We start from the raw sequence: 57671 nt of genomic DNA, 5'->3' as shown, positions 1-57671 counted from the left end.
GAGCGCGCCCAGGTCCTCGGCGCGGGCGCCGGGCACGGTCGCGGTCACCGTACGGCCGGACACCTCGGCCATGACCGCGGACACCGGGCCGTCGGCCACGACGCGGCCCGCGTGCATCAGCACGACCCGGTCCGCGTACGCCTCGGCCTCCTCCAGGTAGTGCGTGGAGAACAGCACGGTGCGGCCGGTCTCGGTGAAGGCGTGCATCGACTGCCAGAACTCGCGCCGGGCCGTGACATCGAGGGCCGCCGTCGGCTCGTCGAGCACCAGCAGGTCCGGATCGGGCACCAGCGCCATGGCGAACCGGACGCGCTGTTTCTGGCCGCCGGACAGCCGCGCGGCCCTCCGGGCGGCGAGGCCGGACACCCCGGCCCGGCGCAGCGCCTCCTCCACCGGCACGGGGGTGCTGTGGAGGGACGCGATGAGCGCCACGGTCTCCCCCACGGTCACGTCGTCGAGCAGCGCGCCCTCCTGCGGCAGCACGCCCACCAGGCCTTCCCGCACCGCCTCGCGGGGAGTCACGCCGAACACGGCGATCTCCCCGGCGTCCGGGCGGGCGAGCCCGACGACCATGTCGATCGTGGTGGACTTGCCCGCGCCGTTGGGGCCGAGCAGGGCCACCACCTCGCCCCGGCCGACGACCAGGTCGATCCCGTCGACCGCGCGGGTCTCGCCGTACGTCTTGCGCAGCCCCGCCACGGACAGGGCGGGGGCGCCCTCGTGAATGTCCATGCGGCAAGCCTCCGCCGCCGTCCCGCCGCGGGCCTGCGCCGTCTGTCACGACCCGGCCACGACAGATGTCACGGTGCTCTGAAAGTTTCCCGACCCGGACCCGTCCCCGTCGCGCTACCCGTGGTCTCGCCTTCGGCGGAGCAGCCGCGTACGAGCGTGTCTTGTCGAGCCGCAAAGTTTCGGTGAAATATCGAAACATTCATGGTCAGGATCCTCAGGAGGAAGGACGGACGCCTTGGAACGCCTCAAGGTCACGGCACAACCCGCGGGTCGGCCCTCCCCCGGAGGAGGCCGATGATCGGCCGTCTCCTCGCCGGGAGCCGAGTCGTCCGCCGTACGCTCGTGCTCGGCGCCGTCGCGGCGCTGTCGACGGGCCTCGCGGTGGCCGAGATCCCCCGGGCGGACGCCGCCGCCGGCACGCTGGGCGCGGCGGCGGCCCAAACCGGGCGCTACTTCGGCACCGCGATCAACACGAGCAAGCTCGGCGACCCGATGTACACCGAGATCGCCGGCCGCGAGTTCACCATGGTGACGCCCGAGAACGAGATGAAGCTCGACGCCACCGAACCCCGGCAGGGCGTGTTCACCTTCGGCCCGGGTGACCGCGTCTTCGACTGGGCGGTGCAGAACGGCAAACAGGTGCGCGGCCACACCCTGCTCTGGCACGCGGGGCAGCCGCAGTGGTTGCAGAACCTGTCCGGCAGCGCGCTGCGCCAGGCGATGATCGACCACATCAACGGGGTGATGGCCCACTACAAGGGCAAGATCTACGCCTGGGACGTGGTCAACGAGGCCTTCGCCGACGGCACCGGAGTCCGGCGCAACTCGAACTTCCAGCGCACCGGCGACGACTGGATCGAGCACGCCTTCCGCGCCGCGCGGGCCGCCGACCCGGCCGCCAAGCTCTGCTACAACGACTACAACATCGAGAACTGGACCTCGGCCAAGACGCAGGCCGTCTACACCATGGTCAAGGACTTCAGGTCCCGCGGCGTGCCCATCGACTGCGTCGGCATCCAGGCGCACTTCAACAGCGGCAACCCCTACCCCGCCGACTTCCGCGCCACGCTGCGGAACTTCGCCGCCCTCGGCGTCGACGTCCAGATCACCGAGCTGGACATCCAGGGCGCCCCGCCCGCGACGTACGCCGGCGTGTTCACCGACTGCCTGAGCGTCCCCCGATGCACCGGCGTCACCGTGTGGGGCGTCCGGGACCCCGACTCCTGGCGCAGCAACGACACCCCGCTGCTGTTCGACGGCGACGGCGGCAAGAAGCCGGCGTACACGGCGGTGCTGAACGCCCTCAACGCCGCCGTTCCCGGCACCTCGCCCAGCCCCAGCCCGTCGCCGTCCTCCGGGGGAAGCTGCACCGCGACCCTCTCGGCGGGCGCGAAGTGGCCAGATCGGTACGACCTCGGCGTCACCGTCACGGGTTCGGACGACTGGATCGTGACCATGACCGTGCCCCGCCCCGCGAGGGTCGTCGCGACCTGGAACGTCAGCGCCAGGTGGAACCCCGTCACGAACGTCATGACCGCCCGGCCGGACGGCCACGGTGACAGCTGGGGCGTGACGATCAAGCATCACGGCAACCGGACCTGGCCCACGGTCTCCTGCCGTCCCGCCTGACGGACCGCTCCCGCAGGGCCCGCTAGATCCGATCTAGCGGGCCCTGCCCGTCGATCTGGCGCCTGTCGGGTGAACAGACAGAAGGAGACACAGATCATGCGGGACCGGACGACGGACCTGGCGATAGAGACATCGGGCCTGGTCAAGATATTCGGCGAGAACCGTGCGGTGGACGGGCTCGATCTCATCGTGCCCGCGGGCACGGTCTACGGCGTGCTCGGCCCCAACGGAGCGGGGAAGACCACCGCGGTCAAGATGCTGGCGACCCTGCTGCGCCCGGACGGCGGCGAGGCCAGGGTGTTCGGCCACGACGTGCTGCGCGAGCCCGACGCCGTACGCACCCGGGTGAGCCTGACGGGCCAGTACGCCTCGGTGGACGAGGAGATGACCGGGATGGAGAACCTGGTCCTGCTCGGCAGGCTGCTGGGCCACAAGAAGCCCGCCGCCAAGGACAGGGCCATGGCGCTGCTGGAGGCCTTCGGGCTGACCGAGGCCGCCGGGCGGCAGGTCAAGACCTACTCGGGCGGCATGCGCAGGAGGCTGGACATCGCGGCCAGCATCCTCAACACCCCCGACCTGCTGTTCCTGGACGAGCCCACGACCGGGCTCGACCCGCGCAGCCGCAACCAGGTCTGGGACATCGTGCGGATCGTGGTCGCCCACGGCACGACCGTGCTGCTCACCACGCAGTATCTGGACGAGGCCGACCGGCTGGCCGGCCGGATCGCGGTCATCGACCACGGCAAGGTCATCGCCGAGGGCACCCCGGGCGAGCTCAAGTCGTCGGTCGGCTCGGGGTCGGTGCACGTGCGGCTGCGGGACGCCGCGCAGCGGCCGGAGGCGGAGCGCGTGCTGGCCAGGGAGCTGAACGCGCCCGTTCACCTCGAAGCCGATCCCGTGGCCCTGACCACCCGCATCCCGGGCGAGGACGCGGACGCCGGAGCGGAGCGGGCCTCGCGCGCCCTCGCGGCGCTGGCCGCGTCCGGCATCGTCGTCGACGACTTCTCCCTCGGCCAGCCCAGCCTCGACGAGGTCTTCCTCGCACTCACCAACCACCCGGCGACCGACCAGAACGCGCAGGAGGAGGCGGCATGAGCACCACGACCACCGAGAGCGGCACGTCCTTCGTCCCCGCGGCCGAGACGCTGGGCGCGGTCCTGGCCCCAGGCGCGCGTCCGCCTCGTCCCAGCGCGCTGTCGGCCTCGCTGACGTTCGGCTGGCGGGCGATGCTGAAGATCAAGCACGTGCCCGAGCAGCTCTTCGACGTCACCGCGTTCCCGATCATGATGACGTTGATGTTCACCTACCTGTTCGGCGGCGCGCTGGCGGGATCGCCGACGGAATACCTGCAGTTCCTGCTGCCGGGCATCATGGTGACGAGCGTCGTGATGATCACGATGTACACCGGGGTCGAGGTCAACAAGGACATCGAGAAGGGCGTCTTCGACCGCTTCCGTACGCTGCCGATCTGGCGGCCGTCCACCATGGTCGGCTACCTGCTCGGCGACGCGCTCCGCTACACGATGGCGGCGACGGTCATCCTCGTGGTCGGCCTGGTGCTGGGCTTCCGCCCGCAGGGCGGCGTCACCGGCGTGGTGGCCGCGATCGCGCTGCTGGTGGCCTTCTCGTTCGCGTTCTCGTGGATCTGGACGATGTTCGGGCTGCTGCTGCGCAGCGAGAAGTCGGTGATGGGCATCAGCATGCTGGTGCTGTTCCCGCTCACCTTCCTCAGCAACGTCTACGTGGACCCGCAGACCATGCCGGGCTGGCTGCAGGCGTTCGTCGGCGTCAACCCCATCTCCCACCTGGTCAGCGCGACGCGTTCGCTGATGGCGGGCAGCCCGGACACCGGGGAGATCACCTGGGTGCTGGCCTGCGGCGCGGCCTCGATCGTGGTCTTCGGCGCGCTGACCATGCGCCTCTACAACCGCAAGTAGTGAGCCGGTCCTGCCCGCGGGCCGCACCAGTAGACGCCAAGGCCGGCACAAGCAGCCGCCAAGCACTGATCGGCACGCTCCTTCCAGACATCCGAACGATCCCCCTTGGAGGGAAACATGTCTGGAATCAGCGTGCGGCTCGGGCTGGCGACCGTCGTGTCGGCCATGGCGATGCTGGGCGTCTCCGCGGCCGCGACCCCCGCGCACGCGGTGGACGAACAGTGGCACACCCTGGTCCTGCACGACGACGCGGGGTACGAGGGCGGGGTCAGGGTCATGTACACGGTCGTGTCGAACGACGCCTACGACCGGGTGTACATGCCGACCTCCAGCCCCGACCTCGGCTCCTTCAGCGACAAGACGAGCTCCCTGACCAACAACGACTGGATGGCCTGGGTCGTGTACGACGACAAGCAGTATCGCGATCGCCACTACTGCATCCGTCCCGGCGAAACGGTGCCCAACCTCAGCTCGTCGCAGTGGAAGTTCAATGACAAGATCTCGTCGGCCAGGCGGCTGGACACCGCCGGTTGCGCCGGATACCCGGCGTTCTACAGCGTCGGCTGAGCGATGCGCGTCACAGGCGCCAGGTGATGTCGTGCTCGGGCCGATAGCGACAGGTGGCGCCGGTGGAGACGGCCGCACGCAGATGGGCGGCCAGCGCGGGGTGCAGCCGATCGAGCTTGCGCAGCACGTCACGAATCCGGGCGGTGACGGCCTTACGGGCGCGCTCGGCCTCGTCACCGAGGCGGCGGTCGCGCCCGCCGAGCCCCGAGGCGGAGCGCAGCTCGGCCAGCAGGGCCGCCCGCTCCCGGTCGAACTCGGCCGCCCTGTCGTCGTCTCCCCGCTCGGCCGCCCGGTCGATCTCCTCGTCCAGCAGGGCGAGTCTGCGCCGGTAGCGCGCCTTGGCCTCCTCGTCGAGGACCGCGTCGCCGCCCATCGCCCGGGCGGCGACGACGAGCTCCCCGCCCTCGGGGTCGAGCAGCCGTACGGCGGGCAGGTCGGCCCCGGGATGGTTCAGCAGGCAGTGCAGGTCGCGCAGCCCCTTGGCGTCGGGCAGGTGGACGGTGTGGCCGCCGAAGCCCAGCGTCCAGACCGCGCCGTCCCGCCGGAACTCGGCCGCCTTCGGCAGCGCCGTGGGGCCACGCACGGCGGCGCGTTCCCGCAGGCGAGCCAGCCGGACGCGCTCCACGACGTGCCGCATGCCGAGCTGTGCCGCTTCGCCCTCCACGTCGTCCAGCAGTTTCCCGGCCTCCTCCGCGTCGCCCGGGCCGCCCCGCCGCAGCAGCGCCTCACCGAGATGTGCCCGCGCCTCGACGGACCACGGGCGGGCGAGGAGCAGGTCGGCGGAGTGCCAGGCGGCGGTGAAACCGTCGACCGCGTCGTCCCAGCGCTCCTGCGCCGCGTCGACGAGTGCGCGCAGGAGGATCACCGGCCCGCCGATGTCCCAGCCGTACATCGAGACCGCCCAGCCGCCGACGTACGGCTCGATCGCGGTCCTGGCTCTCTCGCACAGCTCGGGGTCGCGCGACCAGGCGGCGACCATGGCCTGGAACCGCAGCCACAGGGGCTGTATCGAACGCCGCGGCTCGCCCCCGGCCATGGTGTCGCGCAGGTGGCGCAGCGCGGCGCCGCCGTCTCCCCTGTGCAGCGCGGTCATGGCCTCCAGCAGGCCGGGACAGGGGTGCGGGCTCCGGCGCAGCGCGCGGTGGATCTCGTCGAGGTCGTCGTGGCGGCCCTGGAGCATGCGCACCGCCCAGCGGTGGTGATCCAGCATGTACGCGAAGTGCCCGTGCCCGTGCTCGTGCCCGGCGATCTCGTCGAGCAGGCTCTCCGCCTCGTCGAAGTCGCCCATGAGGGCGGCGATGATGCTGCGGTCGCTGACCGTGGCGATGTCGATGCGGGGCAGTTCGGTGCGGCCGCCGAGCGCGACGAACTCGCGGAACTGCGCGAGATAGGCGGGGTCGCCCTGTTCGAGCAGCGCCACCCAGCGCAGCGCGGCGGCGATGCTCTCCATCTCCGCGTCGCCCGTGCGGTGGGCCAGGGTCAGCAGCTCCCCGGTGAGCGCCGCCCTCTCCGGTGCGGTGCCCGGCCCCCAGATGGTGTCGTGGTAGGCCCACAGACTGAAGGCCAGCGCCTCGTCGTCGTCGCCTCTCCGGGCGAGCACCGCGACGTGGATGGCCAGGTCCCGCGCGAGGCGGTCGAGGGAGAGCCCGCCGTCGGGGGGCCGCCCGTCGCGGACCAGTTCGTCGTGCGCCTCCCGCAGCAGGTCGGCGCCCAGCGGGCCGATCTCGCCGCCGCAGGCCGCGTAGACGGACAGCGCCACCCGGGCGATCAGCTCGGAATCGGCGCTCTCCCGTGCGACGGCCGCCGCCTCCTCGAAGGCACGCCGGCCGCCGTCGTGGTCGTTCCAGCTGTAGAGCTCACGGCCGAACTCGATCGCGATCACGACGTGGCGGCGCGGGTCGCCGGCGACGGCGGCACGTTCGAGCGATCTGCGGTAGTGCCCGAGCGCCTCCTCGGTGGCCAGGCGAGCGGCGGCGTCACGGGCCGCGGACAGCAGCCGGTCCACCGCGAGAGGCGGCTCGACGTGGTCACCGGCGAGGTAGACGTGCCGGGCCATGTCGGCGGGGAGCACATGCTCGGCGAGGCCGGCGGATCGGTCGACGGCGTGGACTACCGCGGCGTGCCGGCGGGAGGCCGCCTTCTCGTCGAGGGACTCGTAGAGCGTCTGACGGACCAGGTCGTGCGCGAACGCGAAGACCTCCCCGCCCCCCGCCTCCTTCGCCACGACGAGCCGGGCGGCCACCGCCTGGTCGAGCAGCCGTTCGACGTGGAGCACGGGAGCCGCGGCGACGGCGGCCAGCACCTGGCGATGGAACTCGCGGCCGAGCACCGCGGCGGTGACGAGAAGGTCCACGACCGGCGCGGGCAGCAGGGACAGCCGCCGCAGCAGCGTGTCGCGGACACCGGGGGCGATCGTGGTGACGGAACCGCCGCTGCGCCACAGGCGCGCCGTCTGCTCCACGAAGAACGGATTGCCGCCGGTGCGCCGGTGCACCTCGGCCACGAGGTCGGCGGAGGGGTCGCGGCCGGCCGCGCGGGTCATCAGCGCGCCGACCTCGTCGCGTTCGAGGCCGGTCAGGGTCACCGTGGTCGCCCGCGCCGCCAGCGGCAGCACGAGGGGCCGCAGCGGGTGGTCGGCCGCCTCCACCTCCACGTCCCGGTAGGTCCCCACCAGCAGCACCCGCTCGAACCAGGTGTGCTGCGCCGCGAACTCCAGCAGCCTGAGCGACGCGGTGTCCGCCCAGTGCAGGTCTTCCAGCACGACCACCAGGGGACGGCTCTGCGACACCGCGACCAGCGCGCTCGTCACCGCGTCGTACAGCCGGAAGCCCTCGGCCGCGTCGCCGCCGGGCGCCTCGCCGAGCAGCGCGGCGAGGCCGGCGCCGCCGGCCTCCTCGGCCGCCGCCCACTCCTGCGGCGCGGCGCACCGCCGCATCCCCCGCAGGACCTGGACCCAGGGCCAGTAGCCCGGGGCGTTGTCGGAGTCCCAGCACGATCCGCCGAGGACCAGCGCGCCCAGGCGCCTGGCCTCCTCCGCCGCGCTGGTGACGAGCGTGGTCTTGCCGATCCCGGCCTCACCGGCGACCAGCATCAGGCCGCCGTGGCTGCCGACCGCCCGGGTGATCTCGGCACGCAGCATCGCGGCAGGATGCTCCCTGCCGATCAGCCCGGTGGCGGGCTCAGTGGTCGCGCCGTCGATTCGCATGCCGTCTCGAAGGTATCCGCCCGCTCCGACAATTTCCGCCGTCCGGCTGGGGCAAGATACCTCAGCCGAAGAACTTCGTCAGGATCTGCGCCAGCGCGGCCGGCCGCTGCAGCACCCCGTGGTCCTCTCCGGGCATCACCGTCAGCTCGGCGCCGGGCACGGTCGCCGCGACGGCCTTCGTCCCCTCCGCGAGGTTCGGCGCGGTCTGGTCGCCGTAGACCGCCAGCACCGGCACGCCGACCCCGGCGAGCCGCTCGTACGGCATGACCTGCCACGGGGTGCTGACCAGCAGGTCGTACGGCAGGCTGGGCGCCTTATCGGCCAGGAACGCCCACTCCGGCCCGGCCTTCATGCCCGCGACCATCCCGGCCGGGACGCCGACCGCCTCGACGAGGAACAACTCGGCCGCGCCGTCGCGGTCCCCGGCGGCCACCCGGGCCTTGAGCCGGTCGTACAGGTCGGCCGGCGGCCTCGGCTGGTCCTCGCCGGCGCAGTACGGCGGCTCGTAGACGGCCACCCGGTCGACCGGCAGCCCGCGCATGGCCCCCTCCAGCACGAGGATCGCCCCGGAGGAGTGGCCGAACACCGAGGCCCGGCCGCCGGCGTGCTCGATGACGGCCGCCAGGTCGTCGACCTCGTTGGCGACCGAGTAGTCCTCGCTCCTGTCGTCGCTGCCCACCCGGCCGCGCCGGTCGTAGGTCACGACGGTGAACGCCGAGGCGAGTTCGGCGCCGAGCCCGGCCACGGTCGAACGGTCGTTGAAGGCACCGCCGACGAGGACGACCGGCGCGCCCTGACCGATCGTGTCGACGGCGAGGGTCGTGCCGTCCTTCGAGGTGATGTTCTCGGTCATGTCCGTCAGCCTTTCAGGGAGCTACCGTCGTGTGAAGGTCATGTGGGTGATGCCGCTGGGGGTGGTGACCGACTCGATCCGGAAACGCTTCTCGAGTCCTTCGAGACCGTCCCACAGCCGCTCGCCGCGGCCCAGGATGATCGGGACGACGGCGATGTGCATGTGGTCGACCAGGTCCGCGGCCAGGAACTGGCGGACGGTGCTCGGTCCGCCGCCGATCCGCACGTCCAGGCCGCCGGCGGCCTCGCGCGCCTGCCGCAACGCCTCCTCCGGGGTGGCGTCGACGAAGTGGAACGTGGTGCCGCCCTCCATCTCCACCGAGGGCCGGGGGTGATGGGTCAGGACGAAGACCGGCGTGTGGAACGGCGGGTTCGGTCCCCACCATCCGGTCCACTCGTGGTCCTCCCACGGGCCGCGCTGGGGCCCGAACTTGTTGCGGCCCATGATCTCCGCGCCGATGCCCGCGTCCCACGTACGGGTGACGGCGTCGTCGACCCCGGTGCCGCCGCCGGTCTTCCCCTGCATGGCGCGGAAGGTCCGGGTCTCGAAGAACCACTCGTGGAGCCGCTCGCCGGCGTGGCCGAACGGCTCATCGAGCGTCTGGCCCTCGCCGGTGGCGAAGCCGTCGAGGGAGACGGCGAAGTTGTGCACTCTGACGCGAGACATGGCTGATCTCCTGGTTCCGATCAGTGGTTGCGGATTGCAATCACTGAGGATGAGCGTAAGCTAGGTAGTAGCAAAACGCAATCACTTTGGGAGTGGCCGTGCGAGAAGGACCGCGATCGGGCTGTGCGATCAACGCGGCGGTGGAGGCGCTCGGAGACCAGTGGAGCCTCATCGTGCTGCGGGATGTGATCTTCGGCGGGCGCCGGCACTTCCGTGACCTGCTCACCAACTCCGAGGAGGGGATCGCGTCGAACATCCTCAGCAGCCGCCTCAAGGCCCTCGTCGCCAATGGCCTGCTGACCCACGAGGACGCGGGGCGGGGACGGCGGGGCACCTACAGCCTCACCGAGGCCGGCATCCAGACGGTTCCCGTCATGGTCGCGCTCGGCTCGTGGGGGCTGCGGCACCGGCCGACGACCCCCGCCCTGGCCATCCGGGCGCGGCTGCTGGAGGAAGGCGGCCCGTCCCTTTGGGACGACCTGATGGACGAGCTGCGCGAGGAGCACCTGGGCGTCCCCCGTCCCGATACCGATCGCCCGCGCGCGTCCCGGCTGCTGCGGGAGGCGTACGAACGCGTCCTGGCGACGTCGTCCTGATCACATAAGGTGATCGACGTGACATCTCACCCGCGCAGCCGCGTCGTCGACCTCAGTCATGTGGTCCGGCACGGCATGCACACCTATCCGGGCGTGCCCGGGCCGGAGATCGGCGACTATCTGACGCGCGAGGACTCCCGCGGCCGTTACGCCCCGGGCACCGAGTTCCACATCGGCCGCATCACGATGGTGGCGAACACCGGCACATACCTCGACACGCCGTTCCACCGCCTCGCGGACGGCGACGACCTGGCCCAGGTGGACCTGGCCCGGCTGGTCGACCTCCCCGGTCTGCTGATCGACGCCTCCGGCTCCTCCCGGCGCGGCATCGGCGCCGACGCGTTCGAGGGCCACGACGTCACGGGGCGCGCGGTCCTGCTGCGTACGGGCTGGGACAGGCACTGGGGCGGCCCGTCCTACGGCGACCCGGACCACCCCTTCCTGGCGGCGGACGCGGCCGCGCTGCTGGCCGAGCGGCAACCGGCCGTCGTCGGCATCGACAGCGTCAACATCGACGACATGGCCGACGGCCTGCGCCCGGCCCACACCGCCCTGCTCAGCGCGGGTGTTCCGATCATCGAGCACCTGCGCGGGCTCGACCGGCTGCCGCACACCGGGTTCCGTGTCCACGCGGCGCCCGTCGCCGTTGCCGGCATGGGCACCTTCCCCGTCCGGGCGTACGCCCTCGTCCCCTGACCGGTTCCTTCACCCGTACGCGACGTCGCCGGCCCCGAGGAACGGCAGCAGACGTTCGGCCTCCTCCGTCACCGCGCTCGTCCCGGCCGCCCCCAGCGGCCGGAACGGGACGATGCGCAGGGTGCCGTCCTTGACCGACCAGCTGCCGTGGACGAACCCGTCCACGAGGAAGGTCGGCAGCACCCTCGCCGCGCCCGGCATCACCCGTCTCCGATCGGCGTCGCCGATCACGCGGGTCCGGTCGGCGTGGCCGAGCAGCAGGTTGTCGAAGGCGGGCAGGAACCGTACGGGAACGGGCGTTTCGGGGTCGGGCGGCTCCGGTGCGCTCTCCAGATCGAACAGCTCCCTGCCCTCGGCGTCGCGGTAGCGGCGCAACTCGCCGCGCATGGCGTCGACCACCTCGCGCAACCGCGTCAGCCCCGACCACGCCTGCATGTCCATGACACCCGCCGGGCCGTACGCCGCCAGATAGCGGCGTACGAGGTCCCGCACCGGAGCCGGTTCCATGGGCGCGCCGAGCCAGTCCTCGGCCCGGGTGACGGAGATGGCGTTCCGGGTGCCCCAGCGGCCCCACATCGCGGTCGCGGGGGTGTGGACCAGGGGGGTCCTCAGCTCCACCTCCCCGGCCAGGATCCTCCCCTCCCGGCCGGGATGGCGCAGCGTCAGCAGCCGGGCCAGCTCACGCCGGGGCAGGGTCCGGCCCGCCAGGATCTCCGCTCCGGCCGCCGTGAGCGCGGCGGTGTCGAGCCTCCCGCTCGCCTTCCTGAAATACGACGTGCTCGCCGTACGGTCGAGAACCGGTTGCAGCACCGGCCGGAACCGGCGGAAGTCGTCGGCCACGGCCAGATGCTGGGTGCTGCGCAGCAACGCCGAGCGCACCACCATCCGGCTCTCCAGCAGGACGCCCAGCCGGGCCTGGGTGAAGCCGTCGATCCGGCTCCACAGTCCGACGTAGGGCCAGTTGGGCTCCTGGGCCTGCATCGCGACCAGATGCCCGATGACCTCCAGCACGGTGCGGCCGGTGCGCTCCGTCAGGAACTGCCGCCGCAGCAGCGCCCGGTTGAGCGCGCGCCGCGAGAGCACGCTCACGCCAGCCGCACCGCGACGTTGCCCCGGTAGGAGCCCTTGAGCATGGACAGGAACGCTCCGGGCACCTCCTCGATGCCGCCCTCGACGACCGTCCGCGGGAAGACGAACCGGCCCTCCGCCAGCCATCGGGTGAAGTGCTCGCGCCAGGCCGCCACCTGTTCCGGAGTGTGGTGGCAGGAGAACGGCAGCAGCTCGACGCCCCTGGCCTCGGCCGCCGCGGGGTCCGGCTCCGGGAAGCGGTCGGCACCGCCGCCGAGCTGGTGGGACAGGGAGCCGCACAGCGCGAAGCGGGCGCCGTGCCGCGCCACCTGAACCGCCGCGTCGTACTGCTCCCCGCCCACGACGTCGAAGAAGACCGTGGTGCCCTCGGGCGCGAGCTCGCGCAGCCGGTCGGCCACCGGGCCGTCGTGGTAGTCGAAGGCGGCGTCGTAGCCGAGCTCGTCGACCAGGTAGGCGGCCTTGGCCGGGCTGCCCGCGCTGCCGATCACCCTTGCCGCGCCCCTGCACGTGGCGATCTGCCCGGCCAGCGAGCCGACCCCGCCGGCCGCGCCCGAGACGAACACCACGTCGCCCTCCCCGACGGCGGCGACGTCGGCCATCCCGTAGTAGGCCGTCACGCCCTGACCGAGGTGATAGGAGGGGTCGGGGAACTGCGCACGGTCGAGCTTGACGTACTGCCCGGCCAGGCCCGCGGAGTATTCGCTCCAGCCGGTCATCGACTGCACCAGGTCGCCCACGGCGAGATCCGGGCTGCCGGACTCGATCACGGTGCCCGCGACGGCGGCGCCCACTCGATCACCGGGCCGCCAGGCGGGCACCGGGATCCGGCAGTCGGCCCGCATCAGCTCCAGGTATGTCGCGGCCAGGCCCACGTAGTCGGTCCTGACGACGACCTCGCCGTCCACCTCGGTCTCGGCGAGCGTGAAGTTGCCGGGGCCGGGCTCGCCGGTGACGGGCGCGGTCAAGCGGATCTCACGACTGATCATTACTGGTTCCTTCCGGGGTGGGGCTTCGAGATCCACGCTAGGGAGGCTTCCGGCCACTTCCTGACCGGAAGTGCCGACAGACTGGAACCATGGCGAACACGAGCTCGCGCACCCTCCGGTTGCTGTCCCTCCTGCAGACCCACCGCCGCTGGGCGGGCGGGGAGCTGGCCGACCGGCTCGGCGTCTCCGAACGGACGCTGCGCCGTGACGTCGACCGGCTGCGGGAGCTGGGATATCCGGTGCACACCTCACGCGGGACGGACGGCGGATATCAGCTCGCGCCCGGCGCCGTACTGCCGCCGCTGCTGCTCGACGAGGATGAGGCGATCGCGCTCGCCGTCGGCATGGGCGAGGCGGCGCGGAGCGCGATCACCGGCATGGAGGCGTCCGCGATCCGCGCCCTCACCAAGGTCGTCCAGGTCATGCCGCCCCGGCTGCGCCGCCGCGTGGACGTGTTGCGCGAGGCGATGGTCTCCGCGAACTCGGCGGAGCCAATCGTCACCGTGGACGTGCTGACCACCGTCGCCCAGGCCTGCCGTGACGAGGAGCGGCTGCGCTTCTCCTACGCCGCGCGGGGGCGCGAGCCCTCCTGGCGCGAGGTCGAGCCGTACCGGCTGGTGACCCTCGGCCGCCGCTGGTATCTGGTCGCCTACGACCTGACCAGGCAGGACTGGCGCAGCTTCCGGCTCGACCGCCTGACGCGGGCGCGGCCCACGGGGGCCCGCTTCCGCCCGCGCGACCTGCCCGCCCCGGACGCGGCGGCGTTCGTCAGAGCGGCCGGCGGCGTGCCCGAGCCGCACACGGTCAAGGCGCTCGTGCACGCGCCCGCCGCCCGGGTGCGTACGACGGCCGGGCAGTGGGGCAGGGTCGAAGAGGTCGACGAAGGCAGCTGTCTGCTCACCATGACCTCGTCCTCCCTGGACTGGCCGGTCCAGGCGCTGGGCAACGTGGGCGCGGAGTTCGAGGTGCTCGGTCCGCCGGAGTTCGTCGCGTACGTCCGCGAATGGGGCGAGCGCTTCGTCCGGGCCACATCCGCCGGACCAGCCTCACCCTGAGCCGTACAGCATGGGCAGGTCGACCAGCAGGACCCGGGAGTCGCGAGCTGCGGCGTCAATAAGTGCGGGGTCGAATCCGGCGCCGCTGTAGAGGGCGAGCACCGTGTCGCGGGTGTCGAGCCCGCGCGTGTGCAGTCGGTCCCTGGCCTGTTCCAGGCGCTTCAGGTGACCCATGTTCATGATCTCCGACCACTTCGCCTCGCCCACGGACAGAAGCCGGCGTGTGTGGTTGTCCTGAGGCGCCAGGGCGATCACGTCGACCTCGATGTTCTGCCCCTTGCCACCGCCCGGTGCGACCCCCGCGGCGACCTCGACGGCGAACTCGCCGTTCCAGTCGTGGGCGAGTGCGAACTCCCGGCACACATGCTCGAAGTGCGGGCCCACCACCTGAGACGTGAACCTCGGGCTGGCCGCCTGCCACACCCGGTCGGCCCATCCCCTTTCCAGCAGGCTCCAGGCCGGCCGCATGATCGCCTCGTAGAACGTCACCAGCGGCTCCGCGACCCGGTACAGCGAGCGCTTCCGGATCGGGTCCATCTCCTTGCGGATGAGCTGACAGTCCTCCAATACGGCGAGCGGGTGGGCGATGTCGGTCGCCTTGCGCTCCATGTGCCCGGCGATGCCGCCCCGCGTGTTGTTCCCGGCGGCGATCGCACCGAGAACGGCGTGGTAGAGCGCCTCGTCCCGAATCTCCATCTCGTTCGTCAACAGGTATCGGGCCTCGCGGAAGAGCGGCGTGTCGAGGCTGAGCACCCGCCGGACGACCCAGTCGCCGAAATCGTCTCCGGGCACCTCGCCACCCACGAACCGGGTGCGGTAGGCCGGCGTGCCGCCCACGATCGCGTTCACCTGCAGGGCGACGCGCGGATCCTCGATGCCCCAGAATCGCCGGGCGAGACGATGGTCGAACGGCTGCACCACGAGATCGAGTGACGCCCGCCCGCGTAGCGGTGCCTGTCCGGCGAGGAGTTTCCCCATGACCGACATGGCGGATCCGGCGAGGACCAACCGGACCCTGCTGCCGGTGCGGCGGTGCGCCGCCCGCGCGTCGATCTCCCGCTGCAGGATCGAGGGAATCGAGGGATCGGCCTTCATGAGGTACGGGAACTCGTCGAGGACGATCAATCGGTCCGGGCAGTGGTCGAGCAGGTAGGTGATCGCCTCGTCCCAGTGCGCGAACGCGAGCGTCCCCGGCACGCCCAGGTAGTTGGCCACGGCCGTGCCGAACTGACGCAGGGCGTCCGTGGACGTGGACTCGACGGCCACGAAGTAGAAGCCGCCGCACACGTCGGCGAGGGCCTGCAGGAGGAACGTCTTGCCCTGCCGGCGGCGCCCGCTCACCACGGCCAGCAGCATTTCGTCCGCCGGGTCCGCCGCGAATCCCGCCAGCGCGGCCCACTCGCGATCCCGCGCGAAGATGTGAGCAGGCTTCACGAGACCTCCGTATAAGTACACTTCTTAGAAGTCGACTTCTTAGAAGTGTACTTATATACGTTGCCGACCTACTGCTGCCGCGCGAAGTGGGAGAGGACTTCGGGGTTGGCCATGGCGTCGGGGTTGGCGGCCTTCTCGACCGGGGTGCCGAGCAGGATCTTCCGTACGGGGACCTCCAGCTTCTTGCCCGACAGCGTCCTCGGGATGCCGGGGACGACGTGGATCTCGTCGGGCACGTGCCGGGGCGACAGCTCGGTGCGCAGGGCCGTGCGCAGGCGGGACACCAGGTCGTCGGACAGGGACGCGCCGTCGGCGAGGGTGACGAACAGCAGCAGCCTGCCCTCCTGGCCGAGCTGCCCGGTGTCGATGACGAGGCTGTCGGCGATCTCCTCGAAGCGCTCCACGACGCGGTAGAACTCGCTGGTGCCCATGCGCACGCCGCCGCGGTTCAGGGTCGAGTCGGAGCGGCCGTAGATGACGCAGCCGCCGTCGGGGAGAATCTTGATCCAGTCGCCGTGCCGCCAAACGCCCGGGTAGTCGGCGAAGTACGACTCCCGGTAGCGGTCGCCCGCGGGGTCGTTCCAGAACATGACCGGCATGGACGGCATCGGCCGGGTGATGACGAGCTCCCCCACCTCGCCCACGATCGGGGCGCCCGAGGGGTCGAAGGACTCGACGGACGCGCCGAGGCAGCGGCACGGGATGACGCCGGCCCGGATCGGCAGCAGCGGCACCGCGCCGACGAACCCGGTGCACACGTCGGTGCCGCCGGAGAACGAGCCGAGCTGCACGTCGGGCTTCACGTCGGAGTAGACCCAGGCGAACCCCTCGGGCGGCAGCGGCGAGCCGGTCGAGCCAATCCCGCGCAGCCGCTCCAGCCCTTCCGGCTTCACCCCGGCCTTCATCGACGCCGTGATGTACGGCGCGCCGGTGCCGAAGTAGGTCACGCCCTCCTCGGCGGCCAGCCGCCACAGCGCGCCGGTGTCGGGGTGGGCCGCGCTGCCGTCGTACAGCAGGACGGTGGACCCCACCAGCAGGCCGCCGATGAGGTAGTTCCACATCATCCAGCCGGTGGTGGTGTACCAGAAGAACACATCGCCCTCGCCGAGGTCCTGGTGGAAGGACAGCGACTTGAGGTGCTCCAGCACGATCCCGCCGTGACCGTGGACGATGGGCTTGGGCAGGCCGGTGGTGCCCGACGAGTACAGCACCCACAGCGGATGCCCGAAGGGCACCCGCTCGAACTCCAGCGGCGCGGTCTCCGCGCGCAGGTCGTCCCAGCTCAAGCCGTCATCGACCGCATCGGCGCCGAGGGTGGGAATCCAGACGGTCGCCTCCAGCGTCGGCAGTTTCCCGGCGATCTCGCGCACCACCGCCGACCGGTCGTACGCCTTGCCGCCGTAGCGGTAGCCGTCCACCGCGACCAGCACTTTCGGCTCGATCTGGGCGAACCGGTCGGTCACACTGGGCGCGCCGAAGTCGGGCGAGCAGGAGGACCAGATCGCTCCGAGTGAGGCGGTGGCCAGGAAGGCGATGAGGGCCTCGGGAATGTTCGGGACATAGGCGGCGACCCGGTCGCCGCGCCCGACACCGAGCCGTACGAGTCCCGCCCGGACCCGGGCGACCTCCTCGCGGAGTTCGCCGAGCGAGTACTGCCAGCGGCTGCCCGATTCGTTGCGGAAAATCACCGCCGTCCGGCCGGGGTGGCCGCGCAGGGCGTTCTCGGCGTAATTCAGGGCCGATCCCGCGAACCATTCGGCGTCCGGCATCGTTCCCTGGATGACGGGCCCGTCACCACGTGTACCGACCACACCGAAGTAGTCCCATATCGATGTCCAGAAGTCGGCCGGCGACTCGACCGACCACTTCCACACGTCCTCGTAGTCCCCCGTACGGCCCAGTCGTTCCAGGTAGCGGGTGATACGAGCCGCACGTACGACGTCGGGCGTCGGTTCCCAGAGCAGAGCGCCTTCCTCGACCATGCCCCCATCTTGGCCACGCTTGAGCCGCATGTCACCCTTCCCGCCCACATAGAAAGGGTCTGTCATATGTGGGTCCTGAGCTGGTCGATCGCCGTCCGGGCGGCGGTCCCGATCGCGGCGTCGGCGCGCGGCTGGTTCTGCGCCGTGCTGAGCGACCGGGTGAACACGGCCACCGCGTAGCGCCCGCCGTCGGGATACTCCACCACCCCGACCTCGTTGCGGAGCGTCGGCAGCGTGCCCGTCTTGCCGCTGACCGCGACGTCGTCGAACGGGAAACCGGAGGCCAGCCGGTGCGGCCACACCTGCAGCGCCATGAGGCGGCGGATCGCCGCGCAGGAGGTCTCGCCCGCCGCCTCGTCCCGCCAGATCATGGCCAGCAGCCGGGTCATCTCGCGCGGCGTGCTCCGGTTGCTTCGCGCCGGGTCGAGCGCGCGCAGCCGCGCCACCACCTCGGGGTCGGCGCACGCCTGGGTCACGGCGGACTCGTCGGCCACGCCCGCGTCCACCCACAGGCTGGTGAGCATGTCGCGGCAGTCGTGCACCACCCGGGTCGCCGTCAGGCCGAGGCCGTCGAGCAGCGTGTTGACCGCCTCCCGGCCCACCCGGGCGAGCAGCACGTCGGCCGCCGCGTTGTCGCTCACCGCCATCATCAGGTACGCCAGGTCGCGCAGCGACAGTGTGGCGTCGTCCAGCATCGCCGCCAGCCCGGTGCCCCCGCCCGTACGGTCCGCGGCCGTCACCCGGACGCGCTCGGCGAGGTCGAGCAGCCCCCTCTCGGCCTGGCGGTGCAGTTCGAGCAGCAGGGGCACCTTGAATACCGACGCGAGCACCACCGGCTCGTCGTCCCGCAGGCCCACCTCGCGCCCGCTGTCGATGTCGACCGCGTGCAGCCATCCGGTGACCCCCGCGTTGCGGAAGACGCGCTCCACGGGGTTCGTCGCGGGGTTCATGCGAGGAATCCGGTCGCCGGGCGCGGCGCCACCCGCGGTGGAGGCGGAGCGCCTTCGTCCACCATCCCGGCGCTGCCCTTCAGCACCTGTACGGCCACGGCGGTGAAGTCTCGCACGTACGGGCCCGGCTCGGCCCGCCAGGCCGGGGAGCAGCGCCAGGCCAGGGGCGTGCCCGCGAGGGGCCGCCACACCACGCCCGGCATGTCCGCGGGGACGCCGAACGCGACGGCCGTGCCGGACAGGACCAGGCCGAGGGCGAACTCCGCGCGGTCGGTGCGGATGATGTCGGCCGGGACGAAGCCGCCGCGGCGGCAGGTGGCCAGTGTGTCGTCGTACAGGCCGGGCTCGGCGTCCCGGGGGAACAGCACCAGATCCCGCCCGGCCAGGTCGCCGAGGTGCACGGTCGCCCAGGCGGTCAGCTCGTCGCCCTCGGCCAGGAGCACGCCCGGATGCCGGACGAGCACCGGCCCGTAGGCGAGGCCGTTCGCGGCGACCGGATGCCGCAGCAGGCCGACGTCGAGTCTGCCCTCCAGCAACGCGGCGACCTGCGCGGCCGTGCCCATCTCGGTCAGCGACAGCCGTACGTCGGGGCGGCGGTCGCGAAACCCCGCGATGAGCGCGGCGAGCACGGCGGCGCCGAGGTCGGCGGGAACGCCCGCCCGCACGACGGCGGTATCGCCGCGCGCCAGGTCGGACATGAGATCGCGCATTCGCTCCACTCGGGCGACGATCTCACGGGCCTCCGGCACCAGCAGCCGGCCCGCCTCGGTCAGCGCGACCCGCCGGCTCGACCGCTCGAACAGGCGCACGCCCAGTTCCTCCTCCAGACGCCTGATGCGCTGGCTCAGCGGCGGCTGTGCCATCCCCAGCCGCGCGGCCGCGTTCCCGAAATGCAGCTCTTCCGTAACGACGAGGAAGTAGCTGAGATGCCGGACAAGGTCCACGAGCTGGGAGCATATCCGAACCGCACATGAAGCACGTTGATATCCATATTGGACATACTCCCGGCGCATCTGCTGCTCTTGGCGGGCACTCGATCGAAGGGGGACGCATGCGAGAGCGGAGGCGCTGGCCGTACATAACGGCGGCGGTGCTCGTGCCGGTGGTGGCCGCGGGGGCCACCGTGTGGCTGCTGCGCACGAAGGGCTCACCGGAGGAGACCGCGCGGGACTTCCTCGCGGCGTGGTCGCGCTCGGACTACGCGGCGATGCGCGCGCTCACCGCCGATCCGCCGGCCGGCTTCGAAAGCACCTACCGGCGGTTCCACGACGACCTGAAGCTCACCGGGCAGCGCTTCCAGGTGACGGCCGTCCAGGAGGAGACCGTACGGTTCCGTGCCCGGCTGACCGGCCCGCTGCCTGTCTCCTACGACGGGAGGCTGCGGCTGGTCGAGCGCGACCGTTCCTGGAAGGTGGCCTGGACCCCGGCGGCGGTCCACCCCCGGTTGACCGGCGGCCTGCGGGCGAAGCTCACCACGGTGCCCGCCGAGCGCGCCCCCGTCACGGCCGCCGACGGCACCCGCATCGACACACCCGGCACGCCCGGCTCCGTGCAGCAGATCGTGGAGGGGCTGCGCGAGCAGTACGGCTCCCGACTGAACGGCACCGCGTCCGCCCGGGCCGACCTGGTGGACGCCCGGACGGGTTCGAAGGTGGTGACGCTCGCCGAGGGCGGCGCGAAGCCCGGCAAGCCGCTGCCGACCACGCTCGACCTGCGGGTCCACCGCGCGGGGGCGCAGGCCCTGGAGGGTGTGGACAAGCCCGCGTCGCTCGTCGCGCTGCGCCCGTCCACGGGCGAGGTCCTCGCGGCGGTCAACAAGCCGGGCGGCTACAACCGCGCCCTGCTCGGCGCGTACCCGCCCGGATCCACCTTCAAGATCGTGACCGCGTCGGCCCTGGTCGCCGGAGGCGTCACACCCGGCCAGACCGTCGAGTGCCCGGCCGAGAAGACGATCGGCGGCTTCCCGTTCCACAACGCCGAGTTCCACGACTACGGCACGCTGCGCTTCGTCGACGCCTTCGCCCACTCGTGCAACACGACGTTCGGCGACATGGCGGTGCGACGCCTCGGCGCGGATCGCCTGGCCAAGGTGGCCGCCGACTTCGGGTTCGGCGCCCGCATCAAGATCGGGGTGCCCGCCGTGGACGCGGCCTTCCCCGCGCCGCACGACGACACCGATCTCGCGTCCGCCGCCATCGGCCAGGGCCGCGTCCTGTCCAGCCCGCTGAACATGGCCGCGGTCGCCGGCGCCGTCGCCGCGGGCACCTGGCGGCCGCCCCGGCTGGTCCCGGCCTCGCTCGTCCCCGAGGGCGGCACGCCCGCACGCGCGCTGGAGCCCGCGGTGGTGTCCGCGCTGCGCCGCCTCATGCCCGCCGTCGTCAGTGAGGGCACCGCGAGTGGCGTCTCCTTCCCCGCCGGCACGGCCGGCAAGACCGGGACGGCGGAGTACGGCTCGGCCGAGGACGGCGGGAACCCGCCCACGCACTCGTGGTTCATCGGCTACAAGGGCGACCTGGCCTTCGCCGTCGTGGTCGAGGGCGGCGGCACCGGAGCGCAGGTCGCCGCCCCGGCCGCCGCCCGCTTCCTCAACGCCCTGGGAAGTTGAGGCCCTGTGACGGTCAGTACGGCCAGCCGGGGACGTTCAGCCGGACCCGGTAGAGGCCGAAATTGCCGGTGTTCCCGCCGCGGGAGGGCGTGCCCGAGGTGATGTACAGCGTCTGACCGTCAGGGCCGCCGAAGGCGACGTTGGTGGTGTTCTGCCCGGCGGAGATGGTGCCGAGCTGCACGCCGGACGGCGCGTACACGTGGACCTTGCCGTCGTTGAAGGAGGCCTGGTACAGGTTGCCGGCGCAGTCGATGGTCACGCCGTCCGAACCGTTGAGGGACGCGAAGTCGGAGCGGGTGCCGACGCTGCCGTCGGAGTTGACCGGCCACTTGTAGATCCGGCCCGTGCCGTTGCCGCCGACGTAGAGCGTCTTGCCGTCAGGGGAGAGCGCGACGCCGTTCGGCTCCCGGATGGTGTCGTCGATCAGCGAGACGACGTTGTTCTTGACCCGGAACACGCCGGTGCGGCCGGACATCTGGTCGGCCCGGTTGGCGCGCTGGAAGTCGGGGTCGGTGAAGTAGACGGTGCCGTCGGCGCCGACGGTGAGGTCGTTGGGCGAGTTGAAGGCGCGGCCCTGGTAGGAGTTGGCGACCACACCGCGCGTCCGGTCGGGCAGGTGGAAGGAGGAGACACTGCGCTGGTCGTGTGTCGCGGCCAGCAGGGTGCCGCCGTCCCGGGTGAGGGCCAGGCCGTTGCTGCCGGCGTTGGGAATGAAGGTCTCGAAGGTGTTCGGCTCGGTGAACCGCAGCACGTCCGAGGGCTGGACGCCTTCCGACCCGGTGCCGTCGCGCATGAGCGACAGCAGCAGGGTCTGGGAGGCGGAGTCCCAGACCGGGCCCTCCAGGAAGTTGAACCCGTCCCGGATCTTGGTGGCGGTCACCGACGACGACGGCAGCGGGTTGGGGTAGGCCGCGCCCGGCGTGCACGGTCCGACGCCGGGGCGCGGCGTGCCCGGCGTGGGGGTGACGCTCGGGCTCGGTGAGGCGCTCGGGCTCGGGCTTGGGCTCGGCGACGCGCTCGGGCTCGGGCTTGGGCTCGGCGACGCGCTCGGGCTCGGAGTGGGACTGGGGCTGGGGCTGGGACTGGGACTGGGGCTGGGGCTGAGGGGCACGGGTCCGCTGCACATGGCGCCGTTGAGCCAGAAGGTGGTGGGCACGGGGTTGGCGCCGGTGAGGCTCGCGGTGAAGCCCATGCCACTGGCCGTGGCATTGGTGGCGAGGGAGCCGTTGTAGGGCATGCTGGTGGCGGTCACGTGCGCGCCCGACTGCGTCCAGGTGGCGTTCCAGCCGGACGCGATCCTCTGCCCGGAGTCGGGGAAGTCGAACTCCAGCTTCCAGCCGCCGATCGGGTCGCCGAGGTTGGTGATGGCCACGTCACCCTGGAAGCCGCCGCCCCACTGGCTGACGATCTTGTAGGTCACCTTGCAACCGGCGGCGGCCGCGGCCGGCATCGTCACCATGGCGACTCCACCGGCGGCTACCAGCACGGTGGCCAGTCCTGTGGCCAGTCCTGTGGCCGCGACGGTGGCGAGACTTCGTCTCATCAGGAAGTCCTTTCGGGACACGACGACGGGCGGCTGCCGCCCGCGTCAGGGTGCCGGCCGAGGGCGGGAAGGCCACCGGCACGCCACGCCGCGCACCGCCGGCCGCACGTTCCGAAATTAGGTGACCACGTGGTCGGTCGCGATCGGTCGCCCGGTGCGGAGTTCACCGGATGAGACGCGGTGGGATCGCCGTCGTCGCGGTGACCGGTCGTGCGCCGCGCCGACGGCCGCCACAACCTGGGTGAACGCGACCGCCCGCCGACCCGGCGAGCCGATCGGCGGCCGAAAGGAACCAGGCCACGGCGCTGAAACGTTCAGTCCGCGCCGAGCGCGCCGGGGGAACACGAGCGGCCCGGCGCGCAGGTCGCGGCCCGATTCCTGCGGGTCATGCGGACGGCCCAAGTCAGTTCACGTACGCCCACAGGTCGTAGGTGGGGTTCGAGGGGTCGTTCTGCGGCTGATGCGTGCTGCACCACCAGGTGCCCCACTGGCCGTTCTGGTAGCCCGACTGTCCCCACGAGATGCACAGCGAGTAGGGCAGGCTGGAGTAGACGCGCTGGAGGGTCGAGGCGCTCGCGGGGGCGGCCGAGGCCACGGCCGGGACGACGACGGCCGTGGCGAGGATCAGCAGGGCTGCGAGTCGGTGACGCACGTGATCTCCTCTGGAGAAGGTCGTGATCAGACACTCGCATTGCACGTTGCGGAGGAACGCCTGGCAACCCTCCGCGCGCCGGCCGCCGGCATGCAGCGCCGATGCCGGACGCCGTGGCATGCGACGTGTAACTTTCACCCGGCGGAGCCCGCGGAGACGGGCCTGCCCGCCCCGAGCCCGGAACCGCGTCAGCGGGCCGTACGGTCGGCCGGGGTGGTGAGGCGGGCGACGGCGGCGACGACCTCGGAGGGGTTGGACAGGTCGGGCAGCACGATGTCGGCGCCCGCCTCCTGCAACTCGGCGGCCGTGGACCGGCCGGACACCACCGCGATCATGGCCGCGCCGCCGATCTTCGCCGCCTGGACGTCACGGGTGGAGTCGCCGATGAGCACGGTGTTGCCGGCGGTGAAGGCGACGCCGTACCGGGCCTTCGCCCGGCCCTGGGCCACCTGCAGCAGGGTGGCCTTCGGGTAGACCTCCTCGCCGTAACCGCCCACCTCGACGTCGATCCACTTGTCCAGCCCGAACGCCTTGAGCTTGTGCACGGCGTTGCTCTTGATGGTGCCGGTGAGCACCGACTGCACGACGCCGTCGAGGCGGGAGACGGCCTTGAGCGCGTCCTTGGCTCCCGGCAGCGCGCGGCCGTCCTTGGCCAGCCGCCCGCGCCGCTCCGCGAAGCTGACGGCCAGCGCGTCGATGAACCTGGGCAGGTGGTCGTCCTCGACGGCGATGCCGTTGACCGCCAGCGTCTCGAAGATGATCTCCGAATCGGGGCGGCCCAGCGCCGGTGCGAGTTTCACCAGCGGCCGCCCCGTCACCATCCGGAACGCGTCCGCGTAGGCGTCGCGGGTGACGATGGCGACGTCGACGAGCGTCAGGTCGATGTTCCAGAGAACGAGGCGGTTGATCGGGGCCTCCGTGGGGGTGCGGTGTGGATCGTGCCCAGCGTACGGCCCGCACACGGCGGGCGCCGCATCCACAGCGGCGCATCCACAGCGCTGCATCTATAGCGCTACCTCCACAGCGCTGCATCCACAGCGCTGCATCCACAGCGCTGCATCCACAGCGCTACATCTATAGCGCTACATCTATAGCGCTACCTCCACCGCGGCACGTCCAGGCCGACGCATCCGCGACCGCACGGGCGCCACGCAGGGCCAAGCCCCGCTGGCTGCTGGAGGAGGAGGAACGCCTGGGGAGTGGCTGAGATCAGACGAGGTCGAGGGCGTTGGCCAGCGAGTCGACCACGGGCACGCCGACGCCCTCCAGCTCCGACCGCCTGGTCATGCCGCCGGTGTAGAGGATCGCGCGGGCGCCGACGTGCTGGGCCGCGTGGGCGTCGTCCACGCTGTCACCGATGACGACGACCTTCGCCGAGTCGACACCGAGCGCGCGCAGGTGCTCGACCATGTGCTCGGCCTTGTGGCCGCCGGTCGCCGAGCGCGAGCCGTCGATCCGGGTGAAGTGGCCGTCGATGCCGAACTCGCCGGTCTTGCGGACCAGCCGCTCGTGGCCCCACATGGACAGCAGCGACTGCGTGCGGCCCGACTCCTCCCAGGCGCGCAGGCTCGACAGCGCCCCCTCGGCGAGGCTGCACGCATCCATCAGCCGGTGGTAGTGATCGTGGAAGCCCGCGTCGAGCAGTTCCCACTCACCCTCCCTCAGCGGCCGGCCGAGCATCCGCTCGTACGCCACCCAGATGGGGCGGGTGTACACCTCGCGGAAGCCCTCCGCGTCGTACGGCCCGAGGCCGTACGACTGGAAGAGCTCGTTGGTCGCGCCGACGACGGCGTCGATGTCGTGGAAGAGCGTCCCGTTCCAGTCCCAAACAATGTGTGTCATCTCGCCTCCCAGCTTAGACGCCGGGTGTGACATATCCATGAACGCCGTGGGTCAGGTGAGCAGATCCGGGATCTCCTGTGTGGCGTACCACAGCAGTTCGTGGTCCTCCACACCGTCGACGACGAACCGCGCGTCGTCGTCCCCGGTGTCGGCCGCCGGCAGCGCCGCGATCGCCGCCTCCACGTCCGGCACCGCGTCCGTGTCGTCCACGTGCACCGCGGCGACCAGCCGCAGCGGGACCGGCTCCAGCACCCGGACGCGGGCGCGTTCCTCCAGGTCGGCGCCGGCCTTCACGGTCTCGTCGGGCACCTCGGCCGCGATCACGATCCGCCGTGCGGCCACCTCGACGCCGTCCTTGCGGTCGGCGGCCAGCATGCGCAGGGAGGCCCGGGCGGCCTCGGTCAGCGCGACGTACTCCAGCTCCTCGGTGTCCCCCGAGACGTACCACTCGATCAGGGCGGGGGTGACCGCGAAGCCGGTCAGCGGGGCCGGGCCCAGCTCTCCCGCGGCGACGACGCGCGCCAGCGCGGGAATCGTGGACGGCAGATACACGCGCATGCGTTCCTCGACTCGGTTCTATGGTTCGGGCTACAGGCGGGCGGTGCCGGTTTCGCGGAGAGGCAGGCCGAACAGGCGCTCCAGCTCGGCGATGGTCGCTGCGGGCTCGTCGTGGTGGACGCCGACCAGGCCGATCGCGCGGGCGGCCAGGATGTTCGCCTCGATGTCGTCGACGAACACGCACTGCCCCGGCTCCAGCCCCAGCAGGCCGAGCGCGTGGTGGAAGATCCGCTCCTCGGGCTTGCGCATGCCGACCTCGCCCGAGATGACGACCGCGTCGAAGATGGCCTCCCAGCCCTCACGCGCGTAGTGGTCGCCCCAGGAGTTGGACACCAGACAGGTGCTGTGACCGGCCGCGCGGGCCAGGCGCAGCATGTCGTTCATCTCCTCGACCGGCCGGAAACCGGCGAACATCCGGGCCAGCAGGCCGTCGGCCTCCGGCGGTCCGCCGTCGAGGGTCACCAGCCGGGCCGCCAGGGCGCGCTCGAACTCGAGGACGGGGATCTCGCCCCGCTCCAGCGCGTGGATCGGGTTCTCCGCGCCGGGCTCGGCGCCCGCCCGGTACGCCTGGGCGACCAGGGCGCGCATCACCTCCCGGTAATGCCGGGGGTCGATCCGGTCCGCCTCGATCCACTCCGCGACGGACTCGGCCAGGCTCGTGGTCAGAACCCCGCCCCAGTCGATCAGCACACCCTTGAGCACCGCGCCTCCCAGCCGACGTGCCTCAAATACTAGGTCGTGCGGTCCGCCCGCCTGGTCATCCGGCGGCGGCGAAGACGCGATGGGCGATTTCGAGGTGCGCGGCGGATCTCAGCGCGCCGGGATCGGTGCGGATCGGCCCGAAGACGCCGCGCCTGTCCTTCAGCCGCAGGATCCGCAGCACCGACTCGTCGATCCTGCGCTCGGAGATCCGTCCCGACTTCACCGCGTCGAGGACCGCGTCGTGCGCCTTGGGCAGGTTCGGCGGCATGAGGAGGATGTCGGCCCCGGCGAGGACGGCCCGTACGGCGACCTCGGCGTCGCCGTACTTCTTCCGCACCCCGGCCATGTCGAGCGCGTCGGTGCTGATCACACCGTCGAAGCCGAGCTCCTCGCGAAGCAGGCCGGTGAGGATGCGGGGGGACAGCGTCGCGGGTTCGCCCGACGGGTCCAGCTTCGGCATCACCACGTGCGCCGACATGATCGCGTCCACGCCGTGCTCGATCGCCGCGCGGAACGGCGGCGCGTCCAGCTTCCGCCACTGCGTCTTCGAGTGCGTGATGACCGGCAGGCCCGAGTGGCTGTCGACCGAGGTGTCCCCGTGGCCGGGGAAGTGCTTGGCGACCGAGGCCACGCCCGCCGCGTGGAAGCCGTCGACGGCGGCCCCGACCATCGCGGCCACCTTCGTCGGGTCGGAGCCGTACGCGCGGGGGCCGATGACGGGGTTGCGGGGGTTGATGTTGACGTCGGCGACCGGCGCGAAGTCGAGCGAGATGCCGAGATCGCGCAGTTCCGCACCGGTCACCTTGGCGACGTCGCGCGCATTCGCCGTCTTGCCGGTCGCCCCGATCTGCGACGCGCCGGGAAGCTTGGTGACGAGCGGCTTGAGCCGGGAGACCAGGCCGTTCTCCTGGTCCACGCCGATCATCAGCGGCGCCTCGCCCGACCCGGCCGCCGCCTCGCGCAGGCCGGTGGTGAGCGCGGCGACCTGGCCCGCGGAGGAGACGTTGCCCGCCCAGTCGAACAGGATCACCCCGCCGGGACGGAACTTCTGCACCACCTCCGCCGGCGTCGCCACGCCGTACCGCGCCTCGTTCTCCTTGCTCGCCGCCCCGGCCTTCGGGCCCCAGACCACGATGGTGAACAGCTGCGCGACCTTGTCCCGCAGGCTCATCGCCGCGAGCGTCCGTTCGGCCCGGCCGCCGGAGGGCCGGGCCTCGGGCGACGCCGACGGGGACTCGGCCCCGGACGGCGACGGTGCCGCCGACGGTTCCGACGACGACGGCGCGGCCGACGACACAGAGGTCTGTGACACGGCCGCGGGGGACACGGACGAGCACCCGGTCGCGAGAAGGGCGAGCATGACGACACCGTGTCTGATTCGTGGCACGTTCTTTACCGTATCCGTGCCCCGGCAGCGACCGGGCCAGGAACCGGCATGCCGAGGAGTCAGAGCGCGAGCGCGTCCAGGCCCGGCAGCCGCACGCGGGCGGCCGCCTTGGCCTCCGGCGCCGAGGTGGCCGAGCGCGCCGCCGCGGCGGCGTCACGGCACTGCGCGAGCGTGTGCCGCGACAGGGCCGCGCGCACCCAGGGCAGCGCGGGGGCGCCCATGGACAGCGAGGTGATCCCCATGCCTACGAGCACGCAGGCGAGCACCGGATCGGCCGCGGCCTCGCCGCAGACCCCGCAGCCCTTGCCCGCCGCGGTGGCCGCCGAGGCCGCCATCGCGATCAGGTCGAGCACCGCCGGATGCCACGGATCCTGCAGCCCTGCGACGGCGCTGACCTGGCGGTCGGCCGCGAGCGCGTACTGCGTGAGGTCGTTGGTCCCGATCGAGAAGAAGTCGACGGCCCGGATGAGGTCCGCCGCCCGCAGCGCCGCCGACGGCACCTCGATCATGATGCCCGCGCCGTCGAGCCCCGCCGTACGGCAGGCCTCGCCGAACCACTCGGCCTCCTCCACGGTGGCCACCATGGGCGCCATGACCTGGACCTTGGCCGAGACGCCCGCCGCGGCCCCGGCCAGCGCGCCCAGCTGGGCGGTCATGATCTCCGGATACCGGCGGAACATGCGCAGGCCGCGCTCGCCGAGCGCCGGGTTCGGCTCCTCCTCCGGAGGCGGCAGGAACGCCAGCGGCTTGTCGGCGCCGGAGTCGAGCGTGCGCACCACCACCCGGCCCTCCGGGAACGCCTCGAACACCGCCCGGTAGGCCTCCTCCTGCTCGCTCACCGACGGCGCGCTCTCGCGGTCGAGGAAGAGGAACTCGGTGCGGTAGAGGCCGACGCCCTCGGCGCCGTTGGCCAGCGCGCTCTCCAGGTCGCGGGGGCCGCCGATGTTGGCGAGCAGGGGCACGGGGTGGCCGTCGGCGGTCGCGCCGGGGCCGGTGGCCGCCGAGAGCGCGGCGCGCCGCGCCTCGTCGGCGGCGCGGGCCTCGGCCACGCGGGCCGGGCCGGGCGCGAGCAGCACCTGTCCCGAGGCGCCGTCGACCAGCACGGGGGTGCCGGGGGCGATCGCGGTCGCGCCGGCGCAACCAACGACGGCGGGCACGCCCATCGAGCGGGCGAGGATCGCCGTGTGGCTGGTCGGCCCGCCCTGCTCGGTGACGAACGCGGCGACCACGTCCTTCGACAGCAGCGCGGTGTCGGCCGGGGCGAGGTCCTTGGCGACGAGCACGAACGGCTCGCCGGCGCCGGTCGGCACGCCGGGCATGGGCAGGCCGGTGAGCACGGCGATCACCCGGTCGCGGATGTCGTCGAGGTCGGCCACGCGCTCGGCCAGATAGCCGCCGGCCGCCGCGAGCAGGTCCCGATACTTGCCGAACGCGTCGAAGACGGCGCGCGGGGCGGCCACGCCGCGGTCGACGAGCTCGCCGACCTCCACGGCCAGGCTCGGATCGCGCGCCATCAGCGCCTGCGCGCCGAGCACCTCCTGGGCCTCGCCGCCCGCCCTGGCGCCGCGCGCCTCCAGGTCGGCGGCCACCTCCTCGACCGCCCGTTCTGCGCGGGCGCGCTCGGCGGCGGCGTCGCCGTCGTGGCGCGCGTCCTTGTCTGGCTCGGGGATCTCTCCCACGAGCAGATGCGCCGGGCCGTACCCGGCGCCGGGGCTGACCCCCGTGCCTGCCAGCGACCCCGTGCCTGTCAGCGACCGCGCGCCGTCGTCGTCCCCCGCCGTCGTCCCCGTCCTCCGCCGCCCGTCCATCGTCGTCAGGAGGCCGAGGCGATCTGGGCGAGCTCGTCGAGCAGCTCCTCGGCTCCCTCGCCCTCCGCGCTGATGACGATCGACTCCCCCTGCCGTACGTCGAGCGCCAGAACCGACAGGATGCTCTTCGCGCTCACCGGCGCGCCGCCCGCCTTCGCGATGGTGACGTCGAAGGGCACCTTCGCCGCGGTCTGCACGAACGTCGCCGCCGGCCGGGCGTGCAGACCGACCTCGGACGTGACGCTGACTGTGCGTTCGGCCACGTTTCCTCCTCCTGTGGCGGTGGTCTAGACCGCCGGTAGTTCCGTCAAGGGCCAGTCAATACCCGACATATCGGGGATTACCAGATCCGCGTGCGACAGTTCATCCGGATGATGGGTGGTGGCCACCGCAACGCAGGTCATACCCGCCGCCCGGGCCGCCGCGATCCCGGCGAGCGAGTCCTCGAACACCACGCACTTCGCCGGGTCCACCTGGAGCAGGTCGGCCGCCAGGAGGTATCCGGACGGGTCGGGCTTACCCACGCTCACGTCCTCGGCGGAGACGATGGTCCGTACCACCTCCACGACGCCGATGTCGGTGAGCCGTTCCACCGCCCACCATCGCTGGGCCGAGGTGACCAGGGCCAGCGGAGCCCCCTGCTCCGCGACCCGGGACACCAGCGCGGCCGCCCCCGGGACCGGCACGATGTCGGGCAGGTCCGGATGGTCGTAGTAGGAGCGGATCTCCTCCAGCACGACCTCCGGATCCGTACCGGGCAGCACCTCGGGAACGACGTCCACCCCGCGGCGGCCCATGACCCGCCGCAGCAGCGTCTCGTCGTAGACGATCCCGTGGTTGTCCAGGAGCATCCGCCACAGAGCCAGGCTGCGGATCTCCGTGTTGATCAAAGTACCGTCGAGGTCGAAGAGCGCGGCCTCCATCACCGGCGCATCACGACCACTCGAACAGCGCGTCGCCCGCGTCGACGCCGCCCTCGGCGACCTTCCCCACCGCGTCCGCCGGCGCGTCGAGCGCCACCACCGGACAGACCGGCGAGCGGCCGCCGGCCTCGATGGCGGCGGGGTTCCAGGCCACGACGGGCTGTCCCGCGCCGACGCGGTCCCCCTCGGCCGCGAGCAGGCGGAAGCCCTCGCCCTTGAGCTGCACGGTGTCGATGCCGAGATGCACCAGCACGCCCCTGCCGTCGTCCCCCACAACGACGTACGCGTGGGGGTGCAGCTTCACGATGGTGCCGCTGATCGGGGCCACGGCCTCGACGGGCCCGCGTACGGGGTCGATCGCGGTCCCCGGACCGACCATCGCCTGGGAGAACACCGGATCCGGCACGGCGGCCAGGCCGATGGCCGCCCCCGCGACCGGGGCGAGAACAGTCGTCAATGAAGCGCCCTTCCCTGGGACCGGGCAGGCGTCACCGATAGGTCCGCCGAACAGCGGCGGACCTGCCGTGACCTCCCGAGTCAGCCGATGATGTCCTCGATGTCGCTGGCGATGGTGTCGGCCTCGGGGCCCACCACGACCTGGACGACGTTGCCCGCCGCCATCACTCCGTGGGCGCCGGCCGCCTTGAGCGCGGCCTGGTCCACCTTGGAGGCGTCGTGCACCTCGGTGCGCAGCCGGGTGATGCACGGCTCCACCTCGATGATGTTGTCGGCGCCACCGAGCCCGGCGATGATCGCCTCGGCGTCTGCAGCCATGGGGGATCCTCCTGTTGTTCAGTCGGTCTGGGTGACCTTTTTCAGACCGCGGGGGGAATCGGGGTCGATTCCGAGCCTGCGCGCGAGCGCTTCGGTGAGCAACTGCCCGGGGACGATGAGTCCCAACGGAGCCACCCACTCGGGCAGGTCCGGACCGTTCAGTGCGGCGGTCGAGGCGCCGGCGAGCCGTTCGCCGCCCCCGACGCCGAAGGCGGCGGCGCCCGCGCCGGTGACCCTCTCGGCCAGCGCGACCGTGCCCGCCAGTGTCGGGCCCTGCCCCGCCGCCACCAGGATCGCCGGGGTCTCGGCGTCCACGACCGCGATCGGTCCGTGCAGCAGATCGGCGTACGACAGGCCCATGGCGTGCAGGTAGCACGCCTCCTTGAGCTTGAGCGCCAGCTCCAGCGCGGTCGAGAACGCCAGGCCGCGGCCGGAGACGACCACGCCGGGCTTGTCGGCCAGGCCCTCGACCACGGCGTCCAGGTCGCCGGGGTCGGAGACCAGCTTCTCCACCGCGTCCGGCACCCTGCGCAGGTCGTCGGGGTTCACGTCGGCGCCGAGGCCGATCGCGAGCACGGCCAGCGCCGCGAGCTGGGTCGTGTAGGTCTTCGTGGCCGGGACGGCCTTCTCCTCGCCGGCGAGCGTGCACAGCGCGAGGTCGGCGGCCTGGGCCAGCGGCGACTCCTCGCCGCCGTTGGTGATCGCGACGGTCTTCGCGCCGCAGTCCTTCGCCCACTGGAGGGTCTCGACGATCTCCTCCGTACGGCCGGACTGGGACAGGCCCACGGCCAGCACCCCGTCGAGGTCGAGCCTGCGGCGGTAGGTGGTGGCCACGGAAGGCGCGCCCATCGCGGCCATCCGGCCCGCCCGCGACTCGATCAGGTAGCGGCCGTAGACCGCCGCGTTGTCCGAGGTGCCGCGGGCGACGAACAGCAGGTGGCGGGTGCCGCGCGCGACCGCCTCGACATCGCCGGTCCTCGGGAGAAGGGCGTCCAGCGTCGCCCGGATCGCCGCGGGCTGCTCGGCGATCTCACCGCGCATTCTGGTCGTCATCGATGATCATCCCTTGCTTGGCGAGATTTGTCCGTTATCGATCCGTCGCCGGCCCATACATTGACACACATTTCCCGGCTGTGGTCTAGTCCGGACTAGACCAGTAAGAACCTTAACTTATTCGGACGATCCAGAGCGAGAGGGGAGGGATCAGTGGCCCAGATCGATCCGGACAGCCCGGTGCCCAAGTATTTCCAGCTGCGGGAGATCCTGCTCGACCTCATCGAGAGCAACGAGCTGCCGATCGGCGCGGCGATCCCCTCCGAGCGTGACCTGAGCCAGCGTTACGACCTGTCCCGTATGACGGTACGGCAGGCCGTCGACCACCTGGTGTCCGAGGGCCGGTTGCACCGGGTCCCCGGCAAGGGCACGTTCGTGGCCCGGCCGAAAATCGAGCTGGCACTCCAACTCACCTCCTTCACCGACGACATGCGGGCGCGCGGCATGGAGCCGGGCTCCCGTGACCTGGACCGGCGGGTGGTCCGGGCCAGTGCCCACCTCGCACGGCAGCTCGGCATCCAGCCGGGAGACGCCGTCCACTTCATCGAGCGGCTGCGCACGGCGGACGGGGAACCGCTGAGCATCGAGCGCGCCCACATCCCGGTCGCGCTCGCGCCCGATCTCGACACCTACGACCTGACCGGTCGATCCCTGTACGCCCTGCTCGAGTCGCGCTACGGACTCGTCATGGACGCCGGGGAGCTGACCATCGACGGCGGCGTCGCCGATCCGAGCGACGCCGACCTGCTCAAACTGCCCCGGGGCGGGGCCGTGCTGCTGCTGCAGCGCCGGTCCTTCGCCGGCGGGGTCTGCGCCGAACTCGGCGTCTCCACCTACCGCGCCGACCGCTACCAGCTCCGGACGCTCCTCGGAGCCCCGGCCAGACGCCTCTAGTAGTCCCCCCACCCTGGAGGAACACCCGATGAGTTCCACCTCCGCCGACGCGGGCCTGCCGGCCGCGCCCTCGAACCAGAACGCGGTGATGACCGCGCTGTCCCGTATCGGCCGTTCCCTGATGCTCCCGATCGCGGCGCTGCCCGCCGCGGCTCTCCTTCTCCGGATCGGCCAGGACGACCTCCTCGGCCGTACGGACAACGCGACGCTCGACAAGATCGCACAGGTCGTCGGCGGCGCGGGCGGCGCCCTGTTCGACGCGCTGCCGCTGCTGTTCGCGATCGGCGTGGCGGTCGGCTTCGCGCGGCGGGCCGACGGCTCGACCGCCCTGGCGGCCGTGGTCGGCTATCTCGTCTGGGACCGGGTCACCCACCTGATGTTCTTCGACGCCTCCGCGGACGCGGCGGTGCACAAGAAGGTGGCGCAGACCATCGTGGGGGCGGACGGCAAGCCGGCCGAAGCGCTCAACCTCGCGTCGGCCAACCCGACCGGAGTGCTCGGCGGCATCCTCATGGGCCTCGTCGCGGCCATCCTCTGGCAGCGGTACTACCGGACCAAGCTGCCCGCCTACCTGGCGTTCTTCGGCGGCCGCCGCTTCGTGCCGATCCTCACCGCGCTGGCCGGACTGATCCTCGGCGTCGTCTTCGGCCTGATCTGGCCGCCGATCGGGCAGGGCCTGACCAACTTCGGCGACTGGCTCGCCACTCACTCGACGCTCGGTGCGGGCATCTACGGGATCGTGAACAGGGGCCTCATCCCCTTCGGCCTGCACCATTTCGTCAACTCGATCGTCTGGTTCACCGTGCCGGAGTGCACCGTCGGCGCGACCCAGGCCGCGGGCGACCTGAACTGCTACTTCGCCGGTCAGGACGGCGCCGGCGCGTTCATGGCGGGCTTCTTCCCCGTCATGATGTTCGGCCTGCCGGCCGCCGCGATCGCCATGTGGCGGGCCGCCCCGCCGAACCGCCGCGCCGCCATCGGCAGCATCATGATCTCCACGGCCCTGATCTCGTTCGTCACCGGCATCACCGAGCCGATCGAGTTCGCGTTCATCTTCGTGGCTCCGATCCTGTTCGCGGTGCACGCGCTGCTCACCGGCGTCTCGATGGCCCTGGTCGCGGCCCTCGACGGGCGGCTCGGCTTCGGGTTCTCCGCCGGCGCGATCGACGCCGCCCTGAACGCGACGAAGGACAACACGCACAACTTCTGGCTGATCATGCTGATCGGCGTCGTCTACTTCGTCCTCTACTACGTGGTCTTCAGCTTCCTCATCAAGAAGCTGAACATCATGACGCCCGGCCGCGAACCGGAGCCCGACGTGGACTCCGGGGAGAGCGCCGACACGGCGCGCGCTCGCGCCTGACGCGTCACGTCCCCTCTCAGGGAGCAGGGGCGCCCGGTGATCCCGGGCGCCCCTGTTGTGTTTCCCGCAGTTGCGGATGCCGCTAATCATCGATCAGACCCTGCGCGAATCCGAGGGGATCACGCCAACCCGAGGGGATTTCCCGGACGAACGGCGGCACAAAGGCCCGCCACTCGGCAAAGTTGGCGTGCCCTGTATCAGGAGGGATGACCGCAATCTCTATTAGGCGTCAGGTTCACGGCGCACGAGAGCGGAGTCCCGATGCCCAAGCCCGTCCCCCTGCCACGGCTCGCGTCCGTCCCCCCGGCCGACCCTCCGTATGACGAGCGCGACGACGGCGGCCACATCACGCGCCCCGGCACGTACGGCGCGCTCGCCCTGGCCCCGGTCCCGCGCCGTACGGGCACGCCCACGGACGAGCGCCGCCTGCGGGGGCTCGGCCAGGCGCTCGCGGAAGTCCTGGCAGGCCGCAGGCCCCCGGAGACCGTCGCCGGGCGGCTCACCGAGCGGGCCTACCGCGAACTGGTCCGGGCCGGCAAGATGATCGACGCCGAGCGGCCGCCGCTGACGGGCCTTCCCCATGTGCAGCGCCCCCGCGACGGCGCGATCGAGATGTGCCTGCTCGTCCACTGCGGGCCGCGCAGTCACGTGCTCGCCGTACGGCTGGAGCGGCAGGGCGTGCAGTGGCTGGTCACCGAGTTCGAGACCGCGTGACCGGCGCCCCATGACGCGAAGGACCCCGCCGGGCAGGCCCGGCGGGGTCCGTTCTCAGGTCAGGTCACGCCTGCTGGTTGCGCGGGTCGCCGTGGCAGCGCTTGTACTTCTTGCCCGAGCCGCAGGGGCAGGGCGCGTTGCGCTCGGTGTCGCCGTAGGCGGCGCGCTGCTCGGGCGTCGACCGCACCCGGCTGACCTCCACGTCGCCGCTCTCGCCCGGCGCGCTGTAGACCATCTCCGTCGGCCGCGACGGCTGCCGCAGCGCCCGGGCGATGATCGAGCCGGTCTCGGAGAGCGCCGTGTCGTCCTCGGCGTTCTCCTCGACGATCGGGTTGGCCTGCACCTCGACCTCGAGGTTGAACAGGTAGCCGACCGACTCCTCCTTGATGCCGTCGAGCATCGCGGAGAACATCTCGTAGCCCTCGCGCTGGTACTCGATCAGCGGGTCCTTCTGGGCATAGGCGCGCATGCCGATGCCCTCCTGGAGGTAGTCCATCTCGTAGAGGTGCTCGCGCCACTTGCGGTCGAGCACGGAGAGGATGACCCGGCGCTCCAGCTCGCGCGTCGCCTCGGAGCCGAGCTGCTCCTCGCGGCGGTCGTAGGCCGCGAGCGCGTCCTCCTTGACCTTCTCGGCGATGAGCTCCGCCGTCAGCTCCTCCCGGTCGCCGCCGATCCGCTCGATGAGCTCGTCGACGGTGAAGGAGATCGGGTAGAGCTGGCCGAACGCCTTCCACAGCTTCTCGAGGTCCCACTCCTCGGCGAAGCCCTCCGCGGTGGCGCCCTTGACGTAGTCGTCGATGACGTCGGTGACGAAGCTGCGGACCTGCTCGTGCAGGTCGGCGCCCTCCAGCACCCGCCGCCGCTCGGCGTAGATGACCGTGCGCTGCCGGTTCATCACCTCGTCGTACTTCAGGACGTTCTTGCGGATCTCGAAGTTCTGCTGCTCGACCTGGTGCTGCGCGGAGGCGATGGCCTTGGACACCATGCCCGACTCGATCGGCACGTCGTCCGGAATGTTGAGGCGCGTCATGATCATCTCGACCCGGGCCGAGTTGAACAGCCGCATGAGGTCGTCCTCGAGCGAGAGGTAGAAGCGCGACTCGCCGGGGTCGCCCTGACGGCCGGAACGACCGCGGAGCTGGTTGTCGATGCGCCGCGACTCGTGCCGCTCGGTGCCCAGCACGTAGAGGCCGCCGGCCTCGGTGACCTCCTCGTGCTCGGCCTTGACGGCCGCCTTCGCCTTCTCCAGCGCCTCGGGCCAGGCCTTCTCGTACTCCTCCGGAGTCTCGGAGGGCGACAGGCCGCGCTGCTGAAGCTCCAGGTCGGCGCGGAACTCGGGGTTGCCGCCGAGCATGATGTCGGTGCCTCGACCGGCCATGTTGGTCGCCACGGTGACCGCGCCCTTACGGCCCGCCTCGGCGACGATCGCGGCCTCACGGGCGTGGTTCTTCGCGTTCAGCACCTCATGGGGCACGCCCTGGCGCTTGAGCATCCGCGACAGCTTCTCGGACTTCTCGACGCTGGTGGTGCCGACGAGGACCGGCTGGCCCTTCTCGTAGCGCGCCTTGATGTCCTCGACACACGCCTGGAACTTGGCGTCCTCGCTCTTGTAGACGACGTCGGGCTGGTCCTTGCGGATCATCGGCCGGTTCGTCGGGATCGGGACGACGCCCAGCTTGTAGGTCTGGTGGAACTCGTTCGCCTCGGTGGTGGCCGTACCGGTCATGCCGGCGAGCTTCTCGTAGAGGCGGAAGTAGTTCTGGAGGGTGATCGTGGCGAGAGTCTGGTTCTCGTCCTTGATCTTCACGCTTTCCTTGGCCTCGATGGCCTGGTGCATGCCCTCGTTGTAGCGGCGGCCGTGCAGGACGCGGCCGGTGAACTCGTCGACGATCAGGACCTCGCCGTCGACGACGATGTAGTCCTTGTCCTTCTTGAACAGTTCCTTGGCCTTGAGCGCGTTGTTGAGGAACTGCACGAGGTGGGTGTGCTCGGGCTTGTAGAGGTTGTCGATGCCGAGCAAGTCCTCGACCTTCTCCACGCCCGCCTCGAGGATGCCGACGGTGCGCTTCTTCTCGTCGACGACGTAGTCGCCGGTGCTCTCCTCGCCGTCCTTGCCCTCGGTGCCGCGCCGCAGCCTCGGCACGATCTTGGCGAACTCCTGGTACCACTTGCCCGACTGCTCGCCCGGGCCGGAGATGATGAGCGGAGTCCTGGCCTCGTCGATCAGGATCGAGTCGACCTCGTCCACGATGGCGAAGTTGTGGCCGCGCTGGACGCACTCCTCCTTCGACCACGCCATGTTGTCGCGGAGGTAGTCGAAGCCGAACTCGTTGTTCGTGCCGTACGTGATGTCGGCGTTGTACTGCTTGCGGCGCTCCTCCGGCGACATGTTCGCCAGGATGACGCCGACCTCCAGGCCGAGGAAGCGGTGGACGCGGCCCATGGTCTCGGCGTCGCGCTTGGCCAGGTAGTCGTTGACCGTGACGACGTGGACGCCCTTGCCGGAAATGGCGTTCAGGTACGCGGGAAGCGTACAGGTGAGCGTCTTGCCCTCACCGGTGCGCATCTCGGAGATGTTGCCCATGTGCAGGTTGGCGCCACCCATGAGCTGCACGTCGAAGTGGCGCTGCCCGAGGACTCGTCGAGCGGCCTCGCGGACGGTCGCGAACGCCTCCGGCAGCAGGTCGTCGAGAGACTCGCCCTCGGCGTGGCGCTGCTTGTACTCGTCGGTCAGTGCGCGGAGCTCGGCGTCGGACAGGCTCGTGAAGTCCTCTTCGATGGAGTTGACCTGCTCGGCGATGCGCTTGAGCTTCCGCAGAGTCTTGCCTTCGCCGGCGCGAAGGATCTTGTCGAGAATGGCTGGCACTTTTAGTAAAGCTCCTCGCAGGTCTACCCCGGCCGATCACCGGGGTGTGAGGACGAGACATACTTCCCCGCTAGCCATCGTAGGCGGTTCCAGTACCAGACACACCCACCTGCAATCGACGGAGCGCCGCGGCACAATCGCATAACTCATAGGGGGAAAACCGCGCCCAAGGATCCCCCGATGTTCCGACCACCTCTGCCATCAGGTAGAAAACGGGGTATGGCACAGAGCGGACACCAGGGCAGCCACGCGGGTAGCGCCAAATCTTGGCTCGCCGTCTCCATCATCCTCATCGGCTTCACTGTCGGGGGCGTGGCGCTGACCCTCGGCCCGAACTGGCTCTTCGTCTGGATCGGCGTGGGCATCTGCGCCGTCGGCGGGCTCCTCGCGCTCGCGTTCGACATCTTCTCGGACGTGATCGTGGACGCCCCCAGGGAGATTCCGGTCCAGGAGCACCACTCGCCGTTCGAGCACCGGTCCATCACCTCCTGAGGCCGTCCCGGATCCGGATCCGAACCACCGTAAGCGTTTTGTCGGTCACGGCGTCTAGCATCTGTGGCTGTGACCGACTTGACCGCCGATCTCACCGCTGACGAGGCCCGCAGGATCATCCTCCGGGCCCAGGGCTTCCTCGGCGCCGCGGCGCGCGGCGGCGGTGTCTCCGCCATGCTGCGGCGCGTCGGCGCCGTCCAGCTCGACACCATCTCCGTCCTCGCCCGCTCCCACGAGCTCGTCGCGTACGCGCGCCTGGGGGCGGTCGGGCGCCCCGCCGTCGAGCGGGCCTACTGGGACGACCCCGCCCGGGCCTTCGAGTACTGGTGCCACGCCGCCTGCATCCTGCCCGTCGAGCAGTGGCCGCTGTACGCCTTCCGCCGCCGGGCCTACCGGGAGCGGCGGTTCCGCTGGCACGAGGTGCCGCCCGTCGTCGACAAGGTCCTGGAGCAGGTGCGCACGGACGGCCCGCTGACGACGGCCGACATCGGCGGCGCCAAGAACGGGGGCCCGTGGTGGGACTGGTCGGACACCAAGATCGCGATTGAGTTCCTGCTCGACATCGGTGAGGTCGTCTGCACCCGCCGCGTCGGCTGGCGGCGCGTCTATGAGCTGGCCGAGCGCGCGGTCCCCGCGGACCTGCTCGCACAGGACCTGTCCGACGAGGAGTGCGTGGCCCGGCTGACCGCGATCGCCGGGCGGTCGCTCGGCGTGGCGACCAGGGCGGACCTGGTCGACTTCACCCGCGTCAAGGGCGGGCACGCCGCCATGCTCGACGAGGCGCTGCTGAGCGGCGCGGCCGGCCTCGTGCCCGTACGCGTGTCGGGCTGGCCCGCACGGCGCGGCGCGGACGCGGGCGGGCCGAACGCCTGGGCCGATCCCGCGGCGCTGGAGAGTGAGCCGCGCGGGCGGCACCGCACCACGCCGCTGTCGCCGTTCGACTCGCTCATCTGGGAGCGGGCGCGGGCGGAGCGGGTGTTCGACCTCAACCACCGCCTGGAGGCGTACGTCCCGAAGGACAAGCGGGTGCACGGCTACTTCGCGATGCCGGTGCTCGCGGGCGGGCGGATCATCGGCCGGGTCGACCCGGCCCGCGATGGCGCCACGCTGGTCGCCCGGCAGGTCGGCTTCGAGCCGGGCGGCGGCCGCACGAGGGCCGCGGAGGCGATGAGCGACGCCCTGTGGGAGGCCGCGAGCTGGGTCGGCTGCACCGACGTGCGGGTGGAGCGGGTCACCGCCCCGGACCTGGAGGCCCCGTTGCGCGCCGCCGTGGCCCGTGGTCCCGAGGGGGCGCCGCCGGCCAAGCCGTCGCCAAGTGCCCCCTGAGGACCTGTTCCGACAGTGGGCGCATAACGACAGACGACGCGGTCACCCCGCTCAGGTGATCTCCAGCAGCCGCTCGCGCACGGCGTAGACCACGGCTTCCATGCGCGAGTGGAGCTGGAGCTTCTCCAGGATGTTGCGGACGTGGTTCTTCACCGTGTTCTCGGAGATGAACAGGTCCTTGGCGATCTCGCGGTTGTTCATGCCCTTCGCCACGAGGCGCAGGACCTCCATCTCCCGGTCGGTCAGGCGGGGAACCGGGAGCTGGGGCGGCCGCTCGGCCTCCTTGCGGCTCATGTTCGCGAACTCGCTGATCAACTTGGCCGCCATGGCGGGGTTGATGAGCGACTGACCCTCGTGGACGCCGCGCACGGCGTCGGGCACCTCGTCGATCTGGACGTCCTTGAGCAGGTATCCGGTGGCACCCGCCTTGATCGCCTCGAAGAGGTCCTCCTCCTCGTCGCTGACCGTCAGCATGATGATCCGGGTGCTCGGCACCGACTCCTTGATCTTCCGGGTCGCCCCGATGCCGTCCAGCCTCGGCATGCGGACGTCCATCAGGACCACGTCAGGCATCAACCGGTCCGCGAGCTCGACGGCCTCCTGGCCGTCGTTCGCCTCGCCTACCACCTCGATGTCCGCCTCCGCGGCCAGCGCGAGCTCCAGACTGCGGCGGATCAGCGCGTGATCGTCCACGATCAGCACACGGATCGGCTCGCTTCGACCGGCTGCTCGGGCCGCCTCGTCGGGTCGGGTCACGGAACCTCCTTGCGGGGGCCAAGGACGCTGGATCGCCATCATTACACGGGTGCCAGGGTGGTTAGGGATCTTGTCGCGCCCGTCCGTCCCTCTCCGCCCGGTTTCTGCCCGGATGTGCGGAGCCCCGGCCCAGATGTCCGGGCCGGGGCGCCTCGCGGAAGCTAGCTCTCGACGAGCCTGAGGACTCCGTAGTCATAGCCACGCCGGCGGTAGACGACGCTCGGCTGGCCCCCTTCCTTGTCCCGGAAGAGATAGAAGTCGTGACCCACCAGCTCCATCTCCAGGAGCGCCTGGTCGATCGTCATGGGGTCGGCCTTGTGGAACTTCTCGCGTACGATCAGCGGTCCTTCGCCGTCCATCTCGATGGGCACGATGGGCTCGGACGTCGCGCCCCGCTCCGCGGCGATCTCCGCCGGGATCTCCGCGACCGGCGTCGGCTCCGGTTCCTCCCGGAGGGTCTGGATCTCCCCCTGGACGTCCGCCACCGCGGTGTACGAGGCGACCGAGCGAGGATAGTTCTTCCCATGGTGGATCTTGCGGCGGTCGGCGAGGCGCCTCAGCCGCTCCTCCAGCTTGCCGATGGCGATGTCCAGCGCCGAGAACCGGTCGTCCGCACAGGCCTCGGCGCGAATGGCGGGGCCCCGCGAGTGGATCGTCAACTCCACCCGTTCACGTTGCCCGCTCTGCCGGTGATTGGGCTCTTTCGAGACCTCAACGTCGATCTGGATGAGCTTGTTGTTGAGCTTCTGGATCCTGGCCAGCTTGGACGTCACTTGATCGCGGAACCGGTCACCTACAGTGGTGTGCCGTCCCTTGACGATGATTTCCACGCAAAGCCCCCCTTCGCACATCGACGGTGGTGCACGCGCTCCTTGGACACCCGTCCGGCCGACCTGGTCTTCGTCCCCACATCCGCCTGCTGAGAGATTCGCAGCTCACTCGCCACTACTACCCTTCTCCTCTGACGGGGGACATCTGGACCCCCGGGAGGGCAGGACTTACCTCTAAGCCGCACCGTGATCGGTCGACCAAGAGTCGCCTTACGTGGGCCGTTTCGCCTGCGGCTGGCATCGGCTAGCCAGGCCGGACTCCGCGATGGAGTCGGCCCGGCGCAACCACGGACCCGAACGGGTGCCATGTCTGAACGCTAGTCGCTACCGCCTCGAATGTCAGCCAGGAGATCGGCTAAACGATCACTTTGCGTGATCCCGGTTGCCGTCTCGCCGATGGAAAATTCGCGGTCATGTTCTGGGAATCCCCGCCAGCGCGGCATTCACACCTGCGCTGAGCAGGTAAGTCACCGCAAATCCGGCATAGAGCAGCACCGCCGCGGGACACCCTCGGCTTGCATCAGTCTTTACTGTCGGTGATATTCACCAATCCGGCGTCTCCGGCGTGTCGCGGCGATCGTCACCGCCACGGCCGGCTCCGTGCCCGTGGCGCGCAGCGCCCTGGCCGCCTCCGCCAGCGTCGTTCCGGTCGTCACGACGTCGTCCACCAGGACCACGGCGACGGCCCCCGGACGGCGGCCGGAGGGCCGCAGCCGCGCCGCCGCGCCCGGCGCGACCTCGAAGGCGCCCGACAGGTTGACGGCCCGCTCCGCCGATCCCAGCCCCGCCTGGTCGGCCACGCGCCGGCCCTGACGGAGCAGGGGCGCGAGGGCGGCGGGGCGGCCCCGGCGGCCCAGCTCCCGGGCCGCCGCCGCGGCGAGGCTCCGCACAGGATCGTGCCCGCGGCGGCGGGAGGCGGCCCTGGCGCTCGGAACCGGCACCAGCCACAGCTCGCGGTCCGCTTCCCCGTCCGCCGCCCACGCGGCCACACAGGCGCTCACCGAGGCGGCCAGGACCGGCACCAGGGCCGTACGGCCACGTTCCTTGTGCGCGAGGATCATCCGGCGGGCCGCTCCGTCGTAGACGGTGGCCGACCAGCAGTCCGGCAGGCCCGCGGGCGGCGGATCCGGCGGCCGGGGAGCGGGCTCCCGCAGCAACCCGGCCGTGCAGGACGGGCAGGCCATGGCGCCCGGCGCGCCGCATCCGGCGCAGCGGGGCGGAAGGATCAGGTCGAGCAGGGCCGCCGGCACGCGCCCAGCATGCCGCCCGCCACCGACAATCCGCTCCGGGCGGCTCAGCCGAGGGGGTAGACGGGGTTGGTGGCGCCGTTGTAGGCGCGCGGGGTCCAGGCGTGCTTGTCCATGCTGTAGGTGAGCACCTGGCCGTCGTCGGCCGCCGCGAGGACGTGGTCGGGGGCGGCGGCGACCGATTTGACCTTCGAGTCGAGCTTGATGGGCCCGTCACCCGGGACGACGCCCTCCATCACCGACCACGTGACCAGTTCCTGGCCGCTCCTGCCCTCCGACAGCACGAGCAGGTCGGCGGCGTCCTGCCACGCGATGTCCTTGATCTTCTGCGCGTCGCGCGGCTCGATGAGCGTCCGTATGGACTCGATCCGGGTCTGCTGGCCGTTGCGGACGATCGTGCCGATCTTCACGGAGGTGCCGAGGCCGTCGTCGAGGATCGCGGCGACGCGGGCGCCGTCCCGGGAGACCCGCAGCTTGACGATGCGCCCGTACGACAGCTCCTCGTTGACGTCCACCCGGCGGGCCCGGCCGTTCTCGGCCACCCAGACCCGGCTCTCGTGCGGGTTGACCCTCTCTGCCGACCAGACGGCCCCGTACCGGTCCCAGGAGGGCGGGCTCATGTCCCCGCCCGCGATCCACCGCTGCCACTGGCTGCCCGGTGTCATCGGGGCGGCGTAGACGCCGTCGCCGTTGACCAGGGCGGCCACGAGGGGCGGGAAGTCGCCGGGGTCGGAGACGGCCGGCTGGGAGAACTTCCCGGCCTGCTCGCCGGCCGCGCCGGGCACCGGCGTGCCGTCGCCCTTCTCCTTGAACTGCAGCAGCCTGCCGCCCTGCATGTAGTACGCCTGCACCGAGCCGGTCAGCACGCTCGGGTCGTAGCGGGCGTAGTCGGCGGGCCGGAAGCGCAGCCCCGAACCGCCGTTCGCGCGGATCTCGACGGTCCGGCCGGTCACCAGCTCGCCGAGCGTCCAGACGAGCTGGGCCTTCAGCGCGTCGAGACGGTCGGAGGGCACCGACTCCAGCTCCGCGGAGAAGTCGATCACGACCGTGTCGCCCTCGACCGTGATGCGGTTGAGCTGCGTTCCCGGCGGGAACGCGCTGCTCACCGCGTTCCTGATGGACGAGGTCGGTCCGGCGAGCAGGCGGCGGACCAGCGTCTCCGGCACCCCCCGGCTGGGCTCGACGGGCGCCCACACGCGGTCGGCCACGAGGCCGACCTCCCCGGTGGCCGGCGGATAGTACAGGTCCACCTTCCGGTACGCGCGCCACAGGTCGTCGTACGACAGCAGGCGGGAGTCGGGCGGCACGTCGATCCGCCACTCGCCGTTCTGCTTGACCAGCGTGAACGGCTCGACGAAGTTGCCGGCGGCCGGGGTGGACCTGCCCTCCTCGTCGATCGTGGCGACCGCCGTGCCCTTCATCGTCACCGTCGTCCGGCTCACCTCCTGGAGGTTCTGCGCGCGGTCCGACTCGATCTTGCCCTCGTAGATCCGGGTCTGCCGCCACGGGTTCCAGACCTTGGCCGCGCCGGGGGTGAGGTACTCCCTGGCGACGCTCAGATTCCGGTCGTCGAAGGCCGCCATGGCCGCCTGGAAGCCCTTGACGATGTCCTCGGGCAGGGCGCCCTTCTTCGGTCGTGTGGCGATCAGCCGCACGTACGGCTGGCTGAGCGTGTCCTTGCCGTGGTCCTCCTGGGCCGGGCGGGGGCTGCCGCTCGTGGGCACGGTGGCGCACCCCGCACCGCCGGTGACCAGGACGAGCGCCGCACCGGCGACAGCGGTGAGACGGCGGGCGCCGAGCCGCTCACTCCGCATCGAAGGCCCCCGCCTCCGCGTTCTCCCGCGCCCGCGGCGCCGCCTCCGGCGCGACGCCGGCGGCCGGGGTCAGGACCGGCGTGGCGTGGCCGCGCCACGTGCGCCGCATCTCGACCTCCGGCGGCACGAGCGGGAGCGGCGACCCGCGCAGCGGGGCGCCCGCGACGCGCGGCAGCGACAGGCGGAACTGGCTGCCCTCCCCCGGAGCGCCCCACGCCTGGAGCCAGCCGCCGTGCAGCATGGCGTCCTCCCGCGAGATCGCCAGGCCGAGCCCGGTGCCGCCGATGGTCCGGGCGCGGGAGGGGTCGGCCCGCCAGAAGCGGTCGAACACCATCGTCTCCTCACCCGGCTTCAGGCCGACCCCGTGGTCGCGTACGGCCACGGCCACGGCGTCGCGGTCGGCGCCGAGCGTGACGACGATGTCCTTGCCCTCGCCGTGCTCGATGGCGTTGAAGAGCAGGTTGCGCAGGATGCGCTCGACCCTGCGGCTGTCCACCTCGGCCATGCAGGGCTCGTTGGGCAGGCGCAGCTCGAACCGGGTGGCCTGCCGCTCGGCGAGCGTCTCGGAGTCGCCCACCGCGCGCAGCACCACGTCGCGCATGTCGACGGGATCCAGGTCGAGAGTGGCCGCGCCCGCGTCGTACCGGCTGATCTCCAGCAGGTCGGCGAGCATCGACTCGAAGCGTTCGAGCTGGTTCTGCATCAGTTCGGCGGCCCGGGCGGAGGCCGGATCGAAGTCGTCGCGGCCCTCGTACAGCAGGTCGGCGGCCATGCGGACGGTCGTCAGCGGCGTGCGCAGCTCGTGGGAGACGTCGGAGACGAACTGCCGCTGCACCTGCGAGAGCTCCTCCAGCTGGTGGATCTTCAGCGCGAGATTGGACGCCATCTCGTTGAACGAGGTCGCCAGCCGGGCGAGGTCGTCCTCCCCGCGCACCTTGAGCCGCTCCTCGAGACGGCCGGCGGCGAGCCGTTCCGCCGCCTGGCGCGCGAGCCGTACGGGCGTGACCACCTGCCGCGTGACCAGGGAGGCGACACCGGCGAGCAGCAGCACGAGCGCGGCTCCCGCGCCGAAGACCATCTGCTGCACCGTGAGCAGCGTCTTCTCCTCGTCGCCGAGCGGGAAGACGTGGTAGATCTCGTAGGTCCCGTTGACGCGGGCGCCGACCACCATGCCGCTCTCGGGCTGCTTGGCGCCGATGTAGCGGATCGTCGTGAACGCCTTCCAGAGCGACTGCTCCTCGCTGCCCTGCACCTTCTCCCGCAGGGAGACCGGGATGCTCGACCAGTCGACCTGGCCGGACGCCCGGCCCTCGCCGACCGAGCCCTCGTTGAAGACGACGACGTCGTAGCGGCCGCCGGAGCGGTCCGTCAGGGCCTTGGCCGCCGCGTCGACGGGGTTGACCGTCTGCCCCTGGGCCGTGGCGTCCTGGGCGTTGTCGGTCACGTCCGCCGGTTGGGTGAGGTAGCCGCTCGCGGTCGCGACGTTCGCCCGGGATTCCTCGACCGCCGCCACCTCGCTGGAGGTCAGCACCGAGGCGCTGATCGACTGGTACAGGAAGACGCCGAGGACGGCCACGACGGCCATCGACAGCACGAGTGTGCTGGTGACCACGCGAAGCTGGAGCGAGCGGCGCCAGGCGCGCCGCAGCCGGCCCGCGAGGCGGCGCGTGCGTCTGCGGACCCCACGGGCGATCTGGCCCGGGGTCCTGCGACGGGGTTTCCTCGCGGGGACCGGCATGACGGTGACGACCGGCTCAGGCCGGTCCGGCCTTGTAACCCACGCCCCGGACCGTGACGACGATCTCGGGGTGCTCGGGGTCCTTCTCGATCTTCGCGCGCAGGCGCTGGACGTGCACGTTCACGAGACGGGTGTCGGCGGCGTGCCGGTAGCCCCAGACCTGCTCCAGCAGCACCTCGCGGGTGAAGACCTGGCGGGGCTTGCGGGCCAGCGCGACCAGCAGGTCGAACTCGAGCGGCGTGAGGTTGATGGTCTCCTCGCCGCGCTTGACCGAGTGGCCGGCCACGTCGATGGTGATGTCGCCGATCTGCAGGATCTCGGGGGTCGGCTCGTCGGTGCGGCGCAGGCGGGCGCGCACGCGGGCGACGAGCTCCTTGGGCTTGAACGGCTTGACGATGTAGTCGTCCGCGCCGGACTCCAGGCCGAGCACGACGTCGATGGTGTCGCTCTTGGCCGTGAGCATCACGATCGGGACACCGGACTCCGCGCGGATGCGGCGGCAGACGTCGATGCCGTCGGCGCCGGGGAGCATCAGGTCGAGCAGGACGAGGTCCGGCCGGGTGTCCCTGAAGGCGTCGAGCGCCTTGTCGCCATCGGACACGAACGACGGCTCAAAACCCTCCCCGCGCAAGACGATGCCGAGCATCTCGGCGAGAGCGGCGTCGTCGTCGACGACCAGCACGCGTCCTTTCATGGCCCCTCATTCGTACGCGTATGGGAGATTTGGGCGTTTGTCACAGGTTCCCCCGCAGGCTACCGGTGGCCGCCACTTGGGTGTTACACGACCATGACAGAGGTTGGAGTTTAGGCGCAGCAAACGTAGCGCGCGATTATCTGACCAGATGCGGTCACACCGGCGGGAATCCCGTGGTGCGGTCACGTTCCAAGTGTGCTCCCGCACCCCCTGTTTCGGCCATCCCCCAGAGAGCCTCGCGTACGGTCGCGCGGCAGGCCCGTACATCATGCCAGGATTGGGACATGACAGACGGCCCCGGCTCCTCCACCCCCGACGTGCCCTCCGGCTGGGCGGCCGAGCAGCCTCCCCCGTACGGCGGGGCCGCCGGGTCCTGGGCCTCACCCGGCGCACCGGGAGGTCCCGCCGATCCTCCGCCCCCCGTTCCGCCGCAGCAGGGATCGTATCCGTCCGCCCCCCATGCGCCCGCGCCCTATGCGCCCGCTCCGGGCGGGCCGTACGGATACCGGCCGCCGGACGCGCCGCGGCCGGGCATCATCCCGCTGCGGCCGCTGGCGCTCGGCGACATCCTCGACGGCACGATCAAGCTGATCCGCTCGAACCCCAAGGCCACCCTCGGCCTGTCGGCGATCGTGGCGGCGATCACCGCGATCCCGACCGCCATCGGGCAGGCCTTCTCCGTCGGTTCGCTCGGCGAGCTCATGGACGACCCGTACGCCGCCGACGCGGTGAGCGGACCGTTCGCCGGAGGGGTCTCGCAACTCGTCGGCGGGATCATCGGCTACGTCATGACGTTCGTGGGCACGACGGTCCTCACCGGCGTCCTCACCCGGGTGCTCGGCCGCGCGGTGTTCGGCGGGCGCATCACGGTGGGCGAGGCGTGGCGGCTCGCGCGGTCGCGCGTGCCCGCGCTGTTCGGGCTGGTGCTGCTGCAGGCGCTCATCCTCCTGCTGCCGCTGCTCGCGCTCGTCGCGGTTTTCGTGAGCCTGGCCGCGGCCGGCGCGTTCGACGGCACGGTGCGCACCACCGCCGGGGTCGGGGTCCTCGTCGGCCTGCTGTTCTTCCTGGCCTACGTCCCGTACCTGCTGTTCTTCTACACGCGCATGTCGCTGGCGGCCCCCGCGGTCGTGCTGGAGGGCCGCGGGGTCACCGACGCCATGAGCCGCTCGTGGCGTCTGGTGAAGGGCGACAGCTGGCGGGTGCTCGGCATCCTGCTGCTCACCTCCCTGCTCGCGGGCGTCATCAGCGGCGTGCTGGCGGTGCCGTTCACGTTCGGCGGCACGCTCGTCGGGATACTCAGCGGCGGCACGGCGGCCGGGACCGTCTTCGCGGCGATCCTCCTGACGGTCGGCCAGGTCCTCGCCGCCATGATCACTTATCCCTTCTCGGCGGGCGTGGCCGGGCTGCTGTACGCCGACCGGCGGATGCGGGCCGAGGCGTTCGACCTCGTGCTGCAGACGGCGGCGGCGCGCAACCAGTCGCAGGGCTGGGTCCACGCGGGGATCGACGACCTGTGGCACCCGGGCTACGGCGCCGAGCCGGGCTCCGCGCCCCACCAGGGGGCTCCGCCGTACGGGCCGTACGGCCCGCAGGCGTGACGGCCGTGCGGGCCACCGCACTGCTCGCCTCGCCCGTCGACACCGGCCGCGACGAGGCCGCGCGGGAGGCGGCGCGCGAGCTGTCAGGGGCGGGCTACCAGCACGAGCCGCTGTTCGACCGGCTGTGGCGGGAGATCTCGCAGTTCTTCGGCGACCTGCTGAGCGGCGGCGGCACCGGCGAAGGCGGCGTCGTGTCACTCGTCCTCCTCGCCGTCCTCCTCGCCGTCCTGGCCGTGCTGCTCCTGTGGGCCCTGCGCCGCTTCTCCGGCGGCCGGCGTACGGAGAGCGGAGCGGTGTTCGGACAGCGCGAGCGGACGGCCGCCGAGCATCGCGCCGAGGCCGAACGCCTGGCGGCCGAGGGCGGCTGGGCCGGCGCCATCCAGGAGCGGCTGCGCGCCATCGCCCGCGAACTGGAGGAACGCGCCGTCGTCAGCCCGATGCCGGGCCGGACCGCCGATGAGCTGGCCGAGGTCGCCGGGCAGGCCCTGCCGCCCCACGCGGCCGACCTGCGCGCGGCGGCACACCTGTTCGACGACGTGACCTACGGCGGGGCGGGCGGCACCCGGGAGGGTTACCTGACGCTCACCGCGCTGGACGAACGCCTGCGGTCGGCCCGCACGGGTGCGGCCGCATGACCGTCAGGACGCCGGGACGCGCACGGCAGACGGCCTGGGTCACGCTGCTGGCGGCGCTCGTGCTGGCCGCGGCGGCGCTGCCCGTACTGCTCGCAGGGGGACCGTCCGGGGGCCGCGCCCTCGATCCCGGCGACACCTCGCTGCAGGGCGGAGCCGCCCTCGCCCGGCTGCTGGCGGCGCACGGGGTGGAAGTGGTGCGGGCGGAGACCCCCGACGAGGCGGTGGCCGCCGCCGGGCCGCAGACCCTGCTGCTGGTCACGGAGGCGAGCCTCCTGGACCGCGACGCCGCCGGCCGCATCGCCGAGGCGCCCGGCGACCGGCTCCTGGCGGGCTTCGTGCCGTACCTCCGCGTGCTCGCCCCCGGCGTACGCAGGCAAGGCGAGGCGCGCACCCGGTCCCGGGCCCCGGAATGCGCGCTGCGGGAGGCGGTGCGGGCCGGCAACGCCTACACCGGCGGCGTGTCCCTCACCGGGCCGCCGGGGGCCACGGGCTGCTATCCGGCCGGCGACGGGCACGCCCTGGTCCGTTACACCGCGGACGGGCACACGGTGACCGTGCTGGGCGACGCGTCGTTCCTGACCAACCTGCGTCTCGCGGAGGACGGCAACGCGGCGCTCGCGCTGAACCTGGCGGGTGCGCGGACGAAGCTCGTCTGGCTCACCGCGCCGGACGAGTCCGCCGAGACCGGCGGCGGGACGGACGAGGAGGCCCGATCGCTCGGCGACCTCATCCCCGCCGGTGTGAAGTGGGCGGTCATCCAGCTCGTCGTCGCGGTGGCCGTGGCCGCCCTGTGGCGGGGACGCAGGCTCGGGCCCGTCGTGGTCGAGCGCCTGCCCGTGGTCGTGCGGGCGGCGGAGACCGTGGAGGGCCGCGGACGCCTCTACCGGGCCCGCCGGGCCAGAGACCGGGCCGCTCTCGCGCTGCGGGCCGCCGCGGCCGACCGGCTCGCCCCCCGCCTCGGACTGCCCCGCACCGCCACCCCGGAGGAGGTCGCCGTCGCGGCGGCCGCCCGTACCGGCCGGGACCCGCAGCCGGTGCTGACGCTGCTGTGCGGCCCGCCGCCCGGGGACGACACCGCGCTGGTGGCCCTCGCCGCTCACCTGGACACACTCGAAAGGCAGGTACGAGACTCTTGACCATTCCTGAATCGGACGCCGCGCGCGACGCGCTCGCGGCGCTGCGGGCGGAGGTGGCCAAGGCGGTCGTGGGCCAGGACCCGATCGTCACCGGCCTGGTCATCGCGCTGCTGTGCCGGGGTCACGTGCTGCTGGAGGGCGTGCCCGGCGTGGCCAAGACCCTGCTCGTACGCACGCTGTCGGCCACGCTCGCACTGGACTTCAAGCGGGTGCAGTTCACCCCCGACCTCATGCCGGGCGACGTCACGGGGTCGCTGGTCTACGACGCGCGGACGGCGGAGTTCGAGTTCCGCGAGGGGCCCGTCTTCACCAACCTGCTGCTCGCCGACGAGGTCAACCGCACCCCGCCGAAGACCCAGGCCGCCCTGCTCGAGGCCATGGAGGAACGGCAGGTCAGCGTCGAGGGCCAGGCCCGCGCGCTGCCCGATCCGTTCATCGTGGTGGCGACGCAGAACCCCGTCGAGTACGAGGGCACCTACCAGCTTCCCGAGGCGCAGCTCGACCGGTTCCAGCTCAAGCTGACCGTGCCGCTGCCGCCGCGCGAGCAGGAGATCGCCGTGCTGGAGCGGCACGCGCTCGGCTTCGACCCGCGCGACCTGTCGGAGATCAAGCCGGTGGCGTCCGCGGCCGACCTCGAGGCGGGACGCCGGGCGGTCGCCCAGGTCCACGTGGGAGCCGAGGTGCTCGGCTACATCGTGGACGTCGCCCGGGCCACCCGGCAGTCGCCCTCGCTGCAGCTCGGCGTCTCCCCCCGGGGGGCCACCGCGCTGCTGGCCGCCGCCCGCGCGTGGGCCTGGCTGTCGGGCCGGTCGTACGTGACGCCGGACGACGTGAAGGCCCTGGCGCGGCCCGCCCTGCGGCACCGGGTGGGGCTACGCCCGGAGGCCGAGCTGGAGGGCGCCACGCCCGACGGCATCCTGGAGGGCATCCTGGCCGCCGTCCCCGTTCCCCGGTGAGGGCCGCGTGGCGCTGACCGGACGCGCGGGACTGCTCGCCGCCCTCGCCGCGATCGTCGTGCTCCTCGCCCCCGAGCCCGGCCTGGTCGTACCGGCCGCGCTGCTCGTGCTCGCCGCGCTCGTGGCGGCCGACCTGCTGCTCGCGGGGGCCGTGCGCGGGCTGCGGTTCGAACGCGACGGCGAACGGCGGGTGCGGCTCGGGCAGTCGGCGGCGATCGGCCTGATCGTGGACAACCCCGGCCGGCGGCGGGTCCGGGGCGTCCTGCGCGACGCCTGGCAGCCCTCGGCCGGGGCCGCTCCGCGCCGGGCGGCGCTCGACGTGCCGCCCCGCGAGCGACGGCGCCTGGTCACGACGTTGACGCCCACCCGCAGGGGCGACCGGGAGGCCGTCGCCGTGACGGTCCGCTCGGCCGGGCCCCTCGGCCTGGCGGCCCGGCAGCGCACGTTCCACGTGCCGTGGACGGTCCGCGTGCTGCCGCCGTTCCTCAGCCGCAGGCATCTGCCCGCACGGCTGGCCCGGCTGCGCGAGCTCGACGGGCGGCATCCCGCGCTGGTGCGCGGCCAGGGCACCGAGTTCGACTCGCTGCGCGAATACGTGGTCGGCGACGACGTCCGCTCGATCGACTGGCGGGCGAGCGCCCGGCGCAGCGACGTCGTCGTACGGACCTGGCGGCCCGAACGCGACCGCCGCGTGCTGATCGTGCTCGACACGGGCCGCACCTCGGCGGGCCGGGTCGGGGTGGCGCCGGTGCCCGGCTCCGGCCCTTCCGGGTGGCCCCGGCTGGACTGGTCGATGGACGCGGCGCTGCTGCTGGCCGCCCTCGCCTCCCGGGCCGGCGACCGCGTCGACTTCCTCGCCTACGACCGTGCCGTACGGGCCCAGGTGTCCGGCGCGTCGCGGACCGAGATGCTGTCGTCGCTGGTGAACGTTATGGCGCCGATCGAGGCGGAGCTCGTCGAGGCCGACGCGGCCGGGATGGTGGCGGCCGTGCTGTCGAGGGCGAGGCGGCGCTGCCTGGTGGTGCTGCTGACCGACCTGAACGCGGCGGCCATGCAGGAGGGCCTGCTGCCCGTGCTGCCCAGTCTGTCGTCCCGGCACATGGTCCTGGTGGCCTCCGTCGCCGATCCGCGGGTGGCGGACATGGCGGCCGGGCGGGGCACCGCCGAGGCGGTCTACGACGCCGCCGCGGCCGAGCGGCTGCGCGGCGAGCGTCGCGAGATCACCGCCGTGCTGCGCCGTCACGGTGTGGAGGTCGTGGACGCCCTGCCGGAGGACGTCGCCCCCGCGCTGGCCGACACGTATCTCGCGCTCAAGGCCGCCGGCCGGCTCTGAGTCGCACGCGGCGATTCAGGCGGTCGGGGCGAGGTCGGGGGCGTGCTCGATGTCCCCCGTCTCGTTCGCGCGTTCCGCACGGCGGCCGAAGACGATCACGTACGCCAGGAAGAGCGCCTCCGCGAGCGCGCCGATCGAGATGCGCGCCCAGGTCGGCAGGCCCGACGGCGTGACCCCCGCCTCGATGAGCCCGGACACGAGCAGCACCACGACCAGCCCCAGCGCGACGCTCATCACGGCCCTGCCCTGCTCGGCCAGCGCCTCCGCGCGACGCCTCGGGCCGGGATCGATGACGGTCCAGCCCAGCCGCATCCCGGCGCCCGCCGCCAGGAAGACCGCGGTCAGCTCCAGCATGCCGTGCGGCAGGATCAGCCCCCAGAACACGTCCGCCTTGCCATTCGAGTGCATCAGGCCGCCCAGGAGCCCCACGTTGGCGGCGTTCTGCCACAGGATCCAGGGAATGGGCAGGCCGAGCAGGATCGCCGAGACCACGACCTGCATGGACACCCAGGCGTTGTTCAGCCACACGTGACCGGCGAACGACGCGGCGGGATTCTCCGAGTAGTAGTCGGCGAAGTCGTGTTCGACGATCTGACGGATCTCCTCGGGTGTGCCGACGAGGTTCTGCACCGTGGGATCGCCCGCCACCCACACGCCCACGACGTACGCGACCGCGAGTGAGGCGACGGTGGCGCCGATCCACCACCGGCGTGCCCGGTAGGCCACCACGGGGAACGACACCGTGAAGAACCGGGCCACCTCCCGCCAGGCCGGGCTGTGGGCGCCGGTGACCGCCGAGCGCGCCCTCGCCACCAGCGACGACAGGCGACCGACGAGGAGGGCGTCGGCCGACCCCGAGCGCACGATGGACAGGTGGGTCGCCGCCCTCTGGTAGAGCTCGACCAGCTCGTCGACCTCCGCGCCGCGCAGCGTGCGCTGCCGCCGTACGAGGTCGTCCAACCGGTCCCAGGACGGCTTGCTCGCGGCGACGAACGCATCGATGTCCACAGATCGGACCCTATCGGCGCGAGCCGCGAGGCATGGCAATCGAAGGCAGTATCGAAGGCAGTAGGGTGCGCAGTGTGTCCGAAGTCGTGACCGGCGAGGCGGTCGTCGTCGAGGTTCGCATCGCCCAGCTCTCCAGCCGCGCCCTGGCCTTCCTCATCGACTGGGTCGTCCAGTGGGCGGCGATGATCACGGCGTTCGTGCTGGTCACGCAGGCGTCCCTGGTGACCGACCAGTCGCTGGCCACCGGTCTGCTCATCCTGTTCATCGTGCTGGTCACCGTGGGCTACCCGGTCGCGTTCGAGACGATCAGCAGGGGCCGCTCGCTGGGCAAGCTCGCCCTCGGCCTGCGCGTGGTGAGCGACGACGGCGGGCCGGAGCGCTTCCGGCAGGCGTTGTTCCGCGGGCTCGCCGGGTTCCTGGAGTTCTGGACGTTCTCCGGCGCCCCCGCGCTCATCACCTCGCTCGTCAACCAGCGCGGCAAGCGCCTCGGGGACCTGTTCGCCGGGACGACCGTCATCGGGGAGCGGACGCCGCGCCAGGCCCCGCCGCCGGAGATGCCCCCGCCGCTCGCGTCGTGGGCCGCGACGCTGGAGCTGTCCGGGCTGTCCGACGATCTGGCCAACACCGCGCGGCAGTACCTGTCCCGGTGGCACCAGCTCAGCCCGGGCATGCGGGAGGAGATAGGACTGCGCGTGGCCGGCCAGGTCAGCGCGCAGGTGGCGCCGCCGCCCCCGCCGGGTGTCCCGCCGTACGCCTACCTGGCCGCCGTGCTGGCCGAACGCAGGCGCCGCGAGGAGATCCGGCTCGCCCGGGCCCGTTCCGCTTCCCCGCCGTACGGCCCGCAGGGATACGGCGTTCATCAGGGGCAACACGGGATTCAGGGCTCCGCCGACCACGCGCCGCCGCCCCCGCCGCGGGAGGCGGGACCGCCGCGCGGAGAGGCTCCGCCGACATCGGGAGGATTTGTTCCGCCAATTTAGGTGTAGAGCCCGATTTGCGGGGCACCTGTGGTCATTGCAGGTCATGGGGCATACCTGCAGTGGGGTTGAGGCGGGCATCGCCGGTGCGTTGAGGGAGAGGCCGCACCGGAGGTGCCCGCCTCCGCGTCTGCGGCTAGTGCCTGCCGTGCTCGCGGTACGAGCCCTGGCTCTGCACGTTGAGGATGTCCATCTTCACGCTCCTGGCCTGGTTCGTACGCGGGTCGTCGATCCGCAGGACGTCGAATCCGGTGTTGAAGTCGCTGCCGTAGATGTAGCCGTTGTAGTAGTAGGCCGACCAGAAGCCGCCGCTCAGCGGCTCCGACCACGGGCCGCGCTCGAAGTAGCCGATCTCCTGCGGATGCGCCGAGTCGGTGAAGTCCCAGATCGAGACGCCGCCCTGGTACCACGCCTGCACCATGATGTCGCGGCCCTTCACCGGGATCAGGGAGCCGTTGTGCGCGACGCAGTTCTCGGTGTCGTCCTGGTAGCGCCCGATTTTGAAGTAGCTCTTGAAGACCAGCTTGTTGCCGCGGGTGATGTCGTAGACGGCGTCGGCGCCGCGGTTCGGGCCGATCGCCTCATTGCAGGTGGCCGCGCTGCCGCCGCCGAGCTCGTCGGTGAAGACCACCTTGGTGCCCTCGTTGTTGAACGTCGCCGAGTGCCAGAAGGCGAAGTTCTCGTCGTCGCGGACGACGTCGAGGACCTTGGGGTGCTCGGGGTCGCGGATGTCCATCAGGATGCCGTCACCCATACAGGCTCCGGCCGCGATGCCCTTCTCCGGGTAGGCGGTGATGTCGTGGCAGCCGGTCGTCGCGAATGTGCCGTCGGGGTAGGACTGCCCGTCGCCCGGGTTGCCGCCGTCCGGGAACAGCACCGGCGTCGCCACGACCGAGGCGGCGGTGGGGTTCTCGATCGGGACCTTGATGATGGAGATCAGGTCGTGCGGCGGCGTGCAGTCGGGGAAGGCCGCCGACGGGCCGTAGGAGGAGACGTAGATGTAGACGTTCTTGCCCCTCTTGTCCGGCACGAGGGTGTGCGTGTGGGACCCGCAGTTCGTCTCCACCGACTTGATGTACTTCGGGTTCGACTTGTCGCCGACGTCGAAGATTCGGACGCCCTCCCACGACTCCTTGACCGACGCCGCCTGGCTCGTGCTGGAGCACGAGTCGTTGTCGCGGGATGAGTCGACGGACCCGAACAGCAGATCGCCGTACACGGACATGTCCATCTGGGAGCCGGGGCAGACCACCGAGCTCACCACCGCCGGCCGCTTCGGATTCCTGATGTCGAAGATCGTGAACCCGCCGTAGTTGCCGACATAGGCGTAGTCGCCCTGGAAGGCCATGTCGGTGTTGATGGTGCCGGCCAGGGCGGCCGGGGTCGGCACGTTCGCGACGTGCGTGACGTTCGGGCTCATCGCGATCTCGCCGGGGGCCAGGACGTCGGCGGCCTGTGCGGGGCCGCCGGCAAGAGCCAGGACGACCGCCGCTCCCGCCACGGCCAGCAGCCGGCTGCTGCGGCGTAAGGTGAACAACTCGCTGTCCTCCTCATAAAAGAGGGAGATAAATGAACGCATCGTCGCCTTTGACAGCGCATTCCGCCAGCTGTCAATCTGTCAATAAAACTGCCATATATCGCCCTTTGACCTGATGCGAGTGCGGGGTTAGCGTCGTGATCATCTCCACACGCTCCGTGACGAGGAGGCGGCGTGCGGGTCGCACGAGTTAGCAGGGTGCGGGTGGCGCTGACCCTTGTCACCGGTGCCGCCCTTCTCCTGGGCGGCTGCTCCCAGGACGTACGCGCGAGCGGGCCGGCGTCGACCGCCCCCGTGATCGCACCCGGCCGGCCCGGGGAGGAGGCCAGGACCCTCAGCCCCGCCGAGGCGGCCACCGCGGTCCCCTCCCCCTCGATCAACGCGGCCGACGTCCGGTACGTCCAGGACATGATCGTCCACCACCGGCAGGCGCTGGACATGGCGGGCCTGGCACCCACGCGGGCCTCGTCCGCCAAGCTGAAGGCGTTCGCGGCCCGCATCCACGACGTACAGGGGCCGGAGATCCGGGCCATGACCTCCTGGCTGGACCGGGAGCGCCTCCCCCGGCCCGACCACCACGCGAGCCATGAAAACATGCCGGGCATGGCCACCCCGGAGCAGATGAAGGCGCTCAGGGCGGCCCACGGCACCGGGTTCGACAGCCTGTTCCTCCAACTGATGATCACTCACCACGAGGGCGCGATCGCGATGGCGACGCGGGCGCTCACCGGCGGTTCGCATCTCACCGTCGAACAGTGGGCCACCGATGTGATCGCCGAGCAGACCGCCGAGATCCGGCGCATGCGTGCGATACAGGACGCCTGAATCTCCTGCGCTTCCCCCGCGCCGGTAATCGACCCAGTACGCCGTCTGCGAGAGTCGAGGGCGACACCGAAACCCGGATTTAGCGGAGATATAAGCAGTTATATCCGTAACGACTATTTCTCTCCGTTCCTGTGACCCCAGGAAATCGTCCGGCGAGCTTGCCTCCCGCTTCCGAGGCATGAAACGATTCATACAAGTTTTCGAATCGGCGAACGGGGGTGGGCTGGAGATGTCGAAATTCCACCCTGATCGCTATGACCGTTCGAACGTCCCCCATGACGACTGGTGGGATCGGCTGACAGCCGGTTCGCCATTGTGGTCGTCCGACGGTTCGCTCGCCCGCGACGACTGCCGCCCTGAATATTTCTCGATCGCGAGCGATGAAGCCGCATTCGCCGACAATGCGCATAGCGATTGCGGAGCCACCGATGCCGGCGCCCCGAATGCGGCTACCGGTGCTGCTCGAGACCGGTCGTCGTGGGTGCTGGTGGGTTCTGTTCGTGAGTCGGCGCAGGCGTTGGCGTTGGCGCCGGTTCCGGACGATGTGGACATCTGCCTGGCCGAGGCCGAGGAGTTGTTGTTCGCCCGGGATCGGATCACCTCGGCGTTGGCGGATCGAGTCGGGCGGGTGCATCGGGCGGGGCAGGCCAAGCAGCATGGGCATGCCTCCACGCGCAGCTGGCTGCGCACCACGGGCGGGATGACGGT

53 protein-coding genes (1 of these 53 running past the window's edge) are annotated in these 57671 nt (G+C 71.6%); 21 read left to right on the top strand and 32 right to left on the bottom strand.

The features are described 5' to 3' along the window. Nucleotides 1-732: the 5' portion of an ABC transporter ATP-binding protein gene (locus AB0J39_RS02385; RefSeq protein WP_363460962.1), read on the bottom strand. It extends 180 nt beyond the left edge of the window; 732 of the gene's 912 nt are visible here — the first part of the coding sequence; it begins with the start codon at nt 730-732; the stop codon falls past the left edge of the window. A gap of 294 nt (nt 733-1026) precedes the next feature. Here AB0J39_RS02385 and AB0J39_RS02380 point away from each other — a divergent pair, with 294 nt between their 5' ends. The 4 genes from AB0J39_RS02380 (at nt 1027) to AB0J39_RS02365 (ending at nt 4865) form a co-directional block, all read left to right on the top strand. Further along, complete coding sequence (locus tag AB0J39_RS02380; protein WP_363460960.1) at nt 1027-2361, top strand: endo-1,4-beta-xylanase; 1335 nt, start codon at nt 1027-1029, stop codon at nt 2359-2361. A 96-nt stretch (nt 2362-2457) separates the two neighbouring features. After that, nucleotides 2458-3456, top strand: a complete 999-nt coding sequence (locus AB0J39_RS02375; RefSeq protein WP_363460958.1) for an ATP-binding cassette domain-containing protein — start codon at nt 2458-2460, stop codon at nt 3454-3456. Continuing rightward, nucleotides 3453-4298 (top strand): ABC transporter permease, encoded by an 846-nt coding sequence (locus tag AB0J39_RS02370; RefSeq protein ID WP_363460956.1) that lies wholly within the window; start codon nt 3453-3455, stop codon nt 4296-4298. Before AB0J39_RS02375 ends, AB0J39_RS02370 begins: the two co-directional genes overlap by 4 nt. Nucleotides 4299-4415: 117 nt before the next feature. Next, on the top strand, nt 4416-4865 hold the full coding sequence (locus AB0J39_RS02365; protein ID WP_363460954.1) for a hypothetical protein: 450 nt from the start codon (nt 4416-4418) through the stop codon (nt 4863-4865). A gap of 10 nt (nt 4866-4875) precedes the next feature. Here the strand turns inward: AB0J39_RS02365 and AB0J39_RS02360 are convergent, their stop codons facing one another. The 3 genes from AB0J39_RS02360 to AB0J39_RS02350 all read right to left on the bottom strand — a co-directional run bounded on the left by AB0J39_RS02360 (nt 4876) and on the right by AB0J39_RS02350 (nt 9589). After that, nucleotides 4876-8070, bottom strand: a complete 3195-nt coding sequence (locus AB0J39_RS02360) for an AAA family ATPase (RefSeq protein ID WP_363460952.1) — start codon at nt 8068-8070, stop codon at nt 4876-4878. 61 nt (nt 8071-8131) lie between these two features. Further along, entirely contained in the window at nt 8132-8923 is a 792-nt protein-coding gene (locus AB0J39_RS02355; protein ID WP_363460950.1) for an alpha/beta hydrolase, read from the bottom strand. 21 nt (nt 8924-8944) lie between these two features. Next, nucleotides 8945-9589: a dihydrofolate reductase family protein gene (locus AB0J39_RS02350; RefSeq protein WP_363460948.1), complete on the bottom strand. Its 645-nt coding sequence runs from the start codon at nt 9587-9589 to the stop codon at nt 8945-8947. Nucleotides 9590-9687: 98 nt separating this feature from the next. Here AB0J39_RS02350 and AB0J39_RS02345 point away from each other — a divergent pair, with 98 nt between their 5' ends. Then, entirely contained in the window at nt 9688-10185 is a 498-nt protein-coding gene (locus tag AB0J39_RS02345; RefSeq protein WP_363460946.1) for a helix-turn-helix domain-containing protein, read from the top strand. An 18-nt stretch (nt 10186-10203) separates the two neighbouring features. Further along, complete coding sequence (locus AB0J39_RS02340; protein ID WP_363460944.1) at nt 10204-10881, top strand: cyclase family protein; 678 nt, start codon at nt 10204-10206, stop codon at nt 10879-10881. 9 nt (nt 10882-10890) lie between these two features. On the opposite strand, the gene AB0J39_RS02335 is transcribed toward AB0J39_RS02340, so the two are convergent. Both AB0J39_RS02335 and AB0J39_RS02330 read right to left on the bottom strand, forming a co-directional pair. Next, nucleotides 10891-11970 (bottom strand): winged helix DNA-binding domain-containing protein, encoded by a 1080-nt coding sequence (locus AB0J39_RS02335; RefSeq protein ID WP_363460942.1) that lies wholly within the window; start codon nt 11968-11970, stop codon nt 10891-10893. Beyond that, a complete protein-coding gene (locus AB0J39_RS02330) occupies nt 11967-12956 on the bottom strand; it encodes an NADP-dependent oxidoreductase (RefSeq protein ID WP_363460940.1) in 990 nt (329 codons plus the stop codon). The genes AB0J39_RS02335 and AB0J39_RS02330 overlap by 4 nt, the downstream gene beginning before the upstream one ends. A gap of 89 nt (nt 12957-13045) precedes the next feature. On the opposite strand from AB0J39_RS02330, the gene AB0J39_RS02325 reads away from it, so the two are divergent. Further along, nucleotides 13046-14011, top strand: coding sequence for a YafY family protein (locus AB0J39_RS02325; RefSeq protein ID WP_363460938.1), 966 nt, complete (start codon nt 13046-13048; stop codon nt 14009-14011). Here AB0J39_RS02325 and AB0J39_RS02320 read toward each other — a convergent pair. The 4 genes from AB0J39_RS02320 to AB0J39_RS02305 all read right to left on the bottom strand — a co-directional run bounded on the left by AB0J39_RS02320 (nt 14003) and on the right by AB0J39_RS02305 (nt 19321). After that, a complete protein-coding gene (locus AB0J39_RS02320) occupies nt 14003-15445 on the bottom strand; it encodes an ATP-binding protein (RefSeq protein ID WP_363460936.1) in 1443 nt (480 codons plus the stop codon). The two genes, AB0J39_RS02325 and AB0J39_RS02320, sit on opposite strands and share 9 nt — an antisense overlap. Nucleotides 15446-15513: 68 nt before the next feature. Then, nucleotides 15514-17427, bottom strand: a complete 1914-nt coding sequence (locus AB0J39_RS02315; RefSeq protein ID WP_363460934.1) for an acetoacetate--CoA ligase — start codon at nt 17425-17427, stop codon at nt 15514-15516. A gap of 62 nt (nt 17428-17489) precedes the next feature. Next, nucleotides 17490-18377: a serine hydrolase gene (locus tag AB0J39_RS02310; RefSeq protein ID WP_363460932.1), complete on the bottom strand. Its 888-nt coding sequence runs from the start codon at nt 18375-18377 to the stop codon at nt 17490-17492. Further along, entirely contained in the window at nt 18374-19321 is a 948-nt protein-coding gene (locus AB0J39_RS02305) for a LysR substrate-binding domain-containing protein (RefSeq protein ID WP_363460930.1), read from the bottom strand. Before AB0J39_RS02305 ends, AB0J39_RS02310 begins: the two co-directional genes overlap by 4 nt. Nucleotides 19322-19428: 107 nt before the next feature. Here AB0J39_RS02305 and AB0J39_RS02300 point away from each other — a divergent pair, with 107 nt between their 5' ends. Then, nucleotides 19429-20982 (top strand): penicillin-binding transpeptidase domain-containing protein, encoded by a 1554-nt coding sequence (locus AB0J39_RS02300; protein ID WP_363460928.1) that lies wholly within the window; start codon nt 19429-19431, stop codon nt 20980-20982. Between the two features lie 13 nt (nt 20983-20995). Here the strand turns inward: AB0J39_RS02300 and AB0J39_RS02295 are convergent, their stop codons facing one another. From AB0J39_RS02295 to AB0J39_RS02235, 13 genes are all read right to left on the bottom strand, one after another. Continuing rightward, nucleotides 20996-22525 (bottom strand): SMP-30/gluconolactonase/LRE family protein, encoded by a 1530-nt coding sequence (locus AB0J39_RS02295; protein WP_363460926.1) that lies wholly within the window; start codon nt 22523-22525, stop codon nt 20996-20998. 403 nt (nt 22526-22928) lie between these two features. Beyond that, a complete protein-coding gene (locus AB0J39_RS02290; RefSeq protein ID WP_150930351.1) occupies nt 22929-23177 on the bottom strand; it encodes a hypothetical protein in 249 nt (82 codons plus the stop codon). Nucleotides 23178-23365: 188 nt separating this feature from the next. Next, nucleotides 23366-24085 carry a haloacid dehalogenase-like hydrolase gene (locus AB0J39_RS02285; RefSeq protein ID WP_363461053.1) on the bottom strand — a complete coding sequence of 240 codons (720 nt, stop codon included), beginning with the start codon at nt 24083-24085 and terminating at the stop codon, nt 23366-23368. Between the two features lie 301 nt (nt 24086-24386). Beyond that, a complete protein-coding gene (locus AB0J39_RS02280; protein WP_363460924.1) occupies nt 24387-25019 on the bottom strand; it encodes an HAD hydrolase-like protein in 633 nt (210 codons plus the stop codon). 51 nt (nt 25020-25070) lie between these two features. Beyond that, nucleotides 25071-25577, bottom strand: a complete 507-nt coding sequence (locus AB0J39_RS02275; RefSeq protein WP_363460922.1) for a hypothetical protein — start codon at nt 25575-25577, stop codon at nt 25071-25073. A 30-nt stretch (nt 25578-25607) separates the two neighbouring features. Beyond that, nucleotides 25608-26279, bottom strand: a complete 672-nt coding sequence (locus AB0J39_RS02270) for an HAD family phosphatase (protein WP_363460920.1) — start codon at nt 26277-26279, stop codon at nt 25608-25610. A gap of 55 nt (nt 26280-26334) precedes the next feature. Continuing rightward, a complete protein-coding gene (gene nagZ / locus AB0J39_RS02265) occupies nt 26335-27666 on the bottom strand; it encodes a beta-N-acetylhexosaminidase (RefSeq protein WP_363460918.1) in 1332 nt (443 codons plus the stop codon). A gap of 59 nt (nt 27667-27725) precedes the next feature. Continuing rightward, complete coding sequence (ptsP, locus tag AB0J39_RS02260; RefSeq protein WP_363460916.1) at nt 27726-29474, bottom strand: phosphoenolpyruvate--protein phosphotransferase; 1749 nt, start codon at nt 29472-29474, stop codon at nt 27726-27728. Between the two features lie 5 nt (nt 29475-29479). Then, the gene (locus AB0J39_RS02255; RefSeq protein WP_363460914.1) at nt 29480-29737 is read right to left on the bottom strand and encodes an HPr family phosphocarrier protein; all 258 of its coding nucleotides are present in this window, start codon (nt 29735-29737) and stop codon (nt 29480-29482) included. Between the two features lie 24 nt (nt 29738-29761). Further along, nucleotides 29762-30397 (bottom strand): HAD-IA family hydrolase, encoded by a 636-nt coding sequence (locus AB0J39_RS02250; protein ID WP_363460912.1) that lies wholly within the window; start codon nt 30395-30397, stop codon nt 29762-29764. Nucleotides 30398-30407: 10 nt separating this feature from the next. Continuing rightward, the gene (locus tag AB0J39_RS02245) at nt 30408-30854 is read right to left on the bottom strand and encodes a PTS glucose transporter subunit IIA (protein ID WP_363460910.1); all 447 of its coding nucleotides are present in this window, start codon (nt 30852-30854) and stop codon (nt 30408-30410) included. An 80-nt stretch (nt 30855-30934) separates the two neighbouring features. Beyond that, nucleotides 30935-31171, bottom strand: a complete 237-nt coding sequence (locus tag AB0J39_RS02240; protein ID WP_030509331.1) for a PTS glucose/sucrose transporter subunit IIB — start codon at nt 31169-31171, stop codon at nt 30935-30937. 18 nt (nt 31172-31189) lie between these two features. Beyond that, nucleotides 31190-32224: an SIS domain-containing protein gene (locus tag AB0J39_RS02235; RefSeq protein WP_363460908.1), complete on the bottom strand. Its 1035-nt coding sequence runs from the start codon at nt 32222-32224 to the stop codon at nt 31190-31192. Nucleotides 32225-32377: 153 nt separating this feature from the next. Between AB0J39_RS02235 and AB0J39_RS02230 the strand changes: the two genes are divergently transcribed. The 3 genes from AB0J39_RS02230 (at nt 32378) to AB0J39_RS02220 (ending at nt 35195) form a co-directional block, all read left to right on the top strand. Continuing rightward, nucleotides 32378-33118, top strand: coding sequence for a GntR family transcriptional regulator (locus AB0J39_RS02230; protein WP_363460906.1), 741 nt, complete (start codon nt 32378-32380; stop codon nt 33116-33118). Nucleotides 33119-33146: 28 nt separating this feature from the next. Continuing rightward, nucleotides 33147-34481, top strand: coding sequence for a PTS transporter subunit EIIC (locus AB0J39_RS02225; RefSeq protein WP_363460904.1), 1335 nt, complete (start codon nt 33147-33149; stop codon nt 34479-34481). 261 nt (nt 34482-34742) lie between these two features. Continuing rightward, nucleotides 34743-35195, top strand: coding sequence for an Rv3235 family protein (locus tag AB0J39_RS02220; protein ID WP_363460902.1), 453 nt, complete (start codon nt 34743-34745; stop codon nt 35193-35195). 64 nt (nt 35196-35259) lie between these two features. Here the strand turns inward: AB0J39_RS02220 and secA are convergent, their stop codons facing one another. After that, nucleotides 35260-38061, bottom strand: coding sequence for a preprotein translocase subunit SecA (secA, locus tag AB0J39_RS02215; protein ID WP_363460900.1), 2802 nt, complete (start codon nt 38059-38061; stop codon nt 35260-35262). Between the two features lie 219 nt (nt 38062-38280). On the opposite strand from secA, the gene AB0J39_RS02210 reads away from it, so the two are divergent. Continuing rightward, a complete protein-coding gene (locus tag AB0J39_RS02210) occupies nt 38281-38553 on the top strand; it encodes an HGxxPAAW family protein (protein ID WP_363460898.1) in 273 nt (90 codons plus the stop codon). A gap of 69 nt (nt 38554-38622) precedes the next feature. Next, the gene (locus AB0J39_RS02205) at nt 38623-39879 is read left to right on the top strand and encodes a crosslink repair DNA glycosylase YcaQ family protein (protein WP_363460896.1); all 1257 of its coding nucleotides are present in this window, start codon (nt 38623-38625) and stop codon (nt 39877-39879) included. A gap of 51 nt (nt 39880-39930) precedes the next feature. Here the strand turns inward: AB0J39_RS02205 and AB0J39_RS02200 are convergent, their stop codons facing one another. From AB0J39_RS02200 to mtrA, 6 genes are all read right to left on the bottom strand, one after another. Next, a complete protein-coding gene (locus AB0J39_RS02200; protein ID WP_169982836.1) occupies nt 39931-40635 on the bottom strand; it encodes a response regulator transcription factor in 705 nt (234 codons plus the stop codon). A gap of 161 nt (nt 40636-40796) precedes the next feature. Next, nucleotides 40797-41465 carry a ribosome-associated translation inhibitor RaiA gene (raiA, locus tag AB0J39_RS02195; RefSeq protein ID WP_363460893.1) on the bottom strand — a complete coding sequence of 223 codons (669 nt, stop codon included), beginning with the start codon at nt 41463-41465 and terminating at the stop codon, nt 40797-40799. A gap of 527 nt (nt 41466-41992) precedes the next feature. Beyond that, nucleotides 41993-42715 carry a phosphoribosyltransferase family protein gene (locus tag AB0J39_RS02190; RefSeq protein ID WP_363460891.1) on the bottom strand — a complete coding sequence of 241 codons (723 nt, stop codon included), beginning with the start codon at nt 42713-42715 and terminating at the stop codon, nt 41993-41995. 44 nt (nt 42716-42759) lie between these two features. Further along, on the bottom strand, nt 42760-44526 hold the full coding sequence (locus AB0J39_RS02185; RefSeq protein WP_363460889.1) for an LpqB family beta-propeller domain-containing protein: 1767 nt from the start codon (nt 44524-44526) through the stop codon (nt 42760-42762). Beyond that, nucleotides 44516-46264 (bottom strand): MtrAB system histidine kinase MtrB, encoded by a 1749-nt coding sequence (gene mtrB, locus AB0J39_RS02180; RefSeq protein ID WP_363460887.1) that lies wholly within the window; start codon nt 46262-46264, stop codon nt 44516-44518. The genes AB0J39_RS02185 and mtrB overlap by 11 nt, the downstream gene beginning before the upstream one ends. A 16-nt stretch (nt 46265-46280) precedes the next feature. Continuing rightward, nucleotides 46281-46958 (bottom strand): MtrAB system response regulator MtrA, encoded by a 678-nt coding sequence (gene mtrA, locus AB0J39_RS02175; RefSeq protein WP_030509347.1) that lies wholly within the window; start codon nt 46956-46958, stop codon nt 46281-46283. A 284-nt stretch (nt 46959-47242) separates the two neighbouring features. Here mtrA and AB0J39_RS02170 point away from each other — a divergent pair, with 284 nt between their 5' ends. Genes AB0J39_RS02170 through AB0J39_RS02150 form a run of 5 tightly spaced genes read left to right on the top strand, consistent with a single transcriptional unit; the run spans nt 47243 to nt 52616 of the window. Further along, complete coding sequence (locus AB0J39_RS02170) at nt 47243-48556, top strand: glycerophosphoryl diester phosphodiesterase membrane domain-containing protein (RefSeq protein ID WP_363460885.1); 1314 nt, start codon at nt 47243-47245, stop codon at nt 48554-48556. After that, nucleotides 48553-49191: a DUF4129 domain-containing protein gene (locus AB0J39_RS02165; RefSeq protein ID WP_363460883.1), complete on the top strand. Its 639-nt coding sequence runs from the start codon at nt 48553-48555 to the stop codon at nt 49189-49191. Before AB0J39_RS02170 ends, AB0J39_RS02165 begins: the two co-directional genes overlap by 4 nt. Continuing rightward, the gene (locus tag AB0J39_RS02160) at nt 49188-50327 is read left to right on the top strand and encodes a DUF4350 domain-containing protein (RefSeq protein WP_363460881.1); all 1140 of its coding nucleotides are present in this window, start codon (nt 49188-49190) and stop codon (nt 50325-50327) included. The genes AB0J39_RS02165 and AB0J39_RS02160 overlap by 4 nt, the downstream gene beginning before the upstream one ends. After that, a complete protein-coding gene (locus AB0J39_RS02155) occupies nt 50324-51283 on the top strand; it encodes a MoxR family ATPase (RefSeq protein ID WP_363460879.1) in 960 nt (319 codons plus the stop codon). The genes AB0J39_RS02160 and AB0J39_RS02155 overlap by 4 nt, the downstream gene beginning before the upstream one ends. A 7-nt stretch (nt 51284-51290) precedes the next feature. Continuing rightward, nucleotides 51291-52616 (top strand): DUF58 domain-containing protein, encoded by a 1326-nt coding sequence (locus tag AB0J39_RS02150; RefSeq protein WP_363460877.1) that lies wholly within the window; start codon nt 51291-51293, stop codon nt 52614-52616. 15 nt (nt 52617-52631) lie between these two features. Here AB0J39_RS02150 and AB0J39_RS02145 read toward each other — a convergent pair whose 3' ends face one another. After that, complete coding sequence (locus AB0J39_RS02145; RefSeq protein ID WP_363460875.1) at nt 52632-53624, bottom strand: stage II sporulation protein M; 993 nt, start codon at nt 53622-53624, stop codon at nt 52632-52634. Nucleotides 53625-53698: 74 nt separating this feature from the next. On the opposite strand from AB0J39_RS02145, the gene AB0J39_RS02140 reads away from it, so the two are divergent. Continuing rightward, nucleotides 53699-54604: an RDD family protein gene (locus AB0J39_RS02140; protein WP_363460873.1), complete on the top strand. Its 906-nt coding sequence runs from the start codon at nt 53699-53701 to the stop codon at nt 54602-54604. Between the two features lie 133 nt (nt 54605-54737). Here AB0J39_RS02140 and AB0J39_RS02135 read toward each other — a convergent pair whose 3' ends face one another. After that, nucleotides 54738-56138: a hypothetical protein gene (locus AB0J39_RS02135; protein WP_363460871.1), complete on the bottom strand. Its 1401-nt coding sequence runs from the start codon at nt 56136-56138 to the stop codon at nt 54738-54740. Between the two features lie 174 nt (nt 56139-56312). Here AB0J39_RS02135 and AB0J39_RS02130 point away from each other — a divergent pair, with 174 nt between their 5' ends. Together AB0J39_RS02130 and AB0J39_RS02125 are read left to right on the top strand one after the other, a co-directional pair. Then, nucleotides 56313-56963, top strand: a complete 651-nt coding sequence (locus AB0J39_RS02130) for a DUF305 domain-containing protein (RefSeq protein WP_363460869.1) — start codon at nt 56313-56315, stop codon at nt 56961-56963. 229 nt (nt 56964-57192) lie between these two features. Further along, on the top strand, nt 57193-57671 hold a 479-nt coding region (locus tag AB0J39_RS02125), incomplete at its 3' end, for a hypothetical protein (protein ID WP_363460867.1).

The sequence above is a fragment of the Microbispora sp. NPDC049633 genome (assembly GCF_040675265.1).
GTDB lineage: Bacteria > Actinomycetota > Actinomycetes > Streptosporangiales > Streptosporangiaceae > Microbispora > Microbispora maris.
Note: the sequence above shows the minus strand (reverse complement) of the source record. Positions and strands in the feature narration are given on the sequence as shown.

What these genes read in the sequence shown, in the direction of transcription:
- mtrA (WP_030509347.1), bottom strand. Translation starts at nt 46,958, where the DNA reads ATGAAAGGACGCGTGCTGGTCGTCGACGACGACGCCGCTCTCGCCGAG.
- AB0J39_RS02325 (WP_363460938.1), top strand. Translation starts at nt 13,046, where the DNA reads ATGGCGAACACGAGCTCGCGCACCCTCCGGTTGCTGTCCCTCCTGCAG.
- AB0J39_RS02295 (WP_363460926.1), bottom strand. Translation starts at nt 22,525, where the DNA reads ATGAGACGAAGTCTCGCCACCGTCGCGGCCACAGGACTGGCCACAGGA.
- AB0J39_RS02310 (WP_363460932.1), bottom strand. Translation starts at nt 18,377, where the DNA reads ATGAACCCCGCGACGAACCCCGTGGAGCGCGTCTTCCGCAACGCGGGG.
- AB0J39_RS02370 (WP_363460956.1), top strand. Translation starts at nt 3,453, where the DNA reads ATGAGCACCACGACCACCGAGAGCGGCACGTCCTTCGTCCCCGCGGCC.
- AB0J39_RS02280 (WP_363460924.1), bottom strand. Translation starts at nt 25,019, where the DNA reads ATGACACACATTGTTTGGGACTGGAACGGGACGCTCTTCCACGACATC.
- AB0J39_RS02170 (WP_363460885.1), top strand. Translation starts at nt 47,243, where the DNA reads ATGACAGACGGCCCCGGCTCCTCCACCCCCGACGTGCCCTCCGGCTGG.
- AB0J39_RS02365 (WP_363460954.1), top strand. Translation starts at nt 4,416, where the DNA reads ATGTCTGGAATCAGCGTGCGGCTCGGGCTGGCGACCGTCGTGTCGGCC.
- AB0J39_RS02360 (WP_363460952.1), bottom strand. Translation starts at nt 8,070, where the DNA reads ATGCGAATCGACGGCGCGACCACTGAGCCCGCCACCGGGCTGATCGGC.
- ptsP (WP_363460916.1), bottom strand. Translation starts at nt 29,474, where the DNA reads ATGGACGGGCGGCGGAGGACGGGGACGACGGCGGGGGACGACGACGGC.
- AB0J39_RS02380 (WP_363460960.1), top strand. Translation starts at nt 1,027, where the DNA reads ATGATCGGCCGTCTCCTCGCCGGGAGCCGAGTCGTCCGCCGTACGCTC.
- AB0J39_RS02240 (WP_030509331.1), bottom strand. Translation starts at nt 31,171, where the DNA reads ATGGCTGCAGACGCCGAGGCGATCATCGCCGGGCTCGGTGGCGCCGAC.
- AB0J39_RS02350 (WP_363460948.1), bottom strand. Translation starts at nt 9,589, where the DNA reads ATGTCTCGCGTCAGAGTGCACAACTTCGCCGTCTCCCTCGACGGCTTC.
- AB0J39_RS02185 (WP_363460889.1), bottom strand. Translation starts at nt 44,526, where the DNA reads ATGCGGAGTGAGCGGCTCGGCGCCCGCCGTCTCACCGCTGTCGCCGGT.
- AB0J39_RS02355 (WP_363460950.1), bottom strand. Translation starts at nt 8,923, where the DNA reads ATGACCGAGAACATCACCTCGAAGGACGGCACGACCCTCGCCGTCGAC.
- mtrB (WP_363460887.1), bottom strand. Translation starts at nt 46,264, where the DNA reads ATGCCGGTCCCCGCGAGGAAACCCCGTCGCAGGACCCCGGGCCAGATC.
- AB0J39_RS02330 (WP_363460940.1), bottom strand. Translation starts at nt 12,956, where the DNA reads ATGATCAGTCGTGAGATCCGCTTGACCGCGCCCGTCACCGGCGAGCCC.
- AB0J39_RS02315 (WP_363460934.1), bottom strand. Translation starts at nt 17,427, where the DNA reads ATGGTCGAGGAAGGCGCTCTGCTCTGGGAACCGACGCCCGACGTCGTA.
- AB0J39_RS02250 (WP_363460912.1), bottom strand. Translation starts at nt 30,397, where the DNA reads ATGGAGGCCGCGCTCTTCGACCTCGACGGTACTTTGATCAACACGGAG.
- AB0J39_RS02275 (WP_363460922.1), bottom strand. Translation starts at nt 25,577, where the DNA reads ATGCGCGTGTATCTGCCGTCCACGATTCCCGCGCTGGCGCGCGTCGTC.
- AB0J39_RS02375 (WP_363460958.1), top strand. Translation starts at nt 2,458, where the DNA reads ATGCGGGACCGGACGACGGACCTGGCGATAGAGACATCGGGCCTGGTC.
- AB0J39_RS02210 (WP_363460898.1), top strand. Translation starts at nt 38,281, where the DNA reads ATGGCACAGAGCGGACACCAGGGCAGCCACGCGGGTAGCGCCAAATCT.
- AB0J39_RS02160 (WP_363460881.1), top strand. Translation starts at nt 49,188, where the DNA reads ATGACCGTCAGGACGCCGGGACGCGCACGGCAGACGGCCTGGGTCACG.
- AB0J39_RS02220 (WP_363460902.1), top strand. Translation starts at nt 34,743, where the DNA reads ATGCCCAAGCCCGTCCCCCTGCCACGGCTCGCGTCCGTCCCCCCGGCC.
- AB0J39_RS02225 (WP_363460904.1), top strand. Translation starts at nt 33,147, where the DNA reads ATGAGTTCCACCTCCGCCGACGCGGGCCTGCCGGCCGCGCCCTCGAAC.
- AB0J39_RS02235 (WP_363460908.1), bottom strand. Translation starts at nt 32,224, where the DNA reads ATGACGACCAGAATGCGCGGTGAGATCGCCGAGCAGCCCGCGGCGATC.
- AB0J39_RS02300 (WP_363460928.1), top strand. Translation starts at nt 19,429, where the DNA reads ATGCGAGAGCGGAGGCGCTGGCCGTACATAACGGCGGCGGTGCTCGTG.